Source organism: Streptomyces sp. NPDC006544 (assembly GCF_040611715.1).
Classification (GTDB): domain Bacteria; phylum Actinomycetota; class Actinomycetes; order Streptomycetales; family Streptomycetaceae; genus Streptomyces.
This window is the reverse complement of record NZ_JBEXOV010000018.1, coordinates 1-57,436: the sequence shown is the minus strand read 5'-3', so window position 1 is coordinate 57,436 and position 57,436 is coordinate 1. Positions and strand designations below refer to the sequence as shown.

The following is a 57,436-nucleotide window of genomic DNA, read 5'->3' as shown; positions in this document are numbered from 1 at the left end:
ATCCACACAATTGATCCGAGAACGGCAGCCAAGCTGACGACGGCCACTACGAGCGCCTTCAGGGGGGCCATTGCACTGCGGGTGAACACGGTGAGCGCGGCCAGCAGGAACAGGCACATCGCCACCACCACCCAGGGCAGCGCGCCGCGCACCGCGTCTGTGGTGTCGGTGATCTGCGCAGCCCGACCACCTACCAGGACCGGGCCCGGAGCGGGAGTCCTCCGCAACTCATCGACCAAGCGCGCCGCCTGGGGCGTGTCGGGTCCCACCGTTGCTGCCACCAGCACCACCGCCGGGCGCGGTTTCTGCGCCGCCTGCCCAGGGCCCGCCGCAGAGGTGGGCACAACGCGCACCGCACCCACATGCGGCAGCCGGGTCACGGCGGCCGTGTAATTCCCGAGGCCCGCGTCCGGACGTTCCAGCACCACCACCTGGACTTGCTCCGGGGGTACCTCGAAGCGCCCGCGCACGGCCTCGGCGGCAGCGGCGGCCGAGGCCGTCGAGGGCAGCGTCCGTTCGTCGATCGCGCCCAAGCGCAGACCCATGGCCGGCCACGTCATCATGATCAGCACCGCCAGCGCCCCTGCGCCCGCCACAACGGGCCGGGCGGTGACACGGCGGGCGAGGTCGCGCCAGAACCGGCTGGCCCCCTCAATGGGAGCCCGGCGCAGCCGGCGCAGCGGGTCGGCGCCGTCGACGCGATCACCCAACAGGGTCAACGCGGCCGGCAGGACCGTCAACGCGGCCAGCGCCGCCAGCAGCGTCACCGCCACACCCGCAAGGGCCAGTGCGCGCAGCAGCGGAACGGGGATGGCGGCCACCGCCACCAGGCATGAAGAGATCACTACAGCCGAACAGACCACGCAGCGCCCGGAGGTGTCGAGGGCCACTTCCAGTGCCCGGGTGCGCGGCATGCCTTTCGCGTGCTCTTCGCGGTAGCGGGCGAGAACGAACAAGGTGAAGTCGATCGACAGACCGAAGCCGATAGCCGCGGCCGCGTTGACCGCGAATGCGGAGACATCCGTCGCGTGGGCCAGCAGACCCAGCAGCGGCGCACTGCAGACGACGGCCAGGACCGCGACTGCGAGGGGTAGCGCGGCCGCAGCCCATGAACCGTAGGTCAGCAAGAGGAGGAGCAGGATGAGGGGCGCGGCCCAGAGTTCTGCCTTCAGCAGATCGGCCCCGCCCTGCTGGTCGATCTCGGCCGTCGCCCATGAGGCTCCGCTCGCGTCCACCCGCGTCCCCGGCGCCGCCGCTCGTGCCTTGGGCACCAGGCGCAATGCGGCTTCCTTGCGGTCCGCGTCGCTGCCCGACAGCGAGACCGTCACCAATCCGGAGCGTCCGTCACGTGAAAGCAGCCATGGATCTCCCGAGGCAGCCGAGTGCACCGTGCGCACAGCCGGATCGTCCGCCAGGGCGCGGGCGACGACCCCGGATGCAACCGCCGGGCGAGTGCCACCGTCGCGCATCGTCAGAGCGAGCACCAGATCCGGCGTGCCGACACCCAGCAGCTCAACCGGCGTCTGAGCCCTGGCCGACTCGGTGCCTGTGGCGATGGTTCCTCCAGCACCGAAAGCACCGGACACCGCTGGAAGGCTCAGGATCGCCGCGACCAGCGCAACCGCCGCGCACGCCACCACCCACCACGACCGGGACGCCCACAACGCCACCCTTCCTGTCCCGTTCGTCCCGTTCCCGCTGCGTACCGCCATGCCCTCCCTAACGACCGACCCGCACAACGGTGATGTTGTTCCTGGCCGAAAGGCTCGCCAGGAGCCGAACCGAGCCGTCTTCCCCTGCGCGCTCCGGGCGTGTCAAGGATGGGCTCAGTGGCGAAGGGTGAGATTTTCGTCCCCGGTGTCGGGCAGTCGGGTCGGCCTTGCAGCGGGTGCGGCGTCCAGAGTCGAGCGGCGCCGCTGGCACAGGCGGTCCAGGACGTGCACCCCCGGTTCCGCGCCACGGAGCAGGGAGGGTCCGGAGCCGACGAAGCGCGAGCAGACGCCCATGTGGGCGTGGTGAACGTCCGTCAGGACCTCGACCAGTCGACGGTGGGCGGGCCGCAAGGTGGAGGGCCTCGTCGGTGCGGCCAGGCCCCACTCGCGCAGGCTCTGCACCAGGACGCGGTGATCCGCCGACCATAGTCCGGAGAACCCCTGGGGAGCCTGTGGCGGGGCCATCGAGGGCCGGACGCTGTCGTGGTAGTCCTGTGCGCCGAAGGACGCGGTGATGCGCAGGGCGGACGCACTGGCGCGCAGGAAGTGAGCGGCGCTTTCCAGGCCGTGGGCGGAATCTGCTGGTGAGGGGGCGCGAAGCGCATGCCGCAGGGCGACGACGGTGGCCTGGGTGAGGGCGAAGAAGAGCTGGTGTCCCTGGATCCATCGTTGGCGTACGGTGGCCTGCCTCCCGGGTCCGGAGCGGTCCGTTCGCGGGATCAGTCCGGCCGCGTGCGCGGCGAGATCGAGGTCGGGCTCCGTTACGGATCCGTCTGGGTGCAGGGAGAGGGCCCGTACGGTGGCGAGGGCGTCGTCGAGGGCGTTGACCAAGAGGGGCGCAGGGGCGCAGGGGCAACGCGCGACCGCGAAGTATTCGTCGAACGCGGCTTCGCGTCGGTCGCGTTGGGGGAGCCGGCGGTGCCCGGGGGTGTGGTGACGGTCGGCTCGGGTCGCGGCCTCGCGCAGGGTCTCCAGGCCGTGGGGCAGGTGCTGAGGCGGGGCGAGCCACACCACGGATTCGCTTGTCATCTGGGCCATTTCACTAGTTTTTATGCGATACGTTACCGGGCATGTCAGTGACTCATGGTGATGATTCGTTTCGCAGCGCGATCGGCGAGGTCGCCGCGATCCTGGAGGACTACTGGGAAGATCTGCGTGAGGAACGCCTGCCGGTGACGCCGGACCTTCACCCAGGGGACGTGCGCGCGATGCTGCCCGACTGCGTTCCGGTGCACGGCGAGCCGATCCGGGACGTCCTGGCCGATGTACAGCGTGTGGTGATGCCCGGGCTCGTGCACTGGCAGCACCCTTCCTTCCTCGGCTACTACCCGACCCAGACGAGCCCCGCGTCTGTGGTCGGCGAGCTGTTGGCCTCAGGCCTGGCGGTTCAGCACATGATGTGGTCGACGGGGCCGGCCGCCACCGAACTCGAGGAAGCCGTCCTGGACCATCTGGCGGTCGCGTTGGGCCTTCCGGAGCGGTTCCTCAGCACCAGCGAGGGCGGCGGAGTCCTGCAGGACTCCGCGTCCTCGGCGGTGCTCGTGGCTGTTGTGGCCGCTCTGTACCGGGCCTCCGGCGGGCGTTGGCGCGAGCACGGCACCGAGGGGCGCTACCGCCTGTACTGCACCGACCAGGCGAACTCCTGCGTCCCCAAGGCCTCGCGCATCGCCGGCCTGGGGGAACCGACCCTGATCGCCACCACGGCGGGTACCTGCGAGATGGACCCGAGCGCCCTGCGCGAGCAATTGGCAGCCGATCGCGCCGCAGGCACCGTTCCCGCGGTCGTGATCGCCTCGGTCGGCACCACGGGCACCTGCGCCATCGACCCGGTCGGCGCGATCGCCGCGGTGTGCCGCGAGTTCGGGGTCTGGCTGCACGTGGACGCCGCGTACGCCGGGTCGGCCGCCGTCTGCCCGGAGAACCGCTGGATCAACGAGGGCGTCGAGCACGCCGACTCCTACGCTGTGAACTGTCACAAGTGGCTGCTCACGGGACCGCCCTGCGACGCCATGTGGGTGGCCGACCGGCACAGCCTCACCGCCGCCATGGACATCCGCCCCGACTTCCTGCGCAACCAGGCCAGCGACTCAGGCGGCGTCACCGACTTCCGGGACTGGCAGGTGCCGCTCATGCACCCCTTCCGCGCCCTGAAACTGTGGTTCGTTCTGCGCACCCACGGCGTCGAGGGCCTGCGCGCGCACATCCGCGAACAGCTCTCCCACGCCGCGCTGTTCGCCGATCTGGTCCGCGACAGCCCTGACTTCGAATTGGTCTCGCATTCCCTCGGGCTGGTGTGCTTCCGCCTCGTCGGCGACAACGCCCGCACACAGCGCCTGCGCACCGATCTCGACGCCACCCACCAGATCCTGGTGACGCCCACGACCGTCAACGGACGCTACGTCCTGCGCGCGGCCCTGGGCTCGCGCCTGGTGTCCCAGACGTCCGTGCGCAACGCCTGGGCACTGGTGCAAGAGATCGCCGCCGCGATCCCCGGCGAACGGCCGGCACCATCCCCCACACCGCCGACGGCCGCAGTAGGCGCCCCCGACGTCCTGGATCGGTGACTTCCGGCTGCACCGGAGCCTTGCCGGAACTCGACCGCTGGGCATGACCCGCCCCGCGCGTACCCCGTACATCATCGCCATGCGAAACGACCCTCAGCGGAGAACACCGTGCACGACCATGACGACGCGACCACGGCGGGCGAGCGTTGGTTCGCCTACGGCGCGGCGCACCCGCACACGAGTATGGAGATCGGCGGAGTGGCCGTGATCACCGGCCGCACGCCATCCACCGTCGAACTGCACGCGCTGATCGAATTGGTGCGCGCGGCCCATCCGCCGTTGAGCGCGCGGGCCCGCCCGCCAGGCGCGAACACGGGCGGTCCCACTGCACCCGCCGAACACCTTCGGGAGCTGACGCTGCCCGAGCACGGCGGTGACACCGCGCTGCACGCGGCGATCGAGCGCCTGTGCGCCCGGCCGCTCACGGACGTCACCTGGGGCATGACCCTGCTTCACGGGCACCGTGACAACGAGTACGCCCTACTCCTTCGCGCTCACCACGGCCTCCTGGACGGCATGTCGCTGATCGGAATCACACTCGCCGCGCTGGGCGAACCGGGCATGTCCCCCCGCCCCACAGCCCCCAGGCCCTCGCCCTCTTGGACGGCTGGCCGCGTGCGCGCCCTGATGCGAGCGGCCGCCGACCTCATGGTGTCCGCGCACGCCATCGGCCTCGGCCCCGCAGAGGTCCAGGCCCCGAGCGGACCACCTCGACGCCTGTGGGCCCACACCCCCCTGCCTCGCATGAAGGCCATTGCCCGGGAAGGCGGTGTCAGTCTCAACGACGTCTACCTGGCAGCCCTCGCCGGCGCCCTGCGGCCCTGGCTGCCTGACCGGACCACAGGCACCGTACGGGTGACGGTCCCCCTCAACACCCGGCGCGGCGACATGAACGCCGCGCTGGGCAACTTCCACCGCGGTGTTCCCGTCATCCTGCCCTGCCACCTGCCCACCGCCGCCGAGCGCCTGACCGCCACGCGCCTGGCCACGAGGAACATCCGGATCAGCCACCGCGATCCCGACGCCGATGTTCTGTTCGACTTCCTGCCCACGCGCTGGCACGGCAGAGCCCTGGCGCGAATCCTGCACCCGCGGCGCACCACCATGGTGGTCACCCATGTCCCCGGCCCCGCCCGGCCCCTTCGACTCGGCGACCGCAGCACCCGCGCCTTGTTGCCGCTGATGTTCCTGCCCGCAGGACACCACCTGTCGGTGTGCCTGGGTGAATACGCCGGAGCCGCGCATCTGGCGGTCGTCGCCGACCCCAGCCTGCCCGACATCGACGAACTTCCCGCCCGCTGGCTCGCCGAGCTCGAAGCGCTTGAAGGTGCTTTCAGTCAGCCCCGCCCTGCCACAGCCTCGATGCCCAGCACCGTCCCGGATCCGGCAACGGACACAGCGGAACGCGTCGTGACAAGCAGTGCCGAACGAGACGCGTAGCGGGAGCAGTACGGGTACCCGGGCGCGCTCGGCACCCGGCCTGCATCCGAGTCAAATCAGACCGGGCACCTCACGCTCGGCCGGCAGATCGAGTTCCTCAACAGCGAAGCCGCCCCGGTGTCGGTCGCGGCGCGGGACAAGGGGGAGGAGACGTTCTGAGCCCGCACGATCGGCGGCCTGAACGAGACGGGTGACGGGTGCTCGACCTGATGCGGGCCTGCACCGCATGCGGCCGCGCCGGAGTCGTCGAGCTCTCCCACACCTTCGGACGGGCCAACTGGACCACGCCGGAGGTGTGCGACCCGCCGACCGTGGTGCGACGTCGATGCGGTGGCCCGCTTGGCGATTCGCGACTTACGTCTCTGCCGAAAGCGTCGCGGATCTGCAGCCCTGTTCAGTGAACCGGGCCTGGCTGGACGTGGCTGAGGATTCGAAGATGCGGGCGAACCGTGCGGCCTGGGCAGCGGAGTGCTCCAGTACGGCCGCGAGGTCCTCCCGTGCCTGTTCACCGTCCGGGCGCAGGCCACTGGCGTCGAAGATGCCCAGGAAGCGCACGAGGGGCTGCAAGACCTCTTCGTAGTGGGTGACAGGACTGTAGATACCGGATCGGGCCATTGACTGGGCCAGCCGTGCGTAGCCGGGGGCGCTGTGGCCGGGCGCACGGAGGGAGGCGGCGACATCTGCCACAGCCCGTACGGTGCGGTCCGGATGCAGGTCCATGGCTGCCGACAGCACCGTGCGGTAGAAGAGCATGTGCCGGTTCTCGTCCTTGGCGATGCGGTTGAGCATTGCCTCGCAGGCCGCGTCGCCGCATTGCAGCTTGATGTTGCGGTAGGAGACGCGGGTGCCGAGTTCCTGGAGGGTCACATAGACCAGGGAAGCGACGACGTCGTCGCCGTAATCCATGCCCCAGCCGTTCTGGACGTGGGCGGTTCGGTCGTTCTCCAGGGCGACGGGATCAACCGCGCGAGTGACCATGAGGTAGTCGCGAATGGCGATACTGTGGCGGCCTTCTTCGACTGTCCAACGATTGACCCAGGTTCCCCAGGCGCCGTCCCGGGTGAAGAGCTCGGCGATCACCCGGTGGTAACTCGGCAGGTTGTCCTCGCTGAGGAGGTTGTGCACCAGGCCATCCCGCGCTGCCTTGTGGAGAGTGCCCTGTTCCGGATCCCACGGTGTCCCGCCCAACACACCGTCGAAATCGGTGCCCCGACTCCAGGGGGTGTACTCATGGGGATACCAGTCGTCCGCGCTCTCCAAGTGGGCGTCCACCGCCTTCGCCACCACCGGCTCGAGCTCACGCAGCAGGCTGATGTCACGACGAGGTGCCTGACAGCGGTCCATGGCTACTCCAAAGGGATTCGGCCTGCGGAGCGCCTCTTGTCCGGCCTCCGACAGGGGTGTCACGCGATGCCCGGTCCTCCCCGCGCAGCGACACCTGCGGGTGCTGCTCCTGGACCTTCACCCGTTCGATGCCGGCAACCTCCGGTGTCTGCCCGGATGGCCGAGAAGCTATGTGCTGCTGAGCACCAGGACCGCGTTCTGCCCGCCGAAACCGAAGGCGCAGCTGACGGCCGTGTTGGTGGTGACCGGACGAGGCGCCCCGGTCACGATGTCCAGCATGTGCTCGCCGTCCTGCTGCTGGAAGTTCGCGATGGGCGGGACCGTTCCGTGGCGTAACGCGAGGACCGTGTACGCCGCCTGGATGGCGCCCGCCGCCCCCAGGGAGTGTCCGATCACCCCCTTGGACGCCGTGACTGGAGGCGTGGCGTCGCCGAAGACGCGCGCCAGGGCTGCGGCTTCCGCCCTGTCGCCAAGCCGGGTGGAAGTGCCGTGCGCCTGTACGTGTCCCACCTCGTGAGGGCTGCACCCCGCGTCCTTGAGGGCGGCCACGATGGCGCGGACGGCGCCGTCACCCCGTGGATGCGGGGCGACGGGATGATAGGCATCGGAACCCGCACCGTACCCGCGCAGCAGGGCCAGTACCTCGGCCTGCCGGGCGCGGGCGTCGGCGGCCCGTTCCAATACGAGGACGGCCGCGCCCTCACCGAGGACGAACCCGTCCCGAGCCACGTCGAACGGCCTGCTGACCAGCTCGGGTTCGTCGCGGCGCGGCGACAGCGCGCGCATCCGTGTGAAGCAGGTGGCCGTCATACGGGAACGGCCCGATTCACTGCCGCCCGCCAGCACAATGTCGCAGGTTCCCGACCGCAGCAGATCGCGTGCCACCCCGATCGCGGTCGCCCCCGACGCGCAGGCGCTCGCGGTGGTGAAGTTGGGGCCCTGGGCGCCGAGGTCCATGGCGACCTCACCGGCGGCCATGCTCGGCACGCTGCGCGGCAGCGCGAGCGGCGAGACGCGCACCGGCCGGTCCGCGCCGAGATGGCCGAACTCGGTGATGTATGTGCTCAGGCAGTTCGATCCGACGCCGAGCACGACCCCGACCCGTTCGCCGAGTCCGACGTCCGTGGGCAGACCGGCGTCGGTGACTGCCCGGCGGGCGGCGAGGAGAGCGAACTGGATGAACCGTCCCACCCGCCGGGCCAGCGGCGGGCCGAGCCCCGGCGCGGCGTCGAGGCCGGTCACCTGGCAGGAGAAGTCAACAGGTAGACCGGCGAGTTCGGGGTCCCGGGCGGCCAGCGACCGGCCCCGGCACAGAGCCGCCCAGTTCTCCTCAGGTGTGTGCCCAGCCGGGGTGACGAGCCCGAGTCCGGTGATGGCGACGTCAGCGGACATCGGCGAAGGCACGGGCGGCGTCGGCGAGAGTGGCGGACGGGGCCAGGTCCATAGCCTCTTCGGAGGGCACGATCCCAAATCGCTCCTCCGCCGCCACGACCAGTTCCATCAGGGCCAGGGAGTCCATGCCGAGACTCTCGAAGGTGAGGTCCGGCGTGAGGTGCCGGGCCTGTTCCTCGCCGCCCAACTGCTCGTTGACGAGGGCTGCAAGCTGCTCGGGAAGGGCGTTGGATGCGGCGTGGGTCATGTCTGGTTCCTCCTGCGAAAGTTTTCTACTGTGCGAGGTCCGCTGCACTCACCTCCGGTCTTCGTTCCGATGAACGACTCGTGGCCTCCAAGCGCTCGAACAGTTCCCGAGCTCGGGCCGCCCGTACAGTGAGCTGCTCCACATGCGCACCCAAGCGTTCCTGCGCCTGCTCGCCGACCGGGCCGAGGCCGGCTAGAGAGGTGACCCTCAGCGCCCGTACAAGGGGGGCCACCACATGATCGAGGTGGACGTCCAGGTTGTAGATGCCGGATGCCGCGATGCGCGCCGCGCGTCTCCGGAAGCCAGGGATCGTCGCACCGGGCATCTCGAAGTGTTCGAGGACATCGGCCAAGGCGGCGAGTGCTGCGCCGGGGTACAGGGCGAGCGCGTCGGCGAACAGGTCCCGGTAGAAGAGCATGTGCAGGTTCTCATCCGCCGCGATCCGCGCCATCAGCTGCTCCCCGGCCCGGTCCCCACAGGCTGCCCCGGCGTTCCGGTGGGCCTGCCGAGTCGCCAGTTCCTGGACGGTGACGTAGGCCAGCGCGTGCAGAGGCGTGGTCGCACCGGAGCGGTAACCGGTACCGACGTGCCGCATCCGTAGATTTTCAAGGGCGACGGGGTCCACGACGCGGCGGGCGTGGACGTAGGCGCGCAGGACCGAGGCGTGCCGGTCCTCCTCGGCCGTCCACCGGTGTACCCAGGTGCCCCAGGCACCGTCCCGTCCGAACCGGGTGGCGATCTCGAAGTGGTAGCTGGGCAGGTTGTCCTCGGTCAGCAGATTGACCACCAGCACGTCCCGTACGGCCTGGGGCAGTGCTGTCTGCTCCGGTGACCAGGCCGTGCCGTCCAGTGGGCCGTCGTAGTCGTGTGCCGCACTCCACGGCACGTACTGGTGCGGGAACCAGTCACGGGCGGCGGCCAGGTGCCGCTCGAGGAGTCGCTCCACCACCGGCTCCAACTCCCGCAGGACGCGCTCCGCCTCGGCAACAGCCTCGGTCATCCACCCGTGCCCTTCTTCCTATGCAGGGACATGCCTGTCCGCAGACTGCAAACGCATACGGCGCTCACCAGAAACGATCACTCACCCGTTTGGTGTACTGGCGCCAACACCCTCCGCGCGACGTGCCACTTTCGCGGGGCGGCGGCACCATCAGAGGCTGAGGGCTCATGGTCTTTCTCGGGCGATTGCCTCAAACGTCTCCGTCCTTTCGGCCGTCGGCGGCCTGCCTGGCCTGCGCCGCGCCCCATGCCGACTGGGATGAGCGATCCCGCCACCAGCTGATGACCTTGCGCTGTCCGTGTCGTTGAGAGGGGCCTGGGACGAGGCGGACTGGGCGGCACGAGCTCGACAGGGAAACTGGGCATCTAATACGGCCAGAAGCCTGCCGGGATTGTCGGTCCCCGGTGTTAGCGTCGCCACCATGGCAAACCGTTCATATCTCTACTCCGCGGACTCGGTGCCGAACGAGGCAGGGGTCCCCAAGCGGATCCGATGCATATCTGAGCACAACTGGGACATCCCGCTCGCGCACAAGCTCATGGTCGGGCGCCGGACGACGATCGTCCCGTCCATGATCTGGAACCCTCCGATCGGCATCGCCGCGGACTTTGCCGACGGGGCGGCCCTGCTCCGCGACCTCCTGCGCGCGGTCGGCAAGGGCCTGGCGGGCGACGCCGAGTTCGCCGAATGCGTTGCCAGGACCACGGCCCACCTGGAGAAGCAGCAGGCGAAGTACTTCGTTCTCGAGACCGGGGAGATCGTCTCGATGTCGGGCGACGAACCGGCAGCGAGCGTGCGACGTCTGGCGGCCCAAGACATCCCCCACGCCGTCGCCGAGGCCGAGGCGGCGATCGCCGGCCAGAACGATGACTGGCTGGCCTCGGTCCGATCCGACTGGCAGAGGCACTTCGCGTCCTTCTACAGCGAGGCGCTCTACTTCTCCTTCCCCGACTGACCGGGCCCGCGGTGCGTTACCGGGCGATCCCGGCCTGATCCGAAGGACATGACCCAACACCCCGGCCGCCCTGCCCGACCTCCGCGTATCCGTGCTGGAGTGCCGGGAGACGTGACCGGCGTGTGTATGCGCGACGTGGCCGGGGCCCTTCCCGCAGCGGTCGCTGCCGCCTGCATGCTGGAGTTGGCCCTGCGCGGCTGGGTTCGGGAAGTTGGACGATTCCCCGAGATTGCGCGTGCCGGAGGACCTGGACCTGTCCGGCTGGCAGGCAGTCTTGGGGGAGCTCGGTGTGGGGGCGGCGGCGAACACCCGGCTCGTGACGGTCGGGCAGGACTGCATCGGCTCCGATCGGGAGCGGCTCTCCTGGGCGGCGTGCGGAACGCCGCCCGAGCATGCCCGGGTACATCAGGGCGGGTCGCGAAGATCAGGTGCCGATCACCAGCAGATTGAACAGTGGCGGAAGGCGTAGCCGAAGCCTTCCTGGAGTGCGTACTGGACGGCGCGCAGGCCGCGTCGGGCGCCGGGCAGGCGGTTCACGGTCAGGTTGAAGGCGGGAGGCAGCGGCAGGTCGGGTTTGGGCAGTACCCAGGGCGGGGCGCTGGAAGAGCTGTACGGACGCCGCCCGGCCGGTGATGGCGGGGAGGACCTGCACGGCAGAGGCGCCGCTGCCGATCACGCTCACCCGCTTCCCGGCCAGGTCGACGCGCTCGTCCCAGCGGGCGGCGTGGAGCACTGGCCCATAGACCCCTCGAGGCCGGGCACTTCCAGCTGGCGGGGAATGTGCCAGGGGCCGGTGGCCATGACCAGGACCGCGGCGCTGCAGGGGCCCGTCGCTGGTCTCCAGCTGCCAGCGCCCAGCGGGCGGGTCCCAGCGTGCTGCGTGGACCGCCACGCCGTAGCGCAGGACATCGGCGAGTCCGTACGATTTCGCCGTGGCGGTGAGGTACGCGTGGATCTCCTGCTGTCCGGCGAACATGCGGCTCCAGGCCGTGTCCTTCGTGCAGGAGTAACTGTAGAGCGTGGAGGGCACGTCGCAGGCGCAGCCCGGGTAGTGTTCTCCCGCCACGTACCGCCCAGCTGCGAAGCCTTCTCCAGCACCAGCACATCGCCGAACCCCGCCCGGCGCAGCCGGATGGCGGCGCCGAGACCCGAAAACGCCGCCCCGACCACCACCACGCGCACATCCCGCCCGTCCCCGCCGGCCGGTGTCGGAATCACCACACGCCTACCGTCATGCCGGTCGGAGCCATGATCACCGCTCGTGAACACGCACCGCGGCCACCCAAAACTTTTCCACTGATGCCATGGCCCCCATGATCCCCGACCCGCTCCCGTCGGGGGTGCACGCGGGAGGCGAGAGGGCCGGGTGAAGACACGTCCCAGCCTGGGCATCTGACATCGTTGTGAGGCGACCTCGGGTTCCCTCGAACGGAGCGGGATCCGGTTGCCTGGCTCCCCACTCGTCGCCGCCCCCAAAGGTCCCGATCACCACAACCGGCCTGCGGAACCTGCCCGAGCACGGCCCTGCGGACCGGTGTTCCTGTGACCAGTACGACGAGGCCCGACCCGTGTACGCCGCCTCCGTCTCTGACGGTATCCAGCACCGGAGCGCGACCGATCACGGCAATCCGGTACCCGCCCGACAGTCGGGCGCAGAGGCCTTGTCGCGCTCAAAGCGTGGACAGCGGAGCGCCTTCCCGGACCGGCTCCGCGACGATGCGGAGTTGCCCATCCGGGCAGCGGTTCCCTCACTCTTCCGGATGCACGGCCCGCACCCGCGGGAGCCCCCGGCCAAGCACCCCCGGCCTTCGCGCCCCGGTGCCCTGGTCCGACTTCTGCTACGGCTGCAGCCCCGACCACCTGGCAGGTTTCTCTCCCCAGGTGGCTGCGGGCACGATCCACCACCCCGTCGCCGTACTCGGCGAGGTCACCGCCACCAGCACCACCGACAGCAACATCTCAGTCCGTATCGCGACACGCATCCCCACCAGGCTGACGGCCGGGAACGGCGGGGCACGGTCCCGCGGGGGCAGAATGCCGCAACACCTCCAGGACCTCCGAGGCGATGGCGCTCTCGTTCTGCTCGAACGCGGCGCCGGTCAGCTGGTTCGGCTCGGCGGGCAGCCCCGTGAGCACGGGCGTGTGCAGGTGGCCGCCGGGCAGGCGGGGGCTCAGTTCCGTCCGGAGCCGGTTGGAGCGGTAGGCGACCTCGTTGGAGAGGTAGCCGCCGCCTCCGCCCGCAACGGCGCGGGAGCCGGAGGTCGGCCCGTCGGCGCGGTCCACGGGGCTGTCTTGACCCGCGGGGATCTCACTGACCTCGGTGTTCAGCAGCACCGGGTAGGGGCTCTGGACGGCGGTCATGGCGTCGGTGGGGAGGGTGGTCCGCAGGAACTCCGCTCCCGGGCCGAGGCCCGGCGCCGTGACGGGGTGTGCGTACGTGCCCCCCGAGAGCGCGTCGGCGTTGTCCGGGTACGGGTCGGCCGAGCGGGCGCGTCCGGCCCAAGCCTCCAGTGTGAAGATTCCAGGGTAGCCCTGGCTGATGCTGGTGATCATGTCGGCGGCACGCGGACCCGCCGCGAGACGGGGACCGTACGCGCGCTCCACGATCCCGGCGTCGAAGTCGGCGTAGCGCACGGGGAGGACCACGGCCCGGATCTCCACGGGGGTGCCGTCGGCGAGCGTGAGGCGGCGTCCGTTGAGCTGGAGTACCGCTGAGCCGGAGGGATTGGCCCGGCGCAGTTCGGTGTCCAGGCCGAAGGGGTCGAATCCGCTGACGAACAGGCGCCGCACGCCTGGGGTGCCGCGGAATTCGTTGGTGGTCAGACCCCGCGACGCGTCCTCGAAACGGGTGCGCAGGGCAGAGCGGTCGACCGGGAACCCCGGCTTCCAGTCGGCCAGTTGGACAGTCATCCGCAGTCGGGTCCAGTACAGCGGGCGGTCGTCTCCGGCCGCCAGGTCCCCGCCGGGGCGGCGCCCTTGCGCCCGGTTCACGGCGGCCTGCCACAGCGCCTCACCCCAGGCGTCGAGGAGCCGGCCCGCCTCGGCGGCGTCGCGCGCGGAGCAGAGCGCGACCGGGAAGCGGCGTACGAACTCGCCGAACGCGGCACGCTCCGCGAATGCGGCGGTCCGCGGATCGGCGAGGCGCGCCTGCTCGGGGTCAGGGGCGGCGGAGGGGTTAGCCGAAGGCTCGGCGGCGGGACCGGTGGCGGGCGAGGCAGCCTCGGCTCCGCAGGGGGGTGGGGCGGCGGCGTGGGCGCCCGCGGGAGGCAGGACCGTGGTGACGCCGAGCAGGGCGGCGATGAGGGCCGCACGGCGGAAGGTCAGCATGCCATGTGACATTACGCAGAGGAGGAGAGGAGGGGCAGGTGATTTCGAGGCAAGCACGGAACACGACAAGTCAAAGCTCGGTACGGAGCTGCGCCCGGCCGGACGGGCACGGCCCCGCCCGGTCCTGGCCGACCTGGACGAGGACGGTGCTACCTGCCGGACTCGATCCGCAGGCCCAGGCCCCCCGGGTCTCCGCAGGAAGACGAAGGACGACAGGCGCCAAGGCGCGCCCGAGGGGACACATCTGCTGGACGGCGCCGCTCATTCGAACTCAGGCGTTCGGGCTTCCTTGGCGAGCGAACCTCGTGTGTGAGGTGACCGTCGATCGCACGGCCGGGGGGACGCGGTGTCACCGGCTCCGGAGGCAGGTGCTTGCCCGCAGTGAGGTGGAGAAGGCTTCGGCGGTTGATGCGGGGGCTGCGGGTCGCAGCCCCGAGCGACCGCGATCGCGGTCGCTGCCCTGCCTGCCACCACCGCGCACGCGGCCGAGGAACGCGCGGCCGTGCCGCAGGTGTTGCCGATCGGGGACGCGGTCTCCGCGCTCCCGCTCGCGGTCGAGGACCGGACCGGCAACCGACTGGACCGCATACCTTGGAGCCCGCACAACCGAACCGTGACGAGGTCGATTGGGCTACAGATCGTACTGCGACGAGCTTGTGCTCGCACAGTTGCTGGTGCTGAAGTCGTACCAGTGCATGGGGGGTTTCCCTAAGCTGGACGAGATTCCGCACACGGTGGTCGATTTCGCGCGCCGCGCGATGAACCCGCCGGAGGGCACCGTACTACCTGGTCACCCTGTCACTTCCGCGGCAACGCCCTGCTGCTGCCGGGTCCGCATGCCCCAGCGGGCAAGAGAGGGGCCAGCAGCGCCCAGTGCCGCGAAGAACAACGCCAGCAGCAGCCAGCCCGTCGTGCCGAGGCCGAGCACCACGGTGGTGAGAATCGCGGGGGCAAGAGCCTGGCCCGCGTTGAAGCCGAGGCCGAGGACACCTTGGTACTGGCCCTGGGCATGGTCGGGGGCCAGACCGAAGCCCAGGGCGAAGCCCGCCGAGGACTCCCATACCTCTCCCAGGCTGTGGACGAAGATCGCGGCCAGGACCAGTCCCGCTGCGGCCCAGACCGGGGTGTACGCCGCGAACGCAATCATTGGGCAGCTGACGAGGAAGAGCAGCCCCGCGGTGCGAAACGCCCGGCCGCCGTCGTGCATGGTCTCGATACGCGAGCCGATCCTGGTCTGCATCAGCACACAGAAGAGGGAGTTGACGGCGAACAGCGCGGCCACCGTCCAGCGCGGCGCTTCGGTGTGTGCGGAGATCCAGATCGGCAGGAGCAGCGAGACCACCGGGTACTGCAGTCCCATGGCCCCGTAGAGGGCGGTGAACGCCAGGAAGGGACGATCCGTGAAGGCGAGCCAGCGCCGCTGCTGCGGCGGCGCTGGCAGTACCGGATAGCGGGGCAGCAGGAGCAGCAGCACCGCGCACAAGGCGAAGCTCGCCGCGTTGCCGAGGATCAGCGTGACATAGGCGCCGCGGGTGTCCGCGGCCAGCGCCAGTCCCGCACCCACCGTTCCCAGGACGACGCCCAGGTTGACGAAGGTGCGCAGCTTGGCACGGAACAGGGCCGGGCGATCGCCCCCGACCCGGACCACCAGAGCGCCCCAGGCCGCTCCACCCGCCGCCGCGGCGATCTGGTCGACCGTCGCGATGATCGTGAGTGCGGCCCAGCTCTCGACGAGGACGAGGGCCGCCATCGACATCGCCTGGACCGTAAGGGCCAGCATCATGATCGTGCGCGCCCCGCGCCGGTCGGCGAGATGCCCTCCGGGTATCCCCGCGCACAGGCCGATCACTCCGGCGATGGTGAGCGCGGCGCCGACCTGCACCGCGGGCAGGCCTACGACCAAGGTGAAATAGAGCGCCGACGCCGCGTTGAACAGACCGTTGCCGACCCGGTTGGTGAAACTGGCGGCGATCAGCACGCGCTCCGGCGTGCTGTCCCCTGCCATGCGGCGTATTCGGCCTGCCAGGCCACCCTTGATCATGGACGGCAGGCTAGCAGCGGTTACAACCCCGCCCCAGTTGCACCAAGATCCCGTGCCCTCCTTGCGACACGGGCTCCGCCGTAACGCGGCGATGGGAGCCATCAGGCGCAGCGGGGCTCTCTCAGCTCGTTCCGCGAGCCCGTCGAATGGAATACAGCACGGTATGAATGACGCTCCCCACCAGCAGGGTCCTCGAACTGATTGCGGCGTGACGTGAGGTCTCCGCGAACGACCTCGGCCAGGAGGCCAGCCTGGTTGCGGTGACGGCCCGTTCAAAACGCCAGAATGCCGATCAGGATCCGGCGGAATGGCTGCCGCCGTCCGCGGTCGCCGCTGTGCCGGTACGGCGCCGAGCGGACCGCGACCTAGCTCCGCTGGGGCCTCGCGGTCGACGAGCCGGAGCGCGACCGCCTGCTGGAGATCGCGGCCGGCTGCGGCGGCACTGACGTGGAGTTCACCCCGGCACCGTAAAGCTGCCCGGGCCGGGCTCGGGGTGGGGGAGTTCGGCGCATCGGTGAACCGGCTGAACGCACCCGGCACGGTGCCGTTGGCGGTGCTCGGCGGGGTGCGGGTGATCGACCGGTTCCGGTCGGGGGCGGGCGGGCCGCGGGGGACGCGGGCCTGGCCCGCCCGCCTGCGCGGCACCGCAACCACGGGCCCGTCGGGGGTGGTCCGGTACGCGGTCGCGTACGCCCCGCTGGGGGGAGGAGAGAGATGTCGGGGTGGCCGAGGACGGCGTCGTGCAGTAGCCCGGCGAGCTGCTCTCCACGGAAAGGGAGCCAGAACCTGAGAAATGACGTCGCTGTTGGTCTTCGACGCGTCGCCTGCATCCGGAGTCCCACCATGGCTGGCCGTCTCGTCCCGGCCCGGGAGGAGGCAGGCACTGATCGCGTCCCCGCCCCGGTCGAGCTGGCTGGCGCCGTGACCGCAGGAGTCAGGAGGCCAATAGCGCTTGGGCGATGGCTTTCTGCTCGGGCTGGAGTGTGACCGCGCCGTCCTCGATGTCCCAGAGGCAGTTCTGCAGGACGCGGCCGAGTGTCCATCCGGTGGCCCGCTCCCGGTCCAGACCGACGACTTCTGTCATGAGGTGGAAGCGATGCCGTATGGCCCCGGGCACGTTGGCGGTGCCGGTGATGTCGTCCCACCGGTTTCGCAAGGCGGGCAGCAGTTCGAAGCCGGGGTCGCCAGCAAGGGGTTTGGGGTCGATGGCGAGCCAGGGAGCCCGTCCCGAGACCTGCAAGGACGGAAGAGGGGCGAGAACGTTGTCGTAGTGCAGATCCCAGTGCAGCAGCCGGTCGCCGGGCTCGTCGAGTAGTTCCCTCATCGCAGCCGCGCACGTAGCCAGCAGTCGTCGCTCAGAGGGGTCCGCAAGAGAGCGGGAGTATGTGGGGACCCGGTCGAGCATGGCTCGGGCGATGTCGGACAGGAGCCGCAAGCCGGCGGGGGCCGGAACGGCGGCCAGTTGCTTCAGCAGCTCCGAAAGGTGCTGGAGAGCCGCAGTGCCGTCGGGCACCGTCGCGAGGGATCGGGCGGCATCGAGACGTTCCAGAAGCATGGCCCCGGAGTCGGGGTCGGTGTTCAGTAGTCCGACCGCGTGGCGGGCGCCCCAGACGCGCAGGGCGAGCGGCTCGGCTCGCGTTTCCTCGTCAACGGGCTGGAGCTTGAGTACCGCGGGCGAGCTGTCTGCCTGGAGTACCGGCAGTACGAGTGCGACAGCCCCGTGCACGGGCGGCCCATCCAGTCGCAGACTCCAGCGGTCCAAGAACTCCTCGGCTAGGGTCGGCAGGGCAGCGGTCCATGCCCGCCAGGCATCACTGTTCTGCGAGACGGCCAGGGCCGCTGGAACTTCGATCTGGGACTGAGACCGGCTGGAGGCCACGACGCTCCCGAATAACAACGGTGCTGGGGTGCCGGCGTGCCTGACCGTCTTCGTCATCGAGTCCTTCGGGCCGCCGTCATACGATCGTACGGCGTCCTCCGTTGATGGGCGTCGTGGGAGTTGTAGTGGACGGCATCAGTCGTCTGCACTGGGTGTGTGAGGCGTTTGTGCTGGTGATGGGGTTGGCGGAGTTGTGGGAGCTGTCGTTCTGTTCGTGAAGGCCGCTGTCGTTTCCCGGTGAAGGTTTGTCGTTGTGCGTGTAGCCGCGGGGCGTGGGGGAGGAGGGCGCTGTGGTGGGGTCTTCTTGAGGTGGGTACAGCAAGTCGGCTGTCCTCCGGGCGCCGTGCGGTCGCCGTGCACGGCGGAGGCGCCCGCTGGGCGATCGGGGGTTCCTTCGCCATGCTGCTCGTTGGCGTTGTCGTGATTCTCCCCGTTCGACGATGGCTTCCAGGGCCGCGATCTGCTGGTCAATCCGGTAGGCGCGGAACGGGTCGGATGGCCCGAGCCGGTCGAGGCGGCGGACGGCTTCGACGATCCGGGTGGGGGTGGGCATCGTCGCCCATGACGAGACCGGTTGCTCGGCGAGGTCCGTGCTGTGGAGCGTTTCGTCTGTGTCGATGCGGGTCACCGTGCCCCAGTGCTCGGCCGTGATGGGCTGGTGGGTGAGGTACCAGGCTGCCGGGTCGCCGCCGGCCTGCTCCACGGCGGTGCGGTTGTCGCACAGCTCGCGCCACAGCGGCCGGTAGAGGATGGACGGGACCGGGGCGACGGATATCCGGACGAGGGTTCGGTCCGGGTCGCGTGGGCCGCTGTCGTGTCCGTGGCTGTCCGTGAGCCACACACGGCTGGCCTGCCCGTCCAGGTGGCGTGCCGCCTGGGACGTGGTGTCGATGCAGCCGGACGTGCGGATCTCCTCCCAGGACTCGGCGCTGGAGTAGTGGACGGGGCTCCGTCAGCGGCAGTCGAGGGCGGTGCGCAGAGCGGCGAGGTTGTCGCGCATGAGACTGAGGTAGTCCTCGCCGCTGCCCGGCACAAGACCTTCCACCGGGTCGAGGACCGCCGTCTTGAGGCCGAGGTCCGTCGCCAGGGTCTCGGCCATCTTCGGGGTGGCGAGGGTTTCGAAGAAGACCGTGGTGATCTCCTTGTCCTTGATGGCCTGCTGGATCTGCCGGATGCGGGAGGGGGATGGCTCGGCCTGCGGGCTGACACCACTGATCGCGATCTGGTTGAGCTCGTACCTCGAGGCGAGATAGCCGAAGGCCGCGTGCGAGGTGACGACATCCTTGCGCGCGCAGGAAGCCAGCCCGGCCCGGAACTCTTCGTCCAGTGTGGTGAGTTGCTCGCAGAGGCGCCGGGCACGTTCGCGGTGCTCTTCGGCGTGCTCGGGCTGGGCCCTGGCCAGTTCCTCGCCTATGGCCTCGGCGACCTTGGCGACCCGGAGCGGGTCCAGCCAGAAGTGCGGGTCGGGGACCTTGCCGTAGTCCTTGCTGTCGGTATGCCGCAGGCCTGCCACGGCTCCGGCTTCCAGAGTTCGCTTCGGTTCGGTGGTCGCCACCGCCTTGTCCACGACGGGGGCCATCGTCTCGGCGTAGACGACCAAGTCGGCCGAGCCGAGCATGCTCGTCTGCTGCGGAGACAGGTCGAGGTCGTGGGCCTCGACGCCCGGTGAGGTCAGGTCGGTGACCCGAACGGCGTCCCCGCCGACCCGCTCGGTGATGAACGTCAACGGGTAGAAACCGGTGACCACATTCAGCCTGGGGGACTGGGCGCTGCCGCCTGCGCCGCAGGCGGTCAGCGAAGTCGCCGACGCGAGCACGGCCAACAGGGCTCCGAGCACGTATCTCATCCGGGTCCTCTTCATGATCCGTTCCTCCGTTCCCCTCAGCCTTCGTCGAGTTCGCTGTCCAGACCGCCTACCACGATGCTGCCGGGGGTGAAGTCGAGGGTCATGGTGCGCTTCTTGGCGAGGGGACCGCTCTCTCCGAGGTCCACTTCCACCAACTGATTGCTCCCCGGGTCGGTGACGTAGGCGCGGTTCTCACCGATCGCGATCGCGGGCTTGGCCGCCTTCTTGCCCTGGGACCGGGGCTGCTTGTCGAGGACGTTCAGGCTGGGCAACTCCTTGGGATTCCTCGGGTCGAGGGTGTGCACCTGGCCGTCGTCGGTGACGATCACCCCGCGGTTCCAGAACGGGTCCCACGCCATGGCCGACAGGCTGGCCGGCAACTTCACCTCCGTGGTGCCACCGGCGGCGGGGTCGATCACCAGCAGTGCCCGCTTCCCCCAGTCGCCGATGACCGCCGAGCCGTCCTCGGCGCCGATGAAGGTCCCGACCCGCTGCGCCTCGTCGTCCTTCGCCGGGTACGGCAGCTTGGTGTCCTTCCAGACGCCGCTCTCCCGCGACAGTTTGACCAGCCCGTCCGAGCAGCCGAACAATGCGGCGTCCTTGCCGAGCGGGATCTCGCCGTGCAGCTTCGGGCACCCGGTGAACGTCTGCTTCCTGGCGCCGTCGGAGCCCAGTACCTGGAGGCCGCCCGGCAGGCTCTGGGTCGTGTCCTCGTCGGCAAAGGTGAGCAGGGTGTCCTCGCCCATGGGGACGGCCACGCCGTGGTGGGGTGCGCCCGACGCGAGGGTGCGCTCCACCACGAGCGCCTTGCCGGCGGCCTTCTTGCCGACGGGGATCAGGTCCACCTCACCCGTGCCGTCGTAGAACACGGCCAGTGTGCCGTCCTTGGCGACCGCATGGGACGGCTTCTTGCCCTCGCCCTTGCCTTCCAGCACGCGCGGGGCCTCGTGGGCCGTGTCGTCGTGGTCGCCGTGCGATATCCAGCGCACGCCGTTGTCGATCAGCTGGACCGTGCCGGCCTCGCCCTGCGTGGCCACCAGCAGTGGATCGCCGCCCGCGGAGGCGAGCTTGGCCTTGCCCGCCAGGTCGAAGGCGCCGACCTGCTTGCCGCTGTTGATGTCGACAACGACCGTCTTGCCGGAGTCGGCGTCCGCGATCGTCGCGCGCGGGCGTGACTGACCGCAGCCCGACTTCGACTCCGCGGGCCAGCCGGCGGCAGCCGGCGCAGCGGGGGTGGGGGAAGCAGCCGCGTCGCCGGTTGCGGTACTGCTGCCGCCGGCGCACGCAGTGCAGACGATGGCGGTGCAAACGGCGGTGGCCGCGAGAAGTCGGGTGCGCATGGTGAAACCGTCCGGAGTAGTCAGAAATGAAAATCATTGCCAACAGTACGGGACTCCGAGGCGTTCGGCCCCGTGTCGGGACGTCGGGAGACCCTCGGGCAGGTCGAACCGCAGTCTGCTGCGCGGAAGATGAGCAGGGTGAAATCGTCTCGGTGCGCCTCCCTTGATGGGGGGCGGGTCGACAGGGACGGCTCGCTCGAGTGAGGGCTCGCCTCCTGGGGGGCGGGTACACGCGGCCAGCTCCGCCGTAAGGCTCGGAGGGCTGTCCGACCTCCGGATGATCGAATCGGGAGCAAAGTATGACATTGCGAGCGTTCGGGGGCGGGCAGACTGGCTTCAGTGGAGGTGCCCGCCGGGCGAACTCCGAAGATCCCCACCACGAGGAAATGCGATGAACCCGCAGCTTGCACACGAGATGACACTTGCCGCTACGAGCGAGAGGGCGATCAGCGTGGCAGCCGTGGGTGTGCTTGCGGTCGTTGCCATCGCCTACGTGGCGTTCTTCGTAGCGGCTGTGGTCAGCATCGCCAGGTCCGGCCTCGCTGGAGGGCTGAAGCTGGGCTGGGTCGTTTTCGCTGTCGTGGCCCCCTTCCTCGGAAGCCTGCTCTGGTTCCTCGTCGGCCGCCGCGACGCCCAGCGTCAGCATCAGTCGGGCGTCGCCTGATCCCGAGGGCGCCCACGCGGCGCACGGGCCCTTCATTGCAGCGAATGACGCCTCAGGGGGAGCCGGCAGTCGCCCCGTGGCGGAAAGCACATCTGCGGCGAGTTTCAACGGCCCGATCTGATGCTCAACCCGGTTCCCGTACGGGCCGGCAGGGCGGTGAACGCGGAGATCTCGTTGGTTTTGTCCGGCACTCGTAGTTGGCTGACGACACGGCCGGCGGCCGTGACGGCGGACAGCAGGTGGGCGGCGGGCGTGGCATCGGTGCGCGAGCCGCGCGCGCTCTTGCCGTCCATCGCGACCGTCTGCGTGCCGGCCGGGTCGCAGACGAGAAGGTCGGCGAGCCCGCCGGGGCACATCAGGACCAGCACCTTACGCAGGGTGGGGGGCGAGGCCGACCGGCGCACACGCCGAGCGGCCCCCGCGCATGAAACCCCAGGCGGCCGAGGGTGTCTTGGGGTGCGTGGCGGGCCCACTGCCCGATGGCCAGTTGGGAGCGGGCGCCGGCCAGGACCGCGCAGGCAGCGGTCAGCAGCACCGAGGCAAGAGTATGCCGCCCACCGCGCCGGTGACGCGGATCGGGCAGAGCACTCAACCGGGCAGCACTGTCCGAAGCCTCACGCTGCTGACGCGAGGGCGGCTTGATCAGGCAGGCGATGGCAGACTGGCGGCACATCGAAGCTCCGGTGGTCGGGCGACTTGGTAGGTCCCCTTGATCACCGGAGCTTCGTTGCGTGAGGGGGCAGGGCGGAGCTGCCATGGTGAAGGGTCGTCACATCACCCTGACTGGGCAGTCCTTGGGCCGCCAGGACCATGAATCAGCCCTGCCCCTTCGGGTAATCCCACGCCCGGCCCCCAAGTCGAATAAGTCGGAAGCCCGTCCGTAGGGGGACTTTCGTCCCTTGCTGCCTTACGCCCCGTCAGTAACGTTTGATTCGAGAGATCATTAATGCTGTGAACAGGTCCTGCGGGTGCATCTCAGCGCCTGCTGCCGGCCCTGGGGAGTGATAGGTAGGAGTGGCAATTTTGCCCAGTCCGAGGGGATGGGGCGGTAAAGCCGCGATCGAGGACCAGGTGATCCCGGCGCAACCGCCTCCGGGCGCTGCCCGATAAGGCCCAATAGGCTGACGGGGATTGCGACATGGTGCAGCACCCTTTTCCCCTTGTGCGAATCGCCCTGGGCCGAGCGCGCACCGGGCGAGGACTGCCGAGAGTCGGGTCCGTGACCCTGCACCTGTTCCGGGACATGGAGTCGTCAATGCGCGGCTGTGACCTCCGCCATTCGAAATCACTCTTGTAAACGACAGGAGAAGTTATATGCGTACTATTCCCCGTGCTAGCGGGACGGCCGACCGTAAGAGCACCAGGCTCCACCACGGAACGGGTGTTGCGAAGTGACGTCCTCCGCACCCGTTTTCGACGAGATCCACGCCCCCGCAGAGTGTCATTGCGCGGGGTGCGTACATGAGGCCCGCGCCGCCCGCCGGTCAGGTCTTCATGGCCTCAACGCCGCCAAATCTGCCGTCGTGGTCACTCTGGTGGGCGGCGCCACACTCGTGAGTGGGGCCGGCACATCGTTCGCGGCACAGTCAGCACAGTCGGCACCGGGCAACGCCGCACCACAGCGGTCTGCCCCCTCCTCCACGGCCGACACCGTTGCGGCAACGGGAAGCGGGCAGGGCGCGCCGGGGCCGCTATTCGGAGCGCCGTCCCGTCGGGCCTCGCAGGACATGCGGCTGTCCCGGGAACAGATCATCGCCCGGGCCCAGGCCTGGGTGAACGCCAAGGTGCCGTACGACATGAACCGCTATTGGTCAGACGGTTACCGCATGGACTGTTCAGGGTTCGTTTCCAGTGCGTGGGGCCTGCGTGACAATCAATGGACCGGCAGTCTGGCCTCATACGGCACGCGCATATCCAAGGGGGAACTCCGGCCCGGTGACATGCTGCTGTTCCACAACTCAGCCAATCCGGTGGCGGGTTCGCACGTGGTCATCTTCGGTGGCTGGGCCAACTCGGCGAAGACCCAGTACATCGCCTACGACCAGACCCGACCGCACACCCTCAAGCGTACGACGCCTTACGCCTACTGGAACAACTCCTCGCGCTACGTGGCGTACCGGTACAAGAACCTGAGCTCACAGGGAGGCGAGAGCGGCGCCGTCTTCCCCGGCGCCGGCTATTTCGGTCCGGGAGCGAACAACAAGCATGTAGCGGAACTGGGCCGGATGCTGGTCAAGCGTGGCGGCGGCTCGTTCTACACCTCTGGTCCCGGTCCTCGCTGGTCGGAAGCGGACCGCAAAGCCACCCAGGCGTTCCAACGGGCTCAGGGCTGGACCGGCAGTGACGCGGACGGCATCCCCGGCAAGGCGACCTGGGACTATCTCGTCAACGGCAAGGGCAAGAACATCGGCACTGGTGGCGGCGAGAGCGGCGCCGTCTTCCCCGGCGCGGGCCATTTCCGTCCTGGCGCCGTCAACGCCCACGTCAAGACACTGGGCGTGCAGTTGGTGAAGAAGGGCTTCGGAAAGCACTACACCCAGGGTCCCGGGGAACGGTGGACCGAGAGCGACCGGCGCAACGTCGAAGCATTCCAACGCGCCCAAGGCTGGACAGGATCCTCAGCGGACGGCTACCCGGGGCCGGAGACCTGGCGCCGACTCTTCGCATAGACCCCGTCTTCGGCAGGCAGAGGAGGAGATGGGCGAGAGCCGGGACCCCGCACCGGGGCCCGGCTCTCGCCCATCTCATCCGACGGTCGCGTCAGCAGAATCCGCCTCGGCCCTGTCCCGGCGCACCGAGGGGGCGGAGCAAGGAGGAGATCGCGCAGGGTACGACTCAGCTTGATGCGCCGTCGCCCCGTGGCACCACAGCTACAGGACAACCGGCTTTCATGACGACCGCCTTGGCGACCGAGTTCGATGGCCAGGCGGCGGTGCGAAACCATCGCCGAGGCCGCCCGACCACGACCAGGCCCGCGGCGTTCGACCCCGTAGCCAGCCGGGTACCCGCGGCGCCCGCGACCACTACCGGTTCAACGTCCACATCCCGGTAGTCATTGCGGCTGAAGGCGTCGAGTCGATGGCCTTGGGCCTCCTCGGCAGCAGCGGCCCTCCGTGACGTGGACACCGAAACCACCTCCAGCGCCGTGCCGCGTCCGCGCGCCTCCAGGAAAGCGAATTCGATCGCCGCGTGGGGGGTGAGCGCGGGGTGGAGTCCCAGGACCACCCGTTCCTGACCATTGCGGTCCGGGCGCCGAGCGGTGCGCGGGCCAGGAGGCACCACGACCACCGGGCAGGCCGCCTCCGCCACACACGCGAGGCTGGTCGAGCCGAGCAGGAGGCTCGCGAGTCCTCCACGCCGACGCGAGCCGAGCACCAATACCTGGGCGTGCTCCCCGAGCGCTACCAGCGTGCGCGCCACAGCGCCGGCCGGGGACGCGTACCGCACGTGGGGCAGTCCCTCACGCTCCCTGAGAATGTCCTGCACCTCGGCCAGGACGGTGTCCTGGTGGCCCGGGGCACCAACGGGAAGCGGGCGCAGGGTATTGAGGGGCGCGTAATCGGGCCGGACATGGACCACGAGCAGGTCGGTGCCCCGTCGCTGGGCTGTCGCCGCCGCCCAATCCAACGCGGGGATGCTGTGTGGGGCGCTGTCCACGGCGACGACGACGGGCCGCGGCGGCGCGGGCTTCGCGTGGTCCACGGACTTCACGGCCGCGACGGGTTCGTGCGCTGTATCAACGTCATGCTCTTCATCCTGAGCGATCCCCGAACGGTGCGGGCAGGGACGAAAGCCCCGGGCTCCCAGGAGGAAGGACTCTTTCCTGGGCTGTCACGCCGATGGACGTCCGTCCGCGTCCCGGCCGCCGAGTACGGCGTCACCCGCCACGCCCCATGCCGCCGGCCGCCGCAGCCCATGCGAACACCCGGTACGAGCACGACGCCCTGGTGGCGGCCATCCGGGAGCCTCATACCGACCCACGGGTGCGCTCCCGCGCCCGGGCGATGAGTCACATCAGCAACTGCTACTACGCCTGGACCCTCACCTGTCCGCGTGACAGCGTCCTCAACGGCAGCACCGAACGCTGCCCGGGTCACCTCTGTCCTGCGCTCGATCTCGATCCCACCGGGGCATGTGTCCGCGGGGGCCACCCTCCCATCGCGCCGCGCTGGGCACGGCCGCTCGACTCATCGGATCGGTCGGCAAGATCGTCAACAGCATCCAGCGTCGGGCCGGCCAGGTCGAGTCTGCCGTGGACCAGCACGCCTGGGATGCCGGCCAGGCGGTGAGCATCGCGCAGGAGGAACCTGAAACCACGTCAACCTATTTTGACCAGCTAGTCAGTACCTCCCGCACAGCGGGGGAATTTCACACTGCGCTCACTCGCCTGCTCAGTTGTCGGTGACGTAGCGCCGCCACTGCCCCAGTGCCGCATCCCAGTAGATCGTCGCTGTCGCCCCGCGTTCGACGGGGGTGGCGAGAGATTCGAGGTCGGTGGAAGCAAGAGCGGCCAACGCCGCGTCTGGAAGGTTCCGGGGGCACGATGAAGCGCAGACCAGCAGCCGTCTCTTCGACCACAACCTGCTGTCGCCCCCCGGTGGATGGCCGGGGCGTCTGCTCCATTCCGGCGGATCAGACGACGGGTCGTCGCTCGTGCTGCTTCGAACGCCTGCTGCCCGGCCTGCGTGGCAAGCGATTGCAGGAACGGCAGGACCGCGCTGGTTACTGTCATCCCTGCAACGGCCGCGGCCGCGGTCATGAACTCCAGGTTTCCGTACGTCGTGTAAATCCGGATCTGGAACCGCGGGCGCCGGCGGCGCAGGCTGTTCGCGTAGGCCTGCCCGAACTTCCCGCACCAACGGCGGATGCTCTCGTAGGAGACGATCACGCTGCGCTGGAGCAGGAGCTCCTCGACTTCGCGGAAGCTGAGGGGGAAGCGGAAGTACAGCCACACGCAGTGCGAGATGACCACGAAGGGGTATCGGTGGTTTTTGTACGACGGCGCTTGAGACGACGACACGAGCGATCCCCTCCGGCACGGCCAACCCGAAGATCCTCCCAGCCAGGCCGACAACGTGACAGCACCAGTCATATCTCAGACTCCCCCCAACACCCCTCTACCGAGCTCTTATTGAAATACGGGCTCTGACAGCCTGCACGGACTGCCGAGTCTGCTATGCCAACAAATCGCCCACGGAGGCCGGCACGTCTCCAAGGGCCAGCTTCGCCCGGCACGAGACCACCGCATCTCTCGCCCACGCGCGCACGGCAGCAGCATCCTCAGCCGCATCGATCAGATACTGCGCAGTCTGCTGACTCTCCTGGATCCAGTCAGTGAAAGGGTCGTGGGCCAGAACCGCAGAGAATCGCTCGCGGGCCTCGCTCGCATTGCCGACGAGCGCGGCGGCCACCCCGGCATTGAAGTTGCCCCAGAGATCATCTCGTCGGACCGGCTGGCTCAGCAAGGCGCGAGCCACAGCATTGAGATCGGCGAAGCGGTCCCTGAACTCGCCCACACACTTCTCAGCGTCATGGGCGAGTTTCTCCATGACGGCAGCGAACTGCTGCTCGTGGCGAAACTCCTGCGAGCCTTCGACCCTCTCATGGACATTGAACGTCAGATGGCCGACGTCCTGCCACAGCCACATCACGCCGACGGTCAGACCGCTGCCCTGACTCCACTGCGGCGAGCAGAAATCGACTACACCGAGCCACCACCCGTGATCGTCGAGCCAGAGCCGAGACCGGCCTCGCTGCCGCAGCCCGAGCGGACGAAGATGTTGCCGAGCCGCTGCGGTGACCAAGCGGGATGCGGGGGAGGTAGCTGCCATGGCGAGGATTCTCGCCCACCCGTGAATGAGCTCGTCGAGCTGGCCCGGCACACCTTCAGCCCTCGCTGTCATGGACGGCTCACAAGCATGCACTCTCCGAGACGCGGCCCTCCAGCTCATCCAGATGTCCGACGGACTCCCGCGCCCCGGCGCGGCCCGCTACCTCGGCCTCAGCCCCGCCCTCCTGCAGCACACCACCAGCGTCATGAACCGCTCGCTGCACCAAGGCCACAAGAACCACGAATATGGGCAGCAGCTCCTCCGCCTGGCCGACCTCGTAAGCAGGCTCGATGCCCCCATCGACTTCCACCGGCGGCGCCAGGACCCCCCCGCGCGGCCGGTGTGCCCGCCTCCGACTGGGCAGAGCTCGCCGATGCCGTCCGTACCCACACTTCCACCCCGTTTCCCGGGCCCGCGTGGTGGAGCCCGATCCGGCACCTGGCGGCTTCCGTCGTCCTGTGGACCCATCTCACCCACGGCGACCTCGAACTGGCGCCCGCCCTGCAGACATGCGGCGGGCGGGAAGAACCTGGGCGACTCCTCCGTGAGGCCCGCTGGATCCAGATCCCGGCCCCCGGGACCGTGTACGCCAACACCTGCGCGACCGGCTCCTCGACAATGAGGTCCTGGTTTTCCGTACACCGCTGGGGCCCCTGGCCGAGGGCCCCTGGCCGTGCGGGGAAGCGAACCTCCAGGGCAATCCTCTGCTGAGCTGAAACGGTGACGTTGCGCCCGCCGGAGTCTGAGGCCGAGCGCGTAGTTGCGCTGGGCGCTGTCGCCGGCGGCCGGAACCGCACAGGAAGCGTCCCTATGAGGTCTGCGGACCGGCTAAGCCGGGATCTCGACCGGTCCGCGTACGCACGCGCGCGAAAAAGAGATGCTGGCTCCTGGCCTGCGCAGGCAGGATCTCTCCATGTCGACCGACGTCAGCGGAATGATCGAATGCAGGCCGGGGGCCCGCCTATGGGGACCCGACGACGAGGACTCCGTGTGGGAGGTCGGCATCGATCTCTTCCTCCTCAACAGGAGCAACGCCTACGACGGCCTGGCCTGCCTCTTCGGAATCCGAAACTCCTACGGCTTCCGGCCCCTGGCAGAAGATCGCGGCTTCCCGGACGACGCCTCGGATGGGCTGCGCAGTGTGTTCGCCGGCTACGGCGGCCCCCACGATGTGCACGGGACCACCTGGCTGACGTGGGCCGAGCTCGAAACCACGGACTGGCAGGAAACCAACGCCTCAGGCACACGAACCCGCGCCTCAGCCGCAGGGATCGACACCGACTGGGGCCGGGTCTGGAACGTCATGAGCATCCTCAGCGAAGTCCACGGAGCGGAGAACGTACGCCTCGTCGTCTGGTTCCACTGATCCATGGCTGAGCGCTGTACTTGGCCCTTGAGCCCGGTACTTGGCCCTTGCGCGCGATAGATGGCCCAAGCGATAAACGCAGGCAGATGTTGATCTGGGGGTTTTGGGGTTCACGACGGTCTGCGGGGTGCTGCACCCTGACCGCCCAGGTGGCTTCGAGTCGTACGGATCGCGCATGATCGAATCTCTGTGTACTCGGCGGTGGGGTGTGGGGGATTGGCGGACTGATCCGGCGTTCGCGATGTGCCGGGCTCTGGTGGACGGGGCCGATCCGGCCTCGTACGCGGGAGGGCCGTTTGACGGCCGGGCTGTGGTGGCGGCCATCCGGCCCGAGACCATCGACGGAGCCGTCCTCGACGACCTTCCGTGGGGGAATTTCCCTCACGGGGAGGAGGCCCGGGATGCTGTTCAGCGACTGCGCGCCGGCGACGGGACCGCGCGCAACGCGATGGGTGTGCTGATCGGCATGTGCGCCAACGACAGCCGGACCGCCGCCGCTCTCGCTGTGCCGTTCCTGATCCGCATCGCGACCGACCCCCACCATCCGCACCGCGCCGCCGCGCTCGGAGGTCTCGCCGCCCCGGCCCGCGCCCTTCACTTCGGCATCGCCTCACGCGACGAACTCCTCCTCCACCGCTCCGGCCCCCTGCACGCCATCCTCAACGGCTACGACGACTACGGCGTCGAGGTGACCGGCTACCCAGCGGGCTGGTCGGTGGCCGCCGCTCGAGCTGCGATCACCACAGGAACCCCCGTGCTTCTGCCTCTCCTCAACGACTCCGACCCCGCCATGCGTATCGGCGCCTCCTATGCTCTCGACACCGCGGCCGACCCTGCCGTACGGTCCTAAGCGCCTTCGCCACCGGTTCGCCAAGGAGCAGGACCCTTGGCCCTCGCAGCCTTGGTTCTCGCCACCACTGAGACCACACGGGCCCATCTATACCGGCGGACAGCGCGCGGATCGGCGAGCTGTGGCCGGACCGGACACAGCCCCCGTCGGCAGCGGTGTGGCACGAGCCCGTGGGCCTCGCCGAGGTCGTGGCTCGCCCCGGCCGCTCACGCCTGGCCACCCAGGCCGTCCGCCTCCGCGACGGGCTCCGGCGCAATGCGCAAGGACCGGCTGTGGGGGGCGGCCAGTAGCGGGCGCCCGCGCCGTGGGCGAGCGCGGTGGCGGTGCCGCCTGCGGTCTACTCGTTCGCGCACGGTTTCCCGGCGATTCGGTCGCCGTCCGTGACAGCGACCACCAGGTGTTTTGCTCCCCGGCTGGAGGTCCTGCGTCGCTCCTTCCCGCGTCAGGTAGAGGCGTTGAGGATGTGGCGAATGATGGCCGCGGCTTCGTTCGGGTGGTGGTCAAGCCAGTCGGTGAGGTGCTCGCGGACGACCTCTTGGACGTAGGCGTCCGCTTCGGGATTGCCGAGCCTGGTTCTGGTGGAGCCTTCGAAGATGGGATGGGTGAGTTTTACGGAGATGACCGCGGTCAGGCCCTCGTGGATGGCTTCGGCCGCGATGTCCTTGTCGTGTGTGGACAGATGCCGTTGTCGGCGCGCGTAGTCGTTGACGATGTCCGTGAGTGCGGTACGGAAGCCCTGTTCGTGGGCACCGCCCTCAGGGGTGCGGGCGCTGTTCGCGAAGGAGCGGAACTCTCCCGCGGGCCAGGTGTTCCACTGCATGGCGACCTGCACGAAGATCGTCTTGTCCTGGTTCTCCGACTCGAAGGCGATGGCGGGGGAGTGGACGAGGCTTGGGGGGTAGGGGTTGAGGTGGGCGACGTAGGCCCGAAGGCCGTCTGAGTGGTGGTAGCGGACCGGCCGCTCCGGACGCTCGTCGGTGAGTGAGATGGCCAGGCCCCCGTTGAGGAAGGCCAGTTCCTGGAGGCGCTCCGCCAGCGTGGCGAACGAGTAGCGGGTGGTCTCGAAGACGTCGGCGTCGGGCAGGAACGCAATCGTGGTTCCGTGTTCGCCCGTCTCCTCGTTCCTCGTCAAGGCAGTGACAGCGGTGCCCTTCTCGTACTCCTGGGTCCAACGGTGGCCGCCTCGGTGGACCTCGACCGTGAGACGGCTGGACAGCGCGTTGACCACGCACAGGCCCAGGCCGCTGAGGCCGCCGGAGACCCCGTAGCCGGTGTGGGGCTTGGAGCCGAAGGACAGCTCCGTCAGTTCGCGTTCGATGGCCGGCTTGTCGGTGGGCTTCTCCACCTCGACGGGCAGGCCCCGCCCGTTGTCCGCGACGCGGACGCCGCCGTCCGCGGTGATCGTGACATCGATGGTGTCGGCGTGGCCGGCAAGGTGCTCGTCGACGGCGTACGAGACGACCTCATACACCAGTTGATGCAGGCCGCGCTCGCCGATGGAGCCGATGTACATGCCGGGGCGCCTGCGTATCGCCTCGCGGGCCTCGAGCACCTGGATGTGACTCCTGGTGTACTCGTGCACGTTCGCGGGCTGACTGGGGTTGCCGGACTCCGTCATGAAGCACCCTCCTGGGCTGTCCTGAGCATGTTTGTGGGCGGATGTCGCCGAAGCAGCCGAAGCTGCTTCCACGCCGTCTCCGGTACATGCCCATCCTAGGCACCTGAGGGTAAATACGCAGGTCAGGCCCCATGTGATGAGGTCCCAGGTGGTCGTGTCCACGGCTTTGCCGAAGCCGTCGTCCTGGGCGGTAGGCGCTGGGAGCGGAGCAGCCCGAAGGTCCGGTCGAAGGCGTGCGAGAGGCGGTTTCAGCTGGGCCTGAGGTGCCTTTCCCACGTACTTTCCGGCAGGGTGTGACTCCCTGCTGCGGCCAGTGGATACGGGGCTCTACGAGGGCGGTGAGCTGGTCCGCGATGAGCTTGTTCCGGCGGGCCTGTTTCGGTGCTCTGCGGCATGGTGTCCGCCGCGAACACCGATCACGCCTATGCCGTCGCGTTCACCCTTGCGGGCCCGGCAGTGGGTGCAACTACGGTTTCCACTGGGTCGATGCGGTGGATTGACGGACTCTGATTTGCAAGCGATAGTTGCGCGGCCGGGAGGGAGTCCGGCCGCACAATCAGGGGTGGGGCGCAATAGCCATGCACGGTACGAATGAAAACAACCAGGCCAATGAGGGCAATGACGGCGCAAGTCCGGCCGGTGACGCGGCGTCGGACGCTCCCGCGATAGCCGGCGGCGCCGAGGAGGAAGTCGCAGACGCGAACACATCTGCGTCCGGCGGCGCCGCGCAGGACGTGGCGACGGGTGAAGGCGTCGACAGCGCCCGTGCCGCGACCCGGGCGCTGTTCGCCGCGCGGCGGTGGAACGAGACCCGGCAGACAGCCCGTACGGGACTGGAGGCATACGGGCCGGACGCCGAGCTGTCGCTGTTCCTCGCGCTCGCGCACGTGGCCGAGGACGACGACGAGGAGGACGACCGCGCCGAACAGGTCTACCGGGACGCCCTCGAGGTGTTCCCCGACCACCTGGGGCTGCTCGCCGGGTACGCGGAGCTCTGCCTGCGCAGCGACTTCCAGGACCGCCCGGCCCGCAACACCCGGGGCCCCGTCCTCGCTGCGCGGGTGGCCGAGCTGGCCCCCGACTCCCCCGAAGCCCGGCGCGTGGCCCAGGCGCAGAACGCGCCGTGGCTGAGGGCTGCCGGCGACAGGGGGGGCGCGGCCGCCGCGCATCGCCCGTACGCAGCAGTACGACCTGCGGCAGGCACTGGTGGCCGGCCGCAGCGTGCGCGCCGCGGCCGAACAGGCGCGGGCCGATGCTGGGCAGCGGCCGGACGACGCGCGCCGCGCGATGCTCGCCGAGGCCCTCGAGGCACTGGACAGGCCCGGTCGGGTGCTCCTGCTGCCGCTCGTCCGCGGGCCGTTCGAGTCGGGACTCGTGCGCGCCGTCCTGCTCGGCGCGGCCCTCGTCGCCGTGGTCTGCCTGGCGCTTCCGCAATGGCTGTGGTGGGCCGGGCTCGTGGCCTACGGAGCGCTGCCCTTCTGGCTGGGCAGGGTACTGCGCCGCGCCCGGAACCGGGGCGAGCATTCCGCCGCCGCGCATCCGGTCCCGCGGGATTCACCGCTGCCCGAGCTGCCGCCCGTACCGCCGTACTCGCGCCGCGAGCTGGGACTCGCCCTGGCGGGAACGGCGGTGGTGCTGAGCAGCCTGGTGGGGGCCGGGGCGTGGTCATACGAGCTGCGCACCGAGTATCCGCGGTACGATGTCGCCGCCCCGGCCACCTTCCAGGGCATGAGGCTCCTGTGGAACTCCCCGCTCAACGAGCAGATGGAGAAGGTCGCCGCCACCGACCCAGTGGAGTACGAGTCCTTCACCCACGTCTACGGCGACCTCAAGAACAACGACGGGCGCATCGGCGTCCACGTACTGACGGGCGACTTGCACGACATGTCGGCGGACGTTCTGAGCTCCGGCGCGGACGCCGTACGCGCCGGGGCCGACCACGCCGACGTCACGGTGCACCGGTCCTGGAAACCGGCGGCCGGACCGGCCGGGGGCTGGCTGGAGTGCGTGGACCTCACCGCCCCCGACGGTGCTCGGCGCGCCGTGTGCCTGTGGGGTGACAAGGGCAGCTACGGCATGGTGATGGTCGCCGACCAGAAGCTGGTCGCCCGGGCCGACTCCCTGACGCGCGAGCTGCGCGCGGCACTGGTCCACCCGGCGGACGACGAGGAACGACAGCGGGGCTGAGCGCAACGGCTTTGCGCCTCCGAGGCTGCTACATCGCGCGTGGTTGTCCATCCGGCTGCACGGGTTGTCCTGTCCGACCAGGCCGTCCAGCAGATGGCCGGCTGAGGTTCCCCCGAGATGCGGGGTGTCGTGACAGAGGGTCAGATGGGACTCGTGAGAGGACCAGTGAAGCCGGCTCACGAGCCGGACGCTGGACCGTCCGCTCCGTACTGGAGGCCGTCGAGGAGCAGACCGAGGAGGCGGCCGGCGTCCAGGATCAGCCCTTTGGCGAGTTCGAGCAGGGCGTTGCGAGACGCGTGCGCCCCCGCCGGACTGAGGTCGCTCAGGGTCCGCTGCACCATGCTCGTGTGTGCCATGAGGATCCGCGCCGCCGGTGAAGTGGCTCGGCCGGTGCGCGGTTTCCCGGCGACAGGGGAGCGCAGGGCGTCGCTGGGATAGGTGAAGATGCGGGTGCCGATCACGGGCGTGGTGTGGAAGCGTCGGTCAGCGTCGCGCACCGGGCCGCCGGGGTCGCGTCGGAGGCTTCGACCGCGGCCCGCCCGGCCGCCAGATCAGGTTGTGGTCCCGCGGCGCAAACAGCTCCCCCGCGGGACCACCAGGCGCGGCCAGGAGCGATCCCTCGACCGGGCACGGTTCGGCCGGCCGGGAAGGGCCCGAGGCTGCTCGAAGGGCCACCCCGGGAACGGCGCGTGCGGACGCTACCGTCCGGTGTAGGTGAACTCGTCGGCCGGGGTGGTGGGAGAGGTGGCGTTGCCGACCGTCACGGTGAGGTTCACCGTCTGGCGGTCGTCGAGCTGACCGGGCGCGGTTGCGGTGATCTGTCCGGGAGAGTCGAACGTGACCGAATCGGATGCCTTGTCCTTGAAGTGCACGGTGGCGCCATCGGCGAAGCCCGATCCGCTGATGGTGACCAGGGTGCCGACGTTTCCGCTGGTCGGGCTGACGGCACTGACCACCACAGGTGCGGGACCGCCATAGGCGAACTGCGTCATCGCGACGGCCGGGGAGGTGCCGAGGGTGTTGGTGACGCGGACGTGGACGACGCCGGTTCCGTCGGGGACCTTAGCGGTGATCCTGCTGTCGGAGTCGATGTTGCGCGTGGGGCAGGCGAAGTGGCCGAAGTCGACCATGCTGTCCTCACTGAAACCGGTGCCGTTGATGGTCACCGTGGCGCCTGGTTCGCCGAAGGTGGGGGTCACGTCGGTCACCACCGGTGCGGAAGGGACGGCAGGCGCTCCCACCAGGTCCAGGTAGGTGGAATTGGCGTGCTGGAAGGCGACCTGGCCGAGGAAGTCCTGGGTGGTCTTGTTGACCAGGTTCTTGGCAAGGCTCGTGTAGCTGGTGTTCATCGGGCAGAGCGTGCCGGGCTGGACGTAGACGTTGCCTTTGGTGCGCTTGGAGATCGCCCCGATGACCAGCTTCACTTCCTCGGTTGCCTGCGGTCCCGGGCTGGGGTACCAGCCGGCGGTGGTGTCGAGATCGGCCCACGCGTGCGGTACCAGGTCGTAGGCGTTGTTGTGGCGCTCGTCGATGACCCACGGCACGGAATCGAAGTAGTCGACGAAGCTCTGTACGCCGGCGGTGGGAGCGGCATAGGTGATCACCGCGAACTTCGGCTGTTTCGGCCAAGTCTGTGCCTGCAGGTATGGCGCGAGCATGGTGGCGATGCAACCGCCCAAGCTGTGACCGGTCAGATAGACGGTCGGCTGCGGCGAGGCGGGCGCCGAGTTGAGTGCGGCGGTGAGCGCCTGAGCGAGCGTGACGTTCGGGGAGGGTGAGGCGATCGAGCGGGCGTTGACAACCCGTTTGAACGCATCCATGGCCCCCTTGGAAACGGCGACGGGCTTGGGTGATCCGCTCTCGGGGAACGGGACGAGTGTGCCGACGTCGAGGTCCTCGAGGATGTCGGTCAGATCGGCGTCTGTTCCGCGAGTGACCACGGCGAACTCGTTCGAGCCGTTGGTGCTCCGTGCGATGTAGGCCATATTCGCGTTGGCCTCGCTCAGGGCGAGCCACACCAGCCTCCACGCGCCTTGCGTTGCAAGGCTGGGATCGCTCAGTTGGGCGTTGATGCCGGTGATGATTCGGTCGGTCTGTTGTTGCGGGGTTTCCCCGGACGGACGCGGGGTGGCCCCGGTGGCTGCAAGGGCAGCCAGGGTCATGGTCACCTGGGCGGTTGTCGGATCGGGTGCCATCGTCGTTCCTGCTCCTCGGATGTTTTGCCGGTGCGGAGGCGGGGTGGGCTTTCGGCAGCATCAGGGAAGATCTGTGCCGAACCGGCGGCAGAGTGGATCGCACACAATCAGACCTCCCCTCTGCGTTGTCCGGTGCTTCTCCTGCCTGCAGGTTGGCCATGTTCACCTTGTTGGCCGTTCGGCGTACGTGTGTGCGGTTCGCCGAGCCAGGGGCGCAGTGCGGTCGCCAGAGCTGCGGTGTCTGGGGACAGGCCCGGGGCGGCGGCCCAGGCGGCAATGCCGTCGGGGCGGATGAGCGCGGCCGAGAGACGCCGCGGTCGGCAGGGGCTCCCGCCATCCGGCCGCATCCTCGAAACGCGGCACTGTCTCCCCAGTGATCTCGGAACGTCGCAACTGCATGTCACCGAGACCTGTGCCCGTACCGTTGCCGAAGATCGCCCAGGGCAAGCACCACACCCGGGCCCTGCTCTGCCTCGCCAGACGACGGGCAGACGTCCTCTTCGCGATGCTCCGCGAAGGAACCTTCTACGAATCTCAGCCCGCCAGGTCAGGCTGAATCGCCCGGAGCCCGCCGCGCTTCAGTCCACAGCCGCTCGAACTCCTCCGCGGGGATATTGGCCGCCTGCGGCTGATCCTGCCACCCGTTCATGGGACCTTCGGCGAGGACGCCTTACTGCCGTTCATAGCGGAACACGCCGCGAGATCGGCATGATCAGGCAAGTGCAGCACCTCTTCCAAGGAGGCCGCCGTCACCGGACGGACGAGAGTCCTGCGCCTGGACCTCAACCCGTCGCGCTGCCCAGCCTTCGTCATCGGCGTCGAAATACAGCCACAGATCTTCGTCCTCGTAGTAGGTGCGGAACCAGATCGTTATTCCGCAATCCTGACCCACGACCTTGACCAAGGCTATGGAGGCACCCTCCACCGCTGCGGCCCCCGGCAGCCGGTCCCGGCCGAAGCCGCTGTCCCCGCACACCGGCAACAGGCCACGTCGAACCGTCCCACACAGCAGAAGTTCCACTGCGTCTCATGCGGCCACACCGCGCACGCAGACACCGTGGGCGCGATCAACGTCTTGAACCGGGCCGGGCTGGTCCGCTGCAACGCCAACACGGCGTAACAGGAAGCCCCGTCCTTTACGGCGGGGAGGAGTCACCTCATCGGTACCGCGACGGGCTGGGCCGGCCTCCCCGAGGACGAGGCGCTCTACCTGATCGTCGAGCCCCCGGCCTGCGCGTCGGGAAGTACCGCATCGTGGTCGGTGACGTGCCCGTCGACGGGTTCTGGTCGATCTCCCTCTACATCGCCGACGGCTACTTCGAGGACAGCAGCGAGGACGGCTGCGTCCTCAACCAGTTCAACACCCAGACGGACCCGGACGGCTCGGTGATCACCAATCGGGGAGGGTGCGCCGACGGGCGGCCCAACTGACTGCCACCGATGGACGGCTGGAACCACACCGTCCGGCTCTACCGGCCACACCCCGAGATCCCCGACGGCACCTGGACCTTCCCGACCGTGGAACCCGTCGACTGAGAACCTCCCGCAGCCGCCGCCCGGACCTGCCGCCCCGCGCCCGGGAACCGGCGTCCCTCGTCCCCTTCGATGCGCCCGCGTTGGGCCGACCGGGCCGAGCCGGGCGCGTGCGGAGCACGGTTCCCGCAGGTCTGACCGGCGCCGCCATAGGGTCAGACTCGCCTGTCTGCGTGAGGCGGGGGGTGAGGAGTGAGGATGAACGGCTGGGCCGTCGTGGTCGCCGGGGCTGTGGTCGTCGGATACGGGGCGCTCTCACGCCGTTTGTCGACCACGGTGCTCTCGGGACCGATGGTGTTCATGCTCGTCGGGGTGGCGATCGGCCCGCTGGGACTGGACCTGCTGGACCGGGCGAAGGATCCCGAGGTCACGCGGACGCTCCTGGAAGGCGCACTGGTGCTCCTGCTGTTCGCGGACGCGGCCGGGATCAAGGCCAGGGACCTGCGCCGGGAGGAGTTCTTGCCGCTGCGGCTGCTCGCGGTCGGCCTGCCGGCCACGATGGCTCTGGGCTGGCTGGCGGCCTGGCCGCTGCTGCCCGGCCTGGGCGTGTGGGAGCTGGCATTGGTCGCCGTCATCCTGGCGCCGACGGACGCCGCGCTCGGACAGCAGGCCTTCTCCAACCAGCGGGTGCCCCCGCTCATCCGGGGCGGCCTGACCGTCGAATCCGGTCTGAACGACGGCCTGGCCCTCCCCTTCTTCGTGCTGGCGCTGGCGGCGGCGGGTGAGGGCCATGGCCATCCGGGCGTGGCCGAGACGTTCCTGCGCGCCCTGCTGCTCAGCGGCGCGATCGGGATCGCGGCCGGCTGGGCCGGGGCGAGCCTGTTGCGCTGGTCGCTCGCCCGCGGGTGGAGCAGCTCCGACTGGCGGCAGTTCCTGGTACTCGCCGTCCCGTTCATCGCGTACGTCCTGTGCGCCGTGGTGGAGGGCAGCGGCTTCATCGGCGCCTGGGTCGCCGGCCTGGCCTTCGGCATCCACCTGCGGCGCACCCCCGCCGGCCTCGGCATCTCCGGCCAGGACTCTGACCCCGCGCAGAACACCAGGTTCACCGAACGACTCGGCCTCCTCCTCGCCTCGCTCAGCTTCCTCGTCTTCGGCGCCGTCATCCTGGGACCCACACTCGGGCACCTGAGCTGGCGCATGGTCCTCTACGCGCTGCTCAGCCTGACCGTCATCCGGATGCTGCCCGTCGCACTGGCACTGGCCGGCACCGGCCTACGCCCCGCCTCCCTCGCCTACGTCGGCTGGTTCGGCCCGCGCGGGCTCGCATCCCTGGTCTTCGGCCTGCTCGCCCTGGAAGAACACCTGCCCGGGGGAACCCTGCTGAGCGAGGTCATCGCGGTGACCGTCGGCCTGAGCATCATCCTCCACGGCGCCTCGGCGCCCTTCCTGGGCGACCGCTACGGCACATGGTTCGCCAGGACCCTGCGCGTCACACCGGACCTGAGGGAGAACGCACTCGCGCAGCACGAAGGCCCACGCTGATGGCGTCCGCGGCCTTCCGGGGACAGGAACGCCGGCCGGCTGCGAGGCCACACCGCCGCCGGGCCCCCCGCCACCGGGCCGGAACGCCCCGTCCTGCCCGTGGCAATGAGGAGTGCAAGATCGAAGAGGTCTCCCGCCGGGTAGGTGAAAAGTGAGCAGCATCGACTTCGAGGCGGTCTTCCACGCCCTGCCGGGCGCCGTCGCCCTGATGACGCCGGACCTGGTGTTCGCCGAAGCCAACGAGGCATACCTGTCGCTGTCGGGCCGCACGCGCGAGCAGGTGATGGGCCGCTACCTGTTCGACGTCTTCCCCGACAACCCCGACGACCCGACCGCGAGCGGGATGAGCAACCTGCACGCGTCCCTGCGCAGAGTCGCCTCCACCGGGGAGAGCGACACCATGGCACTGCAGCGCTACGACGTGGAGGACCCCGAGCGGCCGGGGGTGTGGGAGGAGCGGTACTGGAGCCCGGTCAACGTTCCGGTGGCCGGTCCGGACGGCGCCGTGGCGTTGGTGCTGCACCGGGTGGAGGAGGTCACCGAGCTCATCCGCGCCCGCGGCAGCCGCAGCGGGGGTGACGGAGCCCGGGTCTTGGAAGCAGAGCTCTACACCCGCGCCCGCGAACTCCAGGACCTCAACCAGCGCCTGCGCGACGCCCACGCCCGCGAACGCGAGATCGCACTCCACCTCCAGCAGGCGATGCTGCCCGCCCCAGGCCCGCTCAGCCACCGCGCAGCGGTGCGCTACCGGCCCGCCACCGGCTCCCTCAACGTCTGCGGCGACTGGTACGACCTGATCGACCTGACCGACCTGCCCCACCGCGACCACACCGCCGTCGCCGTCGGTGACGTGGTCGGCCACGGCCTGCACGCCGCCGGCGTCATGGGCCAGCTCCGCAGCGCCCTGTCCGCCGCCTCCCGGGTGGCAGCCGGGCCCGCCCAGGCCCTCGAAGTGCTCGGCCTGTACGCCCGCCACGTCGACGGCGCGGAGTCCGCCACCGCCGTCTCGGTCTTCGTCGACTGGGCCGGCCACATCCTCACCTACAGCAGCGCCGGCCACCCACCGCCTCTGCTCTGCCACCCGGACGGCACCGTGACGTTTCTCGACCAGGCGACCGACCCCCCGCTCGGGGCCCGCCCCGAGCACGTACCCCGCCCCCAGAGCCAGGCTCCCTTCACCGACGGCTCCACCCTCGTCCTCTACACCGACGGACTCATCGAGCGCCGCCACGAAGACATCGACACCGGCCTCCAACGCCTCGCCGACTCCCTCACCCGCCACCGCACCGTCGACCCCGACCAGCTCGCCGACGCCCTCCTGACGGACCTGATCCCGCCCGCCGGCATCACCGACGACACCGCCCTGGTCGTCCTCCGCCTCTGACCACACAGGCGGCCGACAAGGTCGGCGCTCGACCGGTCCTGCTCAAGGGGACGCAACCGCACTCGCTTCGGGAGGAACCCAGGGTGACGTTGCAACCGCCGGTGGGCCCGGTGCCCGGCGACTCTTTGTGTGAGCAGGTAGGCCCGCGACGCCTATCCGGGAGCGGCGGGGCGCGTGACAGCGGTGGGCGGGTGATGGCGGGTCGGTGGGTGGCCGGGTCTGCGGGGGGCCGGTGTGCCGGCCCCCGACGATGGGCGGCGTATCCATCCGTTACCCCCGCCAGGAGTCTGCCTCATGCTGGAGCGCACACTGAAGAAGGACCGCACCGAGGTCACCTTCGTCCTCTCCGCGGACATCCCGCCGGGTCCGGTCAGCGTGGTGGGTGACTTCAACGACTGGCAGCCCGGCGTCCACACCCTCAAGGCCCGCAAGGACGGCAAGCGCGCCGTAACGGTCGCGCTGTCTATGAAGAGCGTCCACTCGTTCCGTTATCTGGCCGCGGGGGATTACTGGTTCAACGACGAAACGACCGAGGACCAGGACGGCCCCAACAGCCGCCTGCACACCTGACCCTCGGCGATCAGGACCAGGACCAGGACCAGGACCAGGACCAGGACCCGGCGGTGGTTGCCGGTTCCGGCGGAGCCCTGCCGCTACGCGTCGGCTCCGTTCCCGGGCGGGGGAGGGCTTGCGGAGGGCAGTGGGGCAGCGGGCAGCTGCCGGGGGTGAGGATCTCTTCGTTCACCACCAGGCCATTGAGAGCAACAACGGCCCCGGCAGCCTGAAGGAAGGCCAAAGGGTCTCCTTCGTGACCGAGAAAGGCGCAAAGGGCCTGCAAGCCACGCAAGTCCGCCCCCTGTAGTCCGCGGACACGGAGCCGGACGCTACGCCTGGGAGTGACCGCTCGCCCCCAGTTCAGCGGCCCCGACGGAGCGGCACAGCTCGGCCATGTCCCCGGCCCGGGCTGCTGCCGTCGTGCGCCAATGCCGACGACGGCCCGCTGCCACGGATGTGCCTGTTCACACGTGCTCGTGGGGCCGGTAGAGAGTGCGGTCGGGGGTGAGGATGACGGTGGCGTCGGTCAGGCCGTTCCAGTGGTGGCCGCGGCCGTTGTAGCGGGGGGTGAGGTAGGACCATTCGAGGTTTCCGGCGATCATCGCCTCCAGCGCGTCCAGGTACGCGCGCAGGCTGCTGTCCTGGTTTGCCGCGCCGGCGCGCAGTGTGGTGGTGAGGTGGTCGAACTCGGTTTCGGTGCGGTGGACGGTCGTGGCGATGCGGTCGACGGCTGCTTGGAGGTCGCCGCCGTTCTCGGCGAGCGCCAGCTGGATCTCGTTCATGGTGTCGCCGCTGTAGAGCTCCTTGCGGTAGGAGAAGACGTCGTTGACGCCGATCCAGTGGCGGGCCACCAGCATGTTGAGGCGCTGTAGTTCGGGAAGCTTCTCCAGGCGGTCGCTGAGGTCGATGCCGAGGCCGAATTCGAGGAGGGGGAAGCAGCATTCCCCGATCGAGCTGTTGCGGTACTTCTCGTAGGTGGGCAGGTCCAGTGCCGCGAGGTCCTTGACGAGGTCACGCTCGGCGTGGCAGGCCTCCAGGAACTCGTGCAAGGTGCGCGCGTAGCGCTGCCACACGCGCGGGGAGGCGAGGGGGAGGGTCTGATCGCGCAGCTCCGCGAATGTCCGGGTGAAGGGGGTGTCCTCGGTGGGCTGTCTGCCGTCGAGGACGGCAGGCAGTTCGTGGATGCCCAGCTCCCGGATTCGCGAGGGTGGTGCCTGGGCGAAGACGTCGTCGATGCTGAACAGGACGTCGATCCAGGCGCAGACCAGTTCGATGCGGTCCTCGCGAGCGTCGGCATAGGTGAGCAGGTTCCACAGGCTGGTGCGGTGTTCCAGGAACGTCTCCAGCTCCTGCCGGCTGTCGTAGGCGTCGCGCAGGAGTGTGGCGAGACGCAGCGCGCAGCGCTCTTCCAACGCCTCGATCCCGGGGCGGCGCCGGGCCGGTGTGAACCGGGGGAAGAGCGGCATCCGGAAGCAGGGGTGCTCCTCGGGCGACCCAGCTATGCCGCCCTCGGGGGCGCCGTCCTCTGCGTGGTCGCAGGTTCTCATCACTGCTCCCGACTGTTGGTTTGGCGCATGGCGGGCGACATCGTGCGGCGGGTTGCAACGAGAGGGCCGGCTTTGGGGGTGAGCAGGAAACGGGGCAGGGGCCGCAACGGGGTGGTGTCGGCCTTGCGCAGTTGCCAGCGGCTGCTGATCCCGGCGAGGGCCAGGATCGTCTCGGTCATGCCGTAATGCTCGCCCAGGCACTTGCGGCGGCCGCCGCCGAAGGCCATGAATGCCTGGCGCTGGGCGGGGGAGATGCGTTCGGGCAGCCACCGGTCCGGGTCCAGATTCTCCGGGTCGGGGAAGACGCCGGGGTCGCGTTGCAGGGCGTAGGGGGAGAGGATCACATCCGCGCCTGCGGGAACGGTGAACCCGGCGAGCACGGTCTCCTCCAGGGCGACACGGCTGAGCATCCAGGTAGGAGGCCACAGCCGCAGCACCTCGGTGAGGACCTGACGGGTGTAGGGCAGGCGCTCGATGTCGGCGAAGGCGGGAGCGCGTCCGGCGAGCTCGCGGTCCAGCTCGGCCCACAGCCGGCTCTCCACGTCCGGGTGGTCGGCCAGGGCGTGCAGTGTCCAGGCGAGGAGGGATGCGGTGGTCTCCACGCCCGCGGCCAGCACCGACAGGACCTGATCACGCACTTCCGTGTCGTCAAGCGGGCGGCCGTCGTCGTCGCCCGCTGCCATCACCAAGGACAGCAAGTCGTCTCCCGGCGCCTCGCCGGCCCGGTACTGCGCGATCACCTCACCAACGGCCAGCTCCAGGCGGACCTGGGCCCGACGGAAACGACGGTTGGCCGGCAGCGGAAAACGATGCAGCAGCGGCCAGGGCACCAGCAACTGGCGGAACATGCCCTCCAGCAACACCGGCAGGGCCGAAGCCATCGTGTCCGCTGCCTTACGGCCGGCCGGGGCCGCGATCAGAGTTCGAGCCACCACTTGTGCCGCCAGCCCGTACATGCGCGCTTCCACATCCAGCAGCTCACCCTCACGCCACCCGCCGACCGCCTGCGCGGCGCACTCAGCCATCACCGCGGAATACCGGGCCACCTGGTCGCGGTGGAACGCCGGCCTCATCACCGGCTGCTGACGCCGGTGATCGGCGTTGCTGCAGGTGATCACACCATTGCCGACCAGGACCCGCGCCGTGTCCATGAACGGCCCGCCCTTGTCGAACACCGACGACACCAGCACCCGGTGGGCCGCCTCGGCCGCATTGACCACGTACACCACACGCCCGGCCAGTTGCACCCTCACTACCGCCGGCCCTCCCCGCAGAGAGCTGAGAAAGGCGAGGGGATCACGCACCATCTGCGCCACGTGACCCAACCACGGCACACCACCCTGAACCTGCTGAACCTGCTGATCACCCACGGCGCCAACTCCCCCCGACTTCGGCAGCACATCGAACGGCAACCGCCCGCGCGGTCGCAGGCGGGACACAGAACCGTTCCCTCCCCTGCAGGCACACCCGTACCGCGCACTCCGCAAACGAGGTGCCCACCAGGCAGCCGCTCATCCGTGCACGTGGGGGCGCACGACAGCACTCCCGCAGCGCACATTCACGCCCCCGCCCCCTCCGCTGTCGGGCGCGTCCGGTCACACACAGCGGTGCACTCGCGGCCTGGGCGGCGAAGGACAGGACCGTGGAGTACCGGCGCAAGCCGACGCGCGACGCGGTGTGGTCGCCCCCCGAGCCTTCGCGTGGTGGGCACGCCGTTCGGCCGTCGTACCGCCGGTTTCGGCCTTGCCTCGTTTCCGCAGGTCACAGCCCACCCGAACCCACCGAGACTTCATTCGAACAGTTGGCGGATCGTATGGGGGACCCCCGTGCCGCAGGACATCCACTTCGAGCTCGCCTTCCCGTTAGCGGTCAGCCCGGATCTGGACGGCGCTCGGCTGCGGAACCTCCGCTGGGTGCAGGGCCAGGGCCTGATCACCAGCCGCGAGTCGTTGCACTGGTACGCGTCGTGGGACATGCCGTCTCTGGCCGCTTACGGATTCCCCTACGCCCTTGGCCCGCAGCTGGATTTGTGCACCGATGATGGCCTTCTTCTTCGTCTTCGACGACCAGCTCGACGGCCCCCTCGGACGGGCCCCCGACCGAGTCGCCGCGCTCTGCCAGAACTTGATCGACCTCGTCCACGGCGCAGCCCCCCGGAGTGCCCCGCGGACGCGTGATTCCCGCGGGCCCCGCGCGCATGGCTGAAACAGCCCCGTACCGGCCCCACTTGGTGAGCGCGGTTGTTTGGCGAACGCCTAACTGAGTAGGCGTACATCTGTGCGTCCGCCGATTTCCGTCGTGGTCTAGTTACCCCTGGTCCATACGTGGTGACGCGGCGTACGGATCCTCCGCCGACGACGCCGTCGCGCCACGCGGCGTCCCCATCGACCTCAGGAGCACCATGACCCCGATCCTCTTCGTCTATGCCAAGGGCGGCCCTCCTTTGGAGTACGCGGTCCCGCGCATGGCCGCCCACGCCGAGGTGCACGTCCTGGCGCTCGCGCCGCTGCCCCGGATCACCGAGTCGGTGTGGCTGCCCGGGTGCGCGTCGGTCACCACCGCCCCGCCGGGGGAGGGGGTGGAACTGGTCGATCTGATCTGCTCCCACGCCCGCCGCGTCGGTGCCGAGGCGCTGCTGACCCTGTCGGAGTACGCGGTGGTGGCCGTCGCCCACGCGAGCCTGCGGCTCGGTCTGCGCGGCGCCGGCGAACGGGTCGCGGGGGCGCGGGACAAGCGTCTGATGCGCCGGATCTGGCGTGACGCCGGGGTGCCCGTTCCGGGGTTCGCCGAGGTCCACGCTCCGGAGGACATCACGGCCGCCTTCGAAACCCTGAGGCCGCCACTTCTTCTGAAGGCGGCCTGGAGCGCGGGTTCCACGGCCCATCTCACCGTGTGGAACGAGCAGCAGGCCGAGGAGGCCTGGAAGACCGGACGTTCCGTCATGGAAGCTTCCTCCGCACAGGGTTACGCGGAACTGCACGCCGCCGACGAGGGCGTCAACGATTTCCTGCTGGAGGAGATCGTGACTGGAGAGGCGTCCGACTGGTTCGACGGGGACGGGTGGGGCGACTACGTCAGCGTGGAGGGGATCGTCGCCGACGGCCGCTACCACCCGCTGTGCATCACCGGGCGGATGCCGACCATCGCGCCCTTCACCGAGCGGGCGAGCCTGGCTCCGGCCGCCCTGCCGATCGACTTGCAGCAGCGGATCGAGGAGGTATCGCGCGCGGCCGTGGACGCGCTCGGACTCGACACCTGCGCCACCCACACCGAGATCAAACTCGGCGCGGAGGGGGCCATGTGGCTGATCGAGACAGCGGCCCGATTCGGTGGGGTGATGACCACCCGGCAGGTGGAGACCGTCTTCGGGCTCGACATGATCGGCATGTTGGTGTGCCAGCTGCTCGGCCGTGAGGTCGCCTACCCGGAGCGGATGCTGACAGAGGGCGGGCGCGGGGGCGCGGGTGCGGGCGCCGCCGGATCGCTCGTCGTCTTCGCCGTCGACCCCGAGGGCAGGCCCTGGACCGAGCTCCCCGCCTGGGACTTCGAGGTCGTCGACTGGCCCTCCCTGGTCGCACCGGGATCCCGCGTGGAACTGGTGCTCGAACACAGCCTCGCGCCGGGCAGCCCGGTCCCGCCGTACGAGGAGGCGGGAGGAGCCAATTCCATGGCCGCCCTGTGCTTCCTCACCGCCGAATCCGGGCAGGAGCTGCTGGCGGACTGCGGCCGCATCCTCGCGGCCCTGCCGAACGCCCTCGCCGCCCCGCGCGTCGCCCCCCACACCCCCGCCCCCACCGAGCCCTCCGCCCTGTCCGTCGACCGCTCGACGCTCGGGGGCACCGCATGACGAACGCCGGAACCACCACTGCCGCGCCGTCCCCCCGGGGCGCCGCCGTGGACACCCTGCTCACGCTCCCCCTGTTCGAGCAGCTGGCCGGGGTGCTGGGCGGGCACCCGTACGTGAAGGTCGTCGTGGACCGCGACCAGGGCCTCTGGCACGTCCTCGACAGCGCCGTGCACTCCTTCCACGTCAACTACATAGCCACCGAGATCCAGGGGCTGACCCTCGAGCAGCTCGACGCCGAACTCGACCGCTTCAACCATGACGTCTACCAGGACCCCGCACGGCGCTTCCTGCTCGGTGTCCTGTCGCTGCACTCCCGGGGCGGCCCGGAGCGGGACGAGCCGTTCATGGTCCTGGAGACCACCGAGGCCGACACTATGGGCGCGGACCTGTTGATCGAGTTCCACGCCTTCGTACGGGCCCACCTCGATCCCGCCATGGAGCTGCTGCTGAAGCCGGCCAACCACGGACAGGAGAACGCCCTCGCGGCGGTGCCGGAGACCGTGGTGCCCCGTGCGCGGGGTCACGTGCTCCTGGCGACCGCGCCCTTCGTGCCGTTGACGCTCGCCTCGGCCACCGGCCGGCTCCGCGCCTTCGCCTCGGGCGAGGAATACCTGGCCGCCCGCGCGGACCTGACCTGGTACGACATCGTCGCCATGCCGGTGGTCCCCGACGACATCCCGCGGCTCGCCGGTCTGGTCAACGCCCAGCCCACCACGCCGCTGTCGCACACCAACATGCTGGCGGCCGGATGGGGCATCCCCAACGCCATCGTCCGCGGAGTCCTCGACACGATCGCGGACGAGAAGCTGGACGGTGCGTGGGTCCGCTACGAGGTCACCGCCGGCGGGTTCACCATCGAGCGCGCCGAGGAGCCGTCGGACCTCGCCGAGCCGACGTGGCACACGCAGCGGGTGCGCCTCGACGCGCCGCACGTGACGGATGTACCGCTCGTGCCGCTGTCCGCGCTGCGCGCCGGCGACCGCAACCGTTACGGCACCAAAGCGGCCAACCTCGGGGAACTGCACCACGTACTGCGCCATGGATCGGGCCGACTGACCGGCTACTACTCCGTGCCCCGCCCGCCCCGGGCCGACCTGCTAGGCCACCTGGGAGCCCGGCTGGGGATGCCCGAGGACGGCGATCTCGCCCAGCACGCGAGCGAGTTCCTGACCCGGCACGTCCAGGCGCCGGCAGGCATCGCCATCCCCTTCTCCGTCCAACAGCGCTTCCTGGACTCCTCGCCGGCCGTGCAACAGAGCATCGGCAAGCTGAAGATGGCCCTGGAGCTGAACTCCATGGACGCCGCGGACACGGTCTGCCTCCAATTGCAGCACCTGGTGCGCACCCTCCCGGTGCCGGAGGACCTGGTGCACGCCCTGGACACACAGCTGGTCGAGCACCTGGCGGGCACGGGCCGCTTCGCCGTGCGGTCCTCCTCGAACGCCGAGGACCTGCCGGGATTCTCCGCTGCCGGGATCTACGAGTCCCACACCAAGGTCACCGATCTGCCCGGGCTGCTGGACGCCATCCGCCAGGTATGGGCCTCGCTGCTCTCCCCACGCAGCGTGCGGCTGCGCCACCAGGCCGGCATCTCCCTGGACGACACCTACATGGGGGTGATCGTCCAGCGCTACGAGCCCTCCCCGCTCGGAGGCGTCATGGTCACTTGCAATCCGACCAACCGGGCCGATTTCCGCAACGTGTACCTCAACTGCGCGCACGGATCCACGGCCGATGTCGTCGACGGCCGGACGATGCCCCTGCAGTACCTGTACAACACGGTCGAGGGCGGCGGCCGCACGATCTCGCTGGGCGCGGCCACCGAGGACCTGCCGCAGGACACGCGGGCCCACCTGGGCCGGCTGGCTCTGGCGGGCCGCCTGCTCCAGTCCCATTACGCCACGGACTACACCTTCGCGGGGCCGCTCGACATCGAATGGCTGCTCGCGCCGGGAGGCGCGCTCCACATCCTTCAACTGCGCCCGTACAGCGCCTGACCCGTCCCTACTTCCACGCATACCGCCCCACCCACAGGTCCCACCCGAAGGTCACCCATGCCCATCTCCCTGCGCACGCGCGTGAAACGCCGCGTCCGTCCGCCCGCCGCGGTGCTCCGCGTGATCCGACTGAACAACGGGTTCCAGCTGTTGTTCAACCTGCTGTGGTGGATGCCGGTCTTCTACCAGTACCAGAAGCAGGCGGGCCTGTCGGACAGTCAGATCTTCGGCATCCAGAGCGTCTACTACGTGGCGTTCTGCCTGCTGGAGATACCCACCGGCTTCATCGCCGACCGCATCGGACAGCGCCGCTGCATGCAGCTCGGGGCGGCCGCGATGACCGCGGCGAACCTCATCCCGGTCGCCTCGCCGTCCTTCGCGGGCTTCATGGCGCATTTTCTGGCCATCGCCGCCGCCCGCTCCCTGGTGTCGGGGGCCTCCAGCGCCTACCTGTACGAGTACCTGCACGAGCACGGCGCGGACGATCACTACGTACAGGCCGAGGGCACCGCCCGGGCGCTGGGCCTCTGGGCGAAGATCGCCTGCTGGCCGCTGGTCGGCGTCCTGATGCAGGTCCGGCACGAGGCCCCTTACGTGCTGACCGCGCTCTCCACGCTCGGTTCCCTGGCCTGTGCAGCGGCCCTTCCGGCGATCGCGGCCCTCCCCGCGATCGCGGCGCCCCGTGGGGGCGGTCACTCGCCCGCCGAGCGCGTCGGTCTCCTCGACTCGGCCCGCCAGGCCGCGAAGGTGCTCCGAACGTCACGGTCCCTCGGACCCCTGATGGTGCAGGGCGTGGCCGTGTTCACGCTCGCCCGCATCTGCCAGGTCAACCTCTTCCAACCGCTGCTCCTCGAAAAGCACCTTCCCGTCGCCGACCACGGTGCGGTGCTGTCGGCGATGACTGTCGCCGAGGCCGTGGGTTCGGCCAGAACCGGCTGGTTGCGCGGCAGGCTGTCCGATACCACCGTGGTGACCGTCCTCAGCGTGGTCATGGCACTCACGCTCGCGGCCACCACGCTGTCGGGGAGCTGGGGCACGATCCTGTGGCTGTGCGTATTCGCCGCCGCGGCGGGCCTCGCGTACCCGGTGCAACGCAACCTGATCAACTCGGCCATCCCGCCGACCCCCTACCGGGCGACCCTGCTGTCGGTGGAATCCATCATCGACCGCGGCGTGTGCGCGCTGGTGGCGCTGGCGGTCGGAGCCTACCTGGCGGCGGACCACCTCGACGCGCTCCTCGTGCACGCGGCGGCGGGCACCTGTCTGCTGCTGCTCGTCGTGGGCGTCCTCCTGGGGCGGCTGCGTCGGGACGGGGCACGTCCGGCCGCCGATCAGTCCTGATACGGCGGGACGGCCGCGCGCGGCGGCCAGACCCTGGTGTCGAGGATGCCGAGGGTGTAGGCGCGCGCCACCAGGGCCGGGCGCGAGTCCGCGTCGAGCGCGACGCGCAGCCGGCGCAGGTGGTAGTCCAGGGCCTGGCGCGAGAGTCCCAGGTCGGTGGCGATGGATCCGTTGGAGCGGCCACCCGCCATGAGCGAGAGGACCCGCAGTTGCACGGGGCTGACCGGGACGGGGGCGCCGAACTCGACGCTGCGCGAGGTCAGTACGGCCGCGACCCGGTCGGGATCCCCCCGGCGCCTGACCACCGCGAGATCCGCGCGGAGCACGATGCTCTCGCCGGAGGCCGTGCCGCAGACCACGGAACACGTGCGCCGGGAGGCCTTGTCGGCGACGAGGTCCGCCCACGCGTGCCGGACCGCCCGAAGGTCCCCGCGCAGGTGCCCGATGGCGCGGCTGCCCTCCAGGGAGGCGCGGTCACCCCCGAGTAATTCCGCGACTCCTCCACTGACCCGCTGTACGCGGCCCCGCAGGTCCAGGGTCACGATCGCCAGGCCCGAACGCTCCCACAGCGCGTGGAGTTCCTCCACGGCGGCGGCCTTGTCCTCTAGGGCCCGGGCCTGGTCGGTGACGTCCGTGTAGATGCCGCCCACGCGGGGGCCCCGGCCGAGGTCCAGGACGAACCGGTGTCCGGTCACCTGGCGGGGCGTCCCGTCGGGGTGCCGGAAGACGAGGGTGTGACGCACGGGACGGCGCGACGACAGCACGTCGCGGTCCAATGCCCGGAACATGGCGGCGTCGTCGGGGGCGTCGATCTCCTCGACCGTCCGGCCGACCACGGCATACGGATCCATGCCGTAGAGGTGGGCGTAGGCGGCGTTCACCCACAGGTACCGGCCCTGTCCGTCGCGGATGAAGGCGGCCGCAGGGGCGTACGAGGCGAGGGCCTCGAACCACCGCGCCGCTTCCGCGGTGTCCTGGTGCCCGCCCGCGGCCCGCGCAGACTCCCCGCCCCCGCCGACCGCCGACCGTACCTGCCCAGGTTCGTTCTTCGCGTACATGCCTGCTTCTGTCACTCGGGTTGCGGCTGATGCTGTGGGGGAGAGGTCAACTTAGCCGGTTTTGAGAGAGGTTGCGCGCACGGAAACCGGAATGGCCGGTACCACCTCCCTGGCGCGGGCCGGCACCCGAGGTCTCCAATCAGGCCGGCACCGCGCCTGACCCCCGTGCCGCCGGAGAAAGCCGACAGCGAGTCGCACACCGCGGCTTTGAACACGGTGCACATGTCGATCGCGACCACCTGGATCCCGGCTCGCCACTGGCGAGTCCGGGCGCCGCTCCACGCCGACACGCTCGCCGCGGTGAGGCCTTCGACCTGCCCCAGCAGCCCGGCGCCGCCGACCAGGTCAACCAGCCCGACATGCCACCGGTCGGCGACGACTTCTCCGATCTGACCTCTGTCGGGCGCCTCGACCAGGCGGAACTTCGCCTTCCCGCATCGGGTCTCGTCGATCCCCAGGTGCGTCGCTGGCGGCGTGTCCTTCGGTAGCGCAGCCACGGCCGCGGCCGTGAACGCGGTGTTCGCCGCCGGCCACGACACCTCGAAGTAAGAGCATCACCAGCAGTACGCAGTCGCCCCGTTTGGTAAGCAGGTGATGACCGGGAAGCCAGATCACACCCCGTATGGGTCGCTGAGGGCGAAGCGGACCGGGCCGAGCAGCCGGTGGGCCAGCCCGGGGACTTTGTCCGTGATCGCGAGGGCTGCGCCAGCGAGCGCGACGGTCTTCTGCTCGTCGGAAAAGCTTCGGATCTTCTTTCCAGAAAGCCGTCGTGGTCACCGCTGCGAGCGTGTAGGGCTCGATCGTCGGCCAGACCCTCATCAACCGGGTCGCAGCCGAGCATCCCCCAATCCGCAAGACCTGCGTCGACGGTGGCTACCGCCAGCACCTCGTCGAGTACGCAGCCACCCTCGGCATCGACATGCACATCATCCGCCGCGACCACGCCACCAGGAGATTTGCCGTCCTGCCCCGTCGTTGGACCGTTGAGGGAACCCTTGGCTGGCTCATGAACCACCGCTGCCCGGCCCGCGACTACGAAGCCTGCCCACACCGTTCCGCAGCCGTGATCCACCTCGCGATGATCAACCTCATGACCCGCAGACTCACCGCCGAATCCACCCTCACCTGGCGCGGAGCATGAACCATCCTAATCCCGGCAATTTGGGTTGAAACAACGGGATGAAGCGACCTCCGGGGACGAAGTGCTTCGAAGTGGCCGTCGCCGTCGGCTGCAGGGCCCCGGGCGCCTACGGTGCGGCCGGCGATCGGAGCGCCGAGATCCACACGCTGTTCCAGCTGGCACCGGCCTGCTGGTGGCCGGCCAGGAGCAGTCGGCTGTTCCGGTCCTGGGGCCGCTTCTCACGGCGTGTCGGCAGACGGTAGACCGCCCGCGCGAAGCGCAGGCGCTCCTGCTGCTCGGAGCCACGCTCGTCGACCTCGGCTCGTACTGGGAGGCCATCGGCATCACGGAGTCGGCGCCCAGCCTGTGCCGCGCGCTCGGTGACCTCGACGGAGCGGAACTGGCACCGGAGCAGCGGCAGATCGCCTTGCGCCCTGGGCAGCGGCTGGGGGCGGTGGTGGGGGGCGGCGCCGGTGAGACGACCCTGTGAGAGACTCTGCGGCACGTGCATGTCATGGACCGGACAATCGTGCACTCTCCCGGTGCACAAGAAGAAGGGCTGGGACACCATGAATGGATTCGCCTCCAAGGGTTTGGGCCGGGCGAGCCTCGCGCTCGGTGCGGCCCTGGCGTCGACCGTGCTCTGCGCCACCGTGAGTGCGGCGGCGCCCGGGGGAGCGGGCGGGGTCGCGGGTACGGACTCCGTCGCGAGTACGGTCGGCGAACGCGCCTGCCCCGTCGTGTACTTCGACCTGGGTGAGACCTTGGTGCACACCGCTGACGACGGCGCCATCACTTACAAGTCCGGAGCGGCCTCATATCTGCGGGCCTTGCGCGAGCGCCACATCACAATCGGCTTGATCACCAACGTGCCGCCTTCCTGGGGCGCGACCGACGCGGAGCGAGCCGCCAGGCTGAAGAAGGAAGTCGACGCTACGTGGAAGGGCCCCGCGCCCTTCGCATGGGAGGACTTCGACGGGCGGATCCTCACCCCCCGCACCGAGGAGGAGCGCAAACCGGCCCCCGCTCTCTGGCAGCGCGCGAGGGCCGAGGCGGGAAACTGCCGCCTCGTCTACCAGGCGGAAACGGCCGAAGAGGTCGAGGTCGCCGCCTCACAGGGCTATGTGCCCTACCAGGTCGGACAGCCCCACCGGCCCTCGTTCCTCCCGGTCGGGCTGGTCCAACTCCTCGGCCACCGCTCCTCCTGAGAGGTCGTTTTCGTCTGTTGTTTCATCCTGGAATGGCATGCTTGGTGGCTCTCTTCGGGTCGCGCCAGGAGATACTGTTCTCGCTGGTGAGGCGGCGGGCCGTGAGGTCGGTCATCGCGAGGTGAATCAGAGCTTCGGAGCGGGTGGGCCAGGGTTTCGTAGTCGCGGGCCAGGCGCCGTTGGAGCATGAGCCAGCCATAAGTTGGCTCGACCGCCCACCGCTTCGGGATGGGGGTGAAGCCCCTGGTCCCGGGCTTGCGGGCGGTGATCTCCATGTCGATGCCGAGAGTGGCGGCGTGCTCGACAAGGCGCTGGCGGTAGCCGCCGTCGACCCACACCTTGCGAACGCGGGGGTGGTCGGCGGCGACTTGGTCCATGAGCCGTGTGCCGGCGATGGAGTCCTGCACGCTCGCCGCGGTGACCAGCACGGCGAGGAGAAGTCCGAGGGTCTCGGTGACGATGTTCCGCTTCCTGCCGACGATCTTCTTCCCGGCGTCGATGCCCTGGCTGGAGGCGGGGCACGCTGGTGGGGGTCTTGACGCTCTGGGCGTCGATGACGCAGGCCGATGGCTCTGCGTCCCGGCCTTCCTTCTCCCGCAGGGTCTGCCTGAGCAGGCCGTTGAGCTGGGCGAACACGCCCTCGTCGGCCCATTTGGCGAAGTAGCCGTAAACGGTGTTCCAGTGCGGGAAATCGTGCGGTAGATAGCGCCACTGGACTCCCGTGCGGTCCACGTACAAGATCGCGTCCATCGAGTGCCATGCGGCGGTCCACGAGCTTCTGGCCGAGGGCGAATCACTCAACGCCATTTCCCGTCGTCTCGGCCTGGCCTTTCGTACTGTCCGCCGGTTCGCTCGCTCGCGGACCGCCGACGAACTCCTGGCCGGAGCTATCCACCGCCCAGCAAGCTCGACGAGTACAAGCCCTACCTGACCCGCCGATGGAACGAGGGGTGCCGGGATGCTGCCCGGCTCCACGAAGAGATCCAGACCGACGGATGGAACGGCGCCGCGCACGGTCCGGCGATACCTGAGCACCTTCCGTGGGCACGCTGCCGCCGAACCGGCCCCAGCCCCGCCACCGAAGCCCCGCCATCTGACCACCTGGATCATGTCCCACCCTGACAGCGTGGCCCCGGACGACGCTGTCCGCCTCAAGGCAGTTCTTGAGGGGTGCACCGAGCTCCGCGCCCTCGTCGGGCACGTCCGGGACTTCGCCCAGATGATGACCAACCAGGAAGGACACCGACTCAACGACTGGATCGCCGCAGCCGCGGCGGGCCAACTGCCAGACCTCTGTTCCTTCGCCCGTGGCCTGCGGCACGACCACGCAGCAGTCTCCGCCGGGCTCACGTTGTCCCATAGTTCCGGCGCGGTGGAGGGCACGGTCAACAAAATCAAGATGCTGAAACGGCAGATGTTCGGGCGAGCGAACTTCGACCTCCTGCGAATCCGGGTCCTGCACGCTCTTTGATCTACGGACCGGCACGAGGGCATCAGTGCCGGACACGAGCTTGCGTCAGGTGGCCGGACGCCGGCCGGTGCCCAGGAAACGTGTGACGGAGGAGTCGAGGAAGCTGCCGAACTCCTCCGGGGTAGTGATCTGCGGGCATTCGGTGGTGACCTCGTCGGTCAGGGCATCGCGGTCTGCCCAGCCGCCTCGGTACAGGACAAGGTGCAGCTCGGTCCAACCGTCGGTACCCAGGATGCGCACGCCGATCGAATCCGGGTCGGCGACGAGGGCCCGGTCGGTCTCCAGCCGCTGAGGCCAGAGAGCGGCCTCGTCCCGCCAGGTGATCGGTCTGGGACTGAGTCCGGACGCGGTCCAGGCGAGAAGGCGTGCAGTGATCTCGGCGGCGGCTTGGTCAAGGTCGATGACCTGGTACATGGAGCGATCTTCGTTTGGTAGAGCTCAACCACGAAGTGCTGACTGTGCTCTCATGACAGACGACACGAGGAAGGCACACACGGTTACAACCGTCACAAGATCAGTGCCAGAGCCCGAGAGTGTCAGTGGTTGGTGACACGGTTGTGGCAGTGGGCGGCTTCGTCGTACCTCTGCGCGCGTAAGGGGGGGGGCCTCCCCCAAGGCCGGGTAGTTAACGTTTTCGCAGGTCACGCAAGTTGGCCTGGGGACCATGGTGTTGCGGCGTAGAGGCCGGGGCCGAGCTTGTGGATGAGGCCGCTGATGGCCCACCGGTTCAGTTGTCTGTACATGGTCTCCAGGGTGACGTCGCCGAAGCGGGCGGCGATTTCACGGGGCTGCCACAGGCGCGTGGGTTCTTCCTGGAGCAGGGCCAGGATGCGGTGTCGGCGTCGTGCGGCGGGGGCGGCGTGCCGGTCGTCCCGGGAGGCTGTGGGCGGCACGGTTGCCTGATCGACGGGTTCGAGGACGGTGATGTCGAGACGGGTGACGGTGCGGCTGGTATCGGGTCGGCCGTCGGCGTGGCGCTCGCTGTAGCGGGACATCGGTGATTTGACCTTGCGGGTGCTGACCCGTTGCCGCCTGGCAGGGAGCAAGCCGGTCAGGATCCGGCGGCCGATCGCCCCGAGGAGGGTGTCCGGGTCGGTGTCCGCGGTGGTGATGCCGGTGGCCTGGATCACCTGGTCCCGGGCGGTGTGGAACGCGATGCTGAAACAGCAGCGGTCCGGGTCGGTGCCGGGGAGAGACTCGGCGGCGTCGACCATCACGGTGCGCAGGGCCTGGTAGAGGGTGAGCAGGGACCACATCTCCTGCTCGATGCCTGCCCGGTCACCCGAGCGCAGGTTGCGCCCGTTCATGATCGTGTGGCGGAGCGCGTAGTACGCGGATTCGTGTTCCCACCGCTGGTGATAGAGGCCCACCAGCGCGGTGGCGGGGTAGCGGCGGGCGTCGGTCAAGGTCGTGACCAATCGGTAGGACCCGGTAAAGGACGTGCCGTCCGCGCAGGTCACGGCGATCTGCGCGTCGATGACCCGTACTTTCACGGTGCCGATCACCGACAGGTAGGAGCCATCGACGAGGCGGGTGAGAACCGGCGTGCGTCGGTTGCTGCGGAGCCGGCCCAGGACCTGGGCGCCGGTCTCGGTCACCTTTGCGAGGAAGGCGTTGCTGTCGAATCCCTTGTCCCACAGCACCAGCATGTGCGGCCGCAGCAGATGCAGCAGTCGGCCGGCGTAGCTTGTCTCGCCCTCGGCGGTCGGGCCGAACACCGCGCCGACCAGGGCCCGGGTGCCGGTCTCGATCAGCGTCATCAACTCCAGCGTCGGATAGCCATGATGGGAAGTCCTGCCCAGCCAGGCCCGGTTCCGCTCGGAATCGGGAACCCTCAGCGAACTGCAGCCGTCGAACGATACGGTCCGGTACGGACCGAAACGCACCCCTGGGGTCGTCGGCTGGGCCAGCGGCCCGGCCAGCACCTCGAACAACGCCCGCACCGGCGCGCTGCCGAGTCTCCGGCGCAGGTCACGCAACGCTTTCGCCGACGGACAGACCACCGGCATCCCGGACAGGCCGGCGGTCAGCTTGTCCCAGACGAGCCGGTAGCCGACCTCGGGGAACAGGCACATCGCGAGCAGGAAGTAGACCCCGACCCGCGACGGAAGATCACGCAGCCTCCGCTGCACCGTCCGTGTCTCCGCGAGGACCGCGTCCACGAGCTCGAACGGCACGACGGCGGTCAGCTCCCCCAGATGGCCGGGCGCGAACCGGCCCGCGGCCACGGTGACCGTTCGGGTGATGGCCGTCAGTGCAGACGGCAGGACACAATGGCGGGGCAACGGAGCTCCTTCGAGACAAGCTGTCTTGGTCGACTGCCTGTACCAACGAGCTCCGTTGCTCTGCGTCAAAAATCCTTCAACTCACTTGCGTGACCTGCGAAAACGTTAACTACCCGGCCTTGGGGCCTCCCCCTGAGTGGTGGACACGCTGATAATGGATCTTGATTGATCCGGAGGAAGCGAGAAGACCACCGATGGCGTTGAAGGACTATTCGGACGAGTTCAAGGCCGATGCCGTGGCCCTGTACGAGTCCACGCCCGGGGCGACGTACAAGAGCATCGCCGCTGACCTGGGCGTCAACCGGGCGACCCTGCGCGAGTGGGTGCTGCGGGACCGCACGCGCCGTGGCGTCGCCGCTGCGAGTGTGAAGCCGGCCGTCGGCCACCGGGCGGCGGTTACGCCCAGTGATCCGGAGGAGCGGGTCCGACAGCTGGAAGCACGGGTGGCGGAACTCGAGGCCAGTGGGCGCAAGCTCGCCACCGAGCGGGACATCCTCCGCAAGGCGGCCAAGTATTTCGCCGGAGAGACGAACTGGTGACCAGCCGCTTCCAGTTCGTCGACGACCACCGGGCCACCTTTGAGGTGAAGCGGCTCTGCCAGGTCCTGGACGTCAACCGGTCCAGCTACTACAAGTGGCTCGCCGGCGCCGAGACACGGGCCGCCCGGCAGCGCGAGGACGAGGTCCTGGCCGGGGAGATCCGCCAGGTCCACGGCGAGTCCGGCGGCGCCTACGGCTCCCCACGCGTGACCGCCGAGCTCCGCGACAAAGGGCGGCAGGTCAACGAGAAGCGGGTCGCCCGGATCATGCG

The 57,436-nt window shown here is 69.4% G+C and carries 48 protein-coding genes and 6 pseudogenes (1 of these 54 cut by a window edge); 24 read left to right on the top strand and 30 right to left on the bottom strand.

The window, feature by feature from the left end:
* Positions 1-1,712: the 5' portion of an MMPL family transporter gene (locus ABZY44_RS11715; protein WP_356652474.1), read on the bottom strand. The gene continues 460 nt to the left of window position 1, outside the view; only the first 1,712 of its 2,172 coding nucleotides appear in the window; it begins with the start codon at positions 1,710-1,712; the stop codon falls past the left edge of the window.
* A gap of 114 nt (positions 1,713-1,826) precedes the next feature.
* Positions 1,827-2,741, bottom strand: a complete 915-nt coding sequence (locus tag ABZY44_RS11710) for a hypothetical protein (protein WP_356652472.1) — start codon at positions 2,739-2,741, stop codon at positions 1,827-1,829.
* 41 nt (positions 2,742-2,782) lie between these two features.
* Here ABZY44_RS11710 and ABZY44_RS11705 point away from each other — a divergent pair, with 41 nt between their 5' ends.
* Together ABZY44_RS11705 and ABZY44_RS11700 are read left to right on the top strand one after the other, a co-directional pair.
* On the top strand, positions 2,783-4,276 hold the full coding sequence (locus tag ABZY44_RS11705) for a pyridoxal-dependent decarboxylase (protein WP_356652470.1): 1,494 nt from the start codon (positions 2,783-2,785) through the stop codon (positions 4,274-4,276).
* Positions 4,277-4,384: 108 nt separating this feature from the next.
* A complete protein-coding gene (locus ABZY44_RS11700; protein ID WP_356652468.1) occupies positions 4,385-5,716 on the top strand; it encodes a wax ester/triacylglycerol synthase domain-containing protein in 1,332 nt (443 codons plus the stop codon).
* 354 nt (positions 5,717-6,070) lie between these two features.
* On the opposite strand, the gene ABZY44_RS11695 is transcribed toward ABZY44_RS11700, so the two are convergent.
* The 4 genes from ABZY44_RS11695 to ABZY44_RS11680 all read right to left on the bottom strand — a co-directional run bounded on the left by ABZY44_RS11695 (position 6,071) and on the right by ABZY44_RS11680 (position 9,699).
* Complete coding sequence (locus tag ABZY44_RS11695; RefSeq protein WP_356652466.1) at positions 6,071-7,060, bottom strand: acyl-ACP desaturase; 990 nt, start codon at positions 7,058-7,060, stop codon at positions 6,071-6,073.
* Between the two features lie 168 nt (positions 7,061-7,228).
* Positions 7,229-8,452 (bottom strand): beta-ketoacyl-[acyl-carrier-protein] synthase family protein, encoded by a 1,224-nt coding sequence (locus ABZY44_RS11690; RefSeq protein WP_356652464.1) that lies wholly within the window; start codon positions 8,450-8,452, stop codon positions 7,229-7,231.
* The gene (locus ABZY44_RS11685) at positions 8,442-8,699 is read right to left on the bottom strand and encodes a phosphopantetheine-binding protein (RefSeq protein ID WP_356652462.1); all 258 of its coding nucleotides are present in this window, start codon (positions 8,697-8,699) and stop codon (positions 8,442-8,444) included. Before ABZY44_RS11685 ends, ABZY44_RS11690 begins: the two co-directional genes overlap by 11 nt.
* A 25-nt stretch (positions 8,700-8,724) precedes the next feature.
* Complete coding sequence (locus ABZY44_RS11680) at positions 8,725-9,699, bottom strand: acyl-ACP desaturase (protein WP_356652460.1); 975 nt, start codon at positions 9,697-9,699, stop codon at positions 8,725-8,727.
* 421 nt (positions 9,700-10,120) lie between these two features.
* Here ABZY44_RS11680 and ABZY44_RS11675 point away from each other — a divergent pair, with 421 nt between their 5' ends.
* The gene (locus ABZY44_RS11675) at positions 10,121-10,654 is read left to right on the top strand and encodes a hypothetical protein (protein ID WP_356652458.1); all 534 of its coding nucleotides are present in this window, start codon (positions 10,121-10,123) and stop codon (positions 10,652-10,654) included.
* A 678-nt stretch (positions 10,655-11,332) separates the two neighbouring features.
* Here ABZY44_RS11675 and ABZY44_RS11670 read toward each other — a convergent pair.
* The 6 genes from ABZY44_RS11670 to ABZY44_RS11645 all read right to left on the bottom strand — a co-directional run bounded on the left by ABZY44_RS11670 (position 11,333) and on the right by ABZY44_RS11645 (position 21,087).
* On the bottom strand, positions 11,333-12,046 hold the full coding sequence (locus ABZY44_RS11670) for an NAD(P)-binding protein (protein WP_356652456.1): 714 nt from the start codon (positions 12,044-12,046) through the stop codon (positions 11,333-11,335).
* 567 nt (positions 12,047-12,613) lie between these two features.
* Positions 12,614-13,981: a pyroglutamyl peptidase gene (locus ABZY44_RS11665; protein WP_356652454.1), complete on the bottom strand. Its 1,368-nt coding sequence runs from the start codon at positions 13,979-13,981 to the stop codon at positions 12,614-12,616.
* Between the two features lie 790 nt (positions 13,982-14,771).
* Positions 14,772-16,022 carry an MFS transporter gene (locus ABZY44_RS11660; RefSeq protein WP_356652452.1) on the bottom strand — a complete coding sequence of 417 codons (1,251 nt, stop codon included), beginning with the start codon at positions 16,020-16,022 and terminating at the stop codon, positions 14,772-14,774.
* Positions 16,023-16,956: 934 nt separating this feature from the next.
* Positions 16,957-17,901 (bottom strand): aminoglycoside phosphotransferase family protein, encoded by a 945-nt coding sequence (locus tag ABZY44_RS11655; RefSeq protein WP_356652548.1) that lies wholly within the window; start codon positions 17,899-17,901, stop codon positions 16,957-16,959.
* A gap of 952 nt (positions 17,902-18,853) precedes the next feature.
* On the bottom strand, positions 18,854-19,762 hold the full coding sequence (locus tag ABZY44_RS11650) for a metal ABC transporter substrate-binding protein (protein WP_356652450.1): 909 nt from the start codon (positions 19,760-19,762) through the stop codon (positions 18,854-18,856).
* Positions 19,763-19,782: 20 nt separating this feature from the next.
* Positions 19,783-21,087 (bottom strand): hypothetical protein, encoded by a 1,305-nt coding sequence (locus tag ABZY44_RS11645; RefSeq protein WP_356652448.1) that lies wholly within the window; start codon positions 21,085-21,087, stop codon positions 19,783-19,785.
* A 391-nt stretch (positions 21,088-21,478) separates the two neighbouring features.
* On the opposite strand from ABZY44_RS11645, the gene ABZY44_RS11640 reads away from it, so the two are divergent.
* Positions 21,479-21,751, top strand: a complete 273-nt coding sequence (locus ABZY44_RS11640; protein ID WP_356652446.1) for a PLD nuclease N-terminal domain-containing protein — start codon at positions 21,479-21,481, stop codon at positions 21,749-21,751.
* Positions 21,752-21,855: 104 nt separating this feature from the next.
* Here the strand turns inward: ABZY44_RS11640 and ABZY44_RS11635 are convergent, their stop codons facing one another.
* Entirely contained in the window at positions 21,856-22,119 is a 264-nt protein-coding gene (locus ABZY44_RS11635) for a hypothetical protein (RefSeq protein WP_356652444.1), read from the bottom strand.
* A complete protein-coding gene (locus ABZY44_RS11630) occupies positions 22,107-22,424 on the bottom strand; it encodes a transposase family protein (RefSeq protein ID WP_356652442.1) in 318 nt (105 codons plus the stop codon). The genes ABZY44_RS11635 and ABZY44_RS11630 overlap by 13 nt, the downstream gene beginning before the upstream one ends.
* A gap of 718 nt (positions 22,425-23,142) precedes the next feature.
* Here ABZY44_RS11630 and ABZY44_RS11625 point away from each other — a divergent pair.
* Positions 23,143-24,420: a peptidoglycan-binding protein gene (locus tag ABZY44_RS11625; protein WP_356652440.1), complete on the top strand. Its 1,278-nt coding sequence runs from the start codon at positions 23,143-23,145 to the stop codon at positions 24,418-24,420.
* A gap of 166 nt (positions 24,421-24,586) precedes the next feature.
* On the opposite strand, the gene ABZY44_RS11620 is transcribed toward ABZY44_RS11625, so the two are convergent.
* The 4 genes and pseudogenes from ABZY44_RS11620 to ABZY44_RS11605 all read right to left on the bottom strand — a co-directional run bounded on the left by ABZY44_RS11620 (position 24,587) and on the right by ABZY44_RS11605 (position 27,582).
* Entirely contained in the window at positions 24,587-25,453 is an 867-nt protein-coding gene (locus ABZY44_RS11620) for a universal stress protein (RefSeq protein WP_356652438.1), read from the bottom strand.
* A gap of 689 nt (positions 25,454-26,142) precedes the next feature.
* Positions 26,143-26,265 carry a hypothetical protein gene (locus tag ABZY44_RS11615; RefSeq protein ID WP_356652554.1) on the bottom strand — a complete coding sequence of 41 codons (123 nt, stop codon included), beginning with the start codon at positions 26,263-26,265 and terminating at the stop codon, positions 26,143-26,145.
* Between the two features lie 326 nt (positions 26,266-26,591).
* Positions 26,592-26,771: pseudogene (locus ABZY44_RS11610) on the bottom strand (IS6 family transposase); the annotation flags it as partial.
* 154 nt (positions 26,772-26,925) lie between these two features.
* Complete coding sequence (locus ABZY44_RS11605; RefSeq protein ID WP_356652436.1) at positions 26,926-27,582, bottom strand: hypothetical protein; 657 nt, start codon at positions 27,580-27,582, stop codon at positions 26,926-26,928.
* A 913-nt stretch (positions 27,583-28,495) separates the two neighbouring features.
* Between ABZY44_RS11605 and ABZY44_RS11600 the strand changes: the two genes are divergently transcribed.
* Positions 28,496-28,948, top strand: coding sequence for a hypothetical protein (locus tag ABZY44_RS11600; RefSeq protein WP_356652434.1), 453 nt, complete (start codon positions 28,496-28,498; stop codon positions 28,946-28,948).
* Positions 28,949-29,258: 310 nt separating this feature from the next.
* Complete coding sequence (locus ABZY44_RS11595) at positions 29,259-29,798, top strand: hypothetical protein (RefSeq protein ID WP_356652432.1); 540 nt, start codon at positions 29,259-29,261, stop codon at positions 29,796-29,798.
* A 442-nt stretch (positions 29,799-30,240) separates the two neighbouring features.
* Here the strand turns inward: ABZY44_RS11595 and ABZY44_RS11590 are convergent, their stop codons facing one another.
* Positions 30,241-31,416, bottom strand: a complete 1,176-nt coding sequence (locus ABZY44_RS11590) for an ATP-binding protein (protein ID WP_356652430.1) — start codon at positions 31,414-31,416, stop codon at positions 30,241-30,243.
* A gap of 1,206 nt (positions 31,417-32,622) precedes the next feature.
* Here ABZY44_RS11590 and ABZY44_RS11585 point away from each other — a divergent pair.
* Positions 32,623-33,603: a hypothetical protein gene (locus ABZY44_RS11585; RefSeq protein ID WP_356652428.1), complete on the top strand. Its 981-nt coding sequence runs from the start codon at positions 32,623-32,625 to the stop codon at positions 33,601-33,603.
* A 176-nt stretch (positions 33,604-33,779) separates the two neighbouring features.
* On the opposite strand, the gene ABZY44_RS11580 is transcribed toward ABZY44_RS11585, so the two are convergent.
* The 3 genes from ABZY44_RS11580 to ABZY44_RS11570 all read right to left on the bottom strand — a co-directional run bounded on the left by ABZY44_RS11580 (position 33,780) and on the right by ABZY44_RS11570 (position 36,145).
* Complete coding sequence (locus ABZY44_RS11580; RefSeq protein ID WP_356652426.1) at positions 33,780-34,064, bottom strand: hypothetical protein; 285 nt, start codon at positions 34,062-34,064, stop codon at positions 33,780-33,782.
* A 237-nt stretch (positions 34,065-34,301) separates the two neighbouring features.
* Entirely contained in the window at positions 34,302-35,798 is a 1,497-nt protein-coding gene (locus tag ABZY44_RS11575) for an IPT/TIG domain-containing protein (RefSeq protein ID WP_356652424.1), read from the bottom strand.
* Positions 35,799-35,905: 107 nt separating this feature from the next.
* Entirely contained in the window at positions 35,906-36,145 is a 240-nt protein-coding gene (locus tag ABZY44_RS11570) for a hypothetical protein (RefSeq protein WP_356652422.1), read from the bottom strand.
* 83 nt (positions 36,146-36,228) lie between these two features.
* Here ABZY44_RS11570 and ABZY44_RS11565 point away from each other — a divergent pair.
* Positions 36,229-36,354: pseudogene (locus ABZY44_RS11565) on the top strand (IS110 family transposase); the annotation flags it as partial.
* A gap of 156 nt (positions 36,355-36,510) precedes the next feature.
* Here the strand turns inward: ABZY44_RS11565 and ABZY44_RS11560 are convergent.
* A complete protein-coding gene (locus tag ABZY44_RS11560) occupies positions 36,511-36,819 on the bottom strand; it encodes a hypothetical protein (protein WP_356652420.1) in 309 nt (102 codons plus the stop codon).
* Between ABZY44_RS11560 and ABZY44_RS11555 the strand changes: the two are divergent.
* The 6 genes and pseudogenes from ABZY44_RS11555 to ABZY44_RS11530 form a co-directional block, all read left to right on the top strand.
* Positions 36,793-36,918: pseudogene (locus ABZY44_RS11555) on the top strand (zinc ribbon domain-containing protein); the annotation flags it as partial. The gene ABZY44_RS11560 and the pseudogene ABZY44_RS11555 overlap by 27 nt on opposite strands.
* Before the next feature lie 134 nt (positions 36,919-37,052).
* Complete coding sequence (locus ABZY44_RS11550; protein WP_356652418.1) at positions 37,053-37,229, top strand: hypothetical protein; 177 nt, start codon at positions 37,053-37,055, stop codon at positions 37,227-37,229.
* 300 nt (positions 37,230-37,529) lie between these two features.
* Positions 37,530-38,813 (top strand): cation:proton antiporter, encoded by a 1,284-nt coding sequence (locus ABZY44_RS11545; protein WP_356652417.1) that lies wholly within the window; start codon positions 37,530-37,532, stop codon positions 38,811-38,813.
* Between the two features lie 151 nt (positions 38,814-38,964).
* Complete coding sequence (locus ABZY44_RS11540; protein WP_356652415.1) at positions 38,965-40,197, top strand: SpoIIE family protein phosphatase; 1,233 nt, start codon at positions 38,965-38,967, stop codon at positions 40,195-40,197.
* Positions 40,198-40,491: 294 nt separating this feature from the next.
* Entirely contained in the window at positions 40,492-40,767 is a 276-nt protein-coding gene (locus ABZY44_RS11535) for a hypothetical protein (RefSeq protein WP_356652413.1), read from the top strand.
* Between the two features lie 151 nt (positions 40,768-40,918).
* Positions 40,919-41,059, top strand: a pseudogene (locus ABZY44_RS11530) (cold shock domain-containing protein); the annotation flags it as partial.
* A gap of 157 nt (positions 41,060-41,216) precedes the next feature.
* Here the strand turns inward: ABZY44_RS11530 and ABZY44_RS11525 are convergent.
* Positions 41,217-42,299, bottom strand: coding sequence for a hypothetical protein (locus ABZY44_RS11525; protein WP_356652411.1), 1,083 nt, complete (start codon positions 42,297-42,299; stop codon positions 41,217-41,219).
* On the bottom strand, positions 42,299-43,669 hold the full coding sequence (locus ABZY44_RS11520; protein WP_356652409.1) for a cytochrome P450: 1,371 nt from the start codon (positions 43,667-43,669) through the stop codon (positions 42,299-42,301). Before ABZY44_RS11520 ends, ABZY44_RS11525 begins: the two co-directional genes overlap by 1 nt.
* Before the next feature lie 1,031 nt (positions 43,670-44,700).
* Here ABZY44_RS11520 and ABZY44_RS11515 point away from each other — a divergent pair.
* From ABZY44_RS11515 to ABZY44_RS11505, 3 genes are read left to right on the top strand one after another with little or no spacing between them, the layout of a single operon-like run.
* The gene (locus tag ABZY44_RS11515; protein ID WP_356652407.1) at positions 44,701-46,146 is read left to right on the top strand and encodes an ATP-grasp domain-containing protein; all 1,446 of its coding nucleotides are present in this window, start codon (positions 44,701-44,703) and stop codon (positions 46,144-46,146) included.
* Positions 46,143-48,143, top strand: coding sequence for a PEP/pyruvate-binding domain-containing protein (locus ABZY44_RS11510; protein ID WP_356652405.1), 2,001 nt, complete (start codon positions 46,143-46,145; stop codon positions 48,141-48,143). Before ABZY44_RS11515 ends, ABZY44_RS11510 begins: the two co-directional genes overlap by 4 nt.
* A 57-nt stretch (positions 48,144-48,200) precedes the next feature.
* Positions 48,201-49,484, top strand: coding sequence for an MFS transporter (locus tag ABZY44_RS11505; RefSeq protein WP_356652403.1), 1,284 nt, complete (start codon positions 48,201-48,203; stop codon positions 49,482-49,484).
* Here ABZY44_RS11505 and ABZY44_RS11500 read toward each other — a convergent pair.
* Positions 49,475-50,542 (bottom strand): PAS domain S-box protein, encoded by a 1,068-nt coding sequence (locus tag ABZY44_RS11500; RefSeq protein ID WP_356652401.1) that lies wholly within the window; start codon positions 50,540-50,542, stop codon positions 49,475-49,477. The genes ABZY44_RS11505 and ABZY44_RS11500 overlap by 10 nt on opposite strands.
* An 11-nt stretch (positions 50,543-50,553) precedes the next feature.
* Entirely contained in the window at positions 50,554-51,039 is a 486-nt protein-coding gene (locus ABZY44_RS11495) for a hypothetical protein (protein WP_356652399.1), read from the bottom strand.
* A gap of 266 nt (positions 51,040-51,305) precedes the next feature.
* Here ABZY44_RS11495 and ABZY44_RS11490 point away from each other — a divergent pair.
* The 3 genes and pseudogenes from ABZY44_RS11490 to ABZY44_RS11480 all read left to right on the top strand — a co-directional run.
* Positions 51,306-51,683: pseudogene (locus ABZY44_RS11490) on the top strand (transposase); the annotation flags it as partial.
* Between the two features lie 172 nt (positions 51,684-51,855).
* Entirely contained in the window at positions 51,856-52,152 is a 297-nt protein-coding gene (locus ABZY44_RS11485; protein WP_356652397.1) for a hypothetical protein, read from the top strand.
* A gap of 52 nt (positions 52,153-52,204) precedes the next feature.
* A complete protein-coding gene (locus ABZY44_RS11480) occupies positions 52,205-52,870 on the top strand; it encodes a hypothetical protein (protein ID WP_356652395.1) in 666 nt (221 codons plus the stop codon).
* A 22-nt stretch (positions 52,871-52,892) separates the two neighbouring features.
* Here ABZY44_RS11480 and ABZY44_RS11475 read toward each other — a convergent pair.
* Positions 52,893-53,620 (bottom strand): annotated as a pseudogene (locus tag ABZY44_RS11475) (IS5 family transposase); the annotation flags it as partial.
* 208 nt (positions 53,621-53,828) lie between these two features.
* Here ABZY44_RS11475 and ABZY44_RS11470 point away from each other — a divergent pair.
* Positions 53,829-54,341 carry a transposase gene (locus ABZY44_RS11470; protein ID WP_356652393.1) on the top strand — a complete coding sequence of 171 codons (513 nt, stop codon included), beginning with the start codon at positions 53,829-53,831 and terminating at the stop codon, positions 54,339-54,341.
* Positions 54,342-54,386: 45 nt separating this feature from the next.
* On the opposite strand, the gene ABZY44_RS11465 is transcribed toward ABZY44_RS11470, so the two are convergent.
* Positions 54,387-54,755 (bottom strand): hypothetical protein, encoded by a 369-nt coding sequence (locus ABZY44_RS11465; protein ID WP_356652391.1) that lies wholly within the window; start codon positions 54,753-54,755, stop codon positions 54,387-54,389.
* A gap of 227 nt (positions 54,756-54,982) precedes the next feature.
* Positions 54,983-56,569 carry an IS4 family transposase gene (locus ABZY44_RS11460; protein ID WP_356652389.1) on the bottom strand — a complete coding sequence of 529 codons (1,587 nt, stop codon included), beginning with the start codon at positions 56,567-56,569 and terminating at the stop codon, positions 54,983-54,985.
* Between the two features lie 251 nt (positions 56,570-56,820).
* On the opposite strand from ABZY44_RS11460, the gene ABZY44_RS11455 reads away from it, so the two are divergent.
* Together ABZY44_RS11455 and ABZY44_RS11450 are read left to right on the top strand one after the other, a co-directional pair.
* Positions 56,821-57,165 (top strand): transposase, encoded by a 345-nt coding sequence (locus tag ABZY44_RS11455; RefSeq protein ID WP_356652387.1) that lies wholly within the window; start codon positions 56,821-56,823, stop codon positions 57,163-57,165.
* On the top strand, positions 57,162-57,436 hold a 275-nt coding region (locus tag ABZY44_RS11450; RefSeq protein ID WP_356652385.1), incomplete at its 3' end, for an IS3 family transposase. The genes ABZY44_RS11455 and ABZY44_RS11450, both read left to right, overlap by 4 nt.

Coding starts and splice junctions, on each gene's coding strand:
- ABZY44_RS11705 (WP_356652470.1), top strand. CDS start 2,783: ATGTCAGTGACTCATGGTGATGATTCGTTTCGCAGCGCGATCGGCGAG.
- ABZY44_RS11645 (WP_356652448.1), bottom strand. CDS start 21,087: ATGCGCACCCGACTTCTCGCGGCCACCGCCGTTTGCACCGCCATCGTC.
- ABZY44_RS11525 (WP_356652411.1), bottom strand. CDS start 42,299: ATGAGAACCTGCGACCACGCAGAGGACGGCGCCCCCGAGGGCGGCATA.
- ABZY44_RS11545 (WP_356652417.1), top strand. CDS start 37,530: ATGAACGGCTGGGCCGTCGTGGTCGCCGGGGCTGTGGTCGTCGGATAC.
- ABZY44_RS11690 (WP_356652464.1), bottom strand. CDS start 8,452: ATGTCCGCTGACGTCGCCATCACCGGACTCGGGCTCGTCACCCCGGCT.
- ABZY44_RS11465 (WP_356652391.1), bottom strand. CDS start 54,755: ATGTACCAGGTCATCGACCTTGACCAAGCCGCCGCCGAGATCACTGCA.
- ABZY44_RS11660 (WP_356652452.1), bottom strand. CDS start 16,022: ATGATCAAGGGTGGCCTGGCAGGCCGAATACGCCGCATGGCAGGGGAC.
- ABZY44_RS11510 (WP_356652405.1), top strand. CDS start 46,143: ATGACGAACGCCGGAACCACCACTGCCGCGCCGTCCCCCCGGGGCGCC.
- ABZY44_RS11455 (WP_356652387.1), top strand. CDS start 56,821: ATGGCGTTGAAGGACTATTCGGACGAGTTCAAGGCCGATGCCGTGGCC.
- ABZY44_RS11590 (WP_356652430.1), bottom strand. CDS start 31,416: ATGACGGAGTCCGGCAACCCCAGTCAGCCCGCGAACGTGCACGAGTAC.
- ABZY44_RS11600 (WP_356652434.1), top strand. CDS start 28,496: ATGTCGACCGACGTCAGCGGAATGATCGAATGCAGGCCGGGGGCCCGC.
- ABZY44_RS11505 (WP_356652403.1), top strand. CDS start 48,201: ATGCCCATCTCCCTGCGCACGCGCGTGAAACGCCGCGTCCGTCCGCCC.
- ABZY44_RS11685 (WP_356652462.1), bottom strand. CDS start 8,699: ATGACCCACGCCGCATCCAACGCCCTTCCCGAGCAGCTTGCAGCCCTC.
- ABZY44_RS11515 (WP_356652407.1), top strand. CDS start 44,701: ATGACCCCGATCCTCTTCGTCTATGCCAAGGGCGGCCCTCCTTTGGAG.
- ABZY44_RS11675 (WP_356652458.1), top strand. CDS start 10,121: ATGGCAAACCGTTCATATCTCTACTCCGCGGACTCGGTGCCGAACGAG.
- ABZY44_RS11605 (WP_356652436.1), bottom strand. CDS start 27,582: ATGGCAGCTACCTCCCCCGCATCCCGCTTGGTCACCGCAGCGGCTCGG.
- ABZY44_RS11680 (WP_356652460.1), bottom strand. CDS start 9,699: ATGACCGAGGCTGTTGCCGAGGCGGAGCGCGTCCTGCGGGAGTTGGAG.
- ABZY44_RS11535 (WP_356652413.1), top strand. CDS start 40,492: ATGCTGGAGCGCACACTGAAGAAGGACCGCACCGAGGTCACCTTCGTC.
- ABZY44_RS11570 (WP_356652422.1), bottom strand. CDS start 36,145: ATGCGGCCGGATGGCGGGAGCCCCTGCCGACCGCGGCGTCTCTCGGCC.
- ABZY44_RS11575 (WP_356652424.1), bottom strand. CDS start 35,798: ATGGCACCCGATCCGACAACCGCCCAGGTGACCATGACCCTGGCTGCC.
- ABZY44_RS11640 (WP_356652446.1), top strand. CDS start 21,479: ATGAACCCGCAGCTTGCACACGAGATGACACTTGCCGCTACGAGCGAG.
- ABZY44_RS11670 (WP_356652456.1), bottom strand. CDS start 12,046: ATGCCCAGGCTGGGACGTGTCTTCACCCGGCCCTCTCGCCTCCCGCGT.
- ABZY44_RS11695 (WP_356652466.1), bottom strand. CDS start 7,060: ATGGACCGCTGTCAGGCACCTCGTCGTGACATCAGCCTGCTGCGTGAG.
- ABZY44_RS11650 (WP_356652450.1), bottom strand. CDS start 19,762: ATGAAGAGGACCCGGATGAGATACGTGCTCGGAGCCCTGTTGGCCGTG.
- ABZY44_RS11500 (WP_356652401.1), bottom strand. CDS start 50,542: ATGTACGCGAAGAACGAACCTGGGCAGGTACGGTCGGCGGTCGGCGGG.
- ABZY44_RS11710 (WP_356652472.1), bottom strand. CDS start 2,741: ATGACAAGCGAATCCGTGGTGTGGCTCGCCCCGCCTCAGCACCTGCCC.
- ABZY44_RS11470 (WP_356652393.1), top strand. CDS start 53,829: ATGCTGCCCGGCTCCACGAAGAGATCCAGACCGACGGATGGAACGGCG.
- ABZY44_RS11630 (WP_356652442.1), bottom strand. CDS start 22,424: ATGTGCCGCCAGTCTGCCATCGCCTGCCTGATCAAGCCGCCCTCGCGT.
- ABZY44_RS11665 (WP_356652454.1), bottom strand. CDS start 13,981: ATGCTGACCTTCCGCCGTGCGGCCCTCATCGCCGCCCTGCTCGGCGTC.